At 69.6% G+C, this 53,636-nt stretch carries 57 protein-coding genes and 1 tRNA gene; 39 read left to right on the plus strand and 19 right to left on the minus strand.

Annotation, left to right across the window (positions count from 1 at the left end; translation table 11 throughout):
- Positions 1 to 357: 357 nt before the first annotated feature.
- Positions 358 to 1,176, minus strand: coding sequence for a lytic murein transglycosylase (locus tag ACFWV3_RS32820; RefSeq protein ID WP_382417019.1), 819 nt, complete (start codon positions 1,174 to 1,176; stop codon positions 358 to 360).
- Positions 1,177 to 1,307: 131 nt separating this feature from the next.
- On the opposite strand from ACFWV3_RS32820, the gene efeU reads away from it, so the two are divergent.
- The 3 genes from efeU to efeB are packed head-to-tail and all read left to right on the plus strand — an operon-like array spanning position 1,308 to position 4,512.
- Positions 1,308 to 2,132: an iron uptake transporter permease EfeU gene (gene efeU / locus ACFWV3_RS32825; RefSeq protein WP_382417021.1), complete on the plus strand. Its 825-nt coding sequence runs from the start codon at positions 1,308 to 1,310 to the stop codon at positions 2,130 to 2,132.
- Positions 2,133 to 2,140: 8 nt separating this feature from the next.
- Entirely contained in the window at positions 2,141 to 3,268 is a 1,128-nt protein-coding gene (efeO, locus tag ACFWV3_RS32830) for an iron uptake system protein EfeO (RefSeq protein WP_382417023.1), read from the plus strand.
- Positions 3,265 to 4,512, plus strand: coding sequence for an iron uptake transporter deferrochelatase/peroxidase subunit (efeB, locus tag ACFWV3_RS32835; RefSeq protein ID WP_382417024.1), 1,248 nt, complete (start codon positions 3,265 to 3,267; stop codon positions 4,510 to 4,512). Before efeO ends, efeB begins: the two co-directional genes overlap by 4 nt.
- Before the next feature lie 3 nt (positions 4,513 to 4,515).
- On the opposite strand, the gene ACFWV3_RS32840 is transcribed toward efeB, so the two are convergent.
- The 4 genes from ACFWV3_RS32840 to ACFWV3_RS32855 form a co-directional block, all read right to left on the minus strand.
- Positions 4,516 to 5,721, minus strand: coding sequence for a hypothetical protein (locus ACFWV3_RS32840; RefSeq protein ID WP_382417025.1), 1,206 nt, complete (start codon positions 5,719 to 5,721; stop codon positions 4,516 to 4,518).
- A gap of 83 nt (positions 5,722 to 5,804) precedes the next feature.
- Entirely contained in the window at positions 5,805 to 7,028 is a 1,224-nt protein-coding gene (locus tag ACFWV3_RS32845) for a hypothetical protein (protein WP_382417027.1), read from the minus strand.
- A 212-nt stretch (positions 7,029 to 7,240) separates the two neighbouring features.
- Positions 7,241 to 7,621, minus strand: coding sequence for a tetratricopeptide repeat protein (locus ACFWV3_RS32850; protein WP_382417028.1), 381 nt, complete (start codon positions 7,619 to 7,621; stop codon positions 7,241 to 7,243).
- A 78-nt stretch (positions 7,622 to 7,699) separates the two neighbouring features.
- A complete protein-coding gene (locus ACFWV3_RS32855) occupies positions 7,700 to 8,839 on the minus strand; it encodes a MalY/PatB family protein (protein WP_382417029.1) in 1,140 nt (379 codons plus the stop codon).
- Positions 8,840 to 8,889: 50 nt separating this feature from the next.
- Here ACFWV3_RS32855 and ACFWV3_RS32860 point away from each other — a divergent pair, with 50 nt between their 5' ends.
- Genes ACFWV3_RS32860 through ACFWV3_RS32870 form a run of 3 tightly spaced genes read left to right on the plus strand, consistent with a single transcriptional unit; the run spans position 8,890 to position 11,706 of the window.
- Positions 8,890 to 9,336 (plus strand): Lrp/AsnC family transcriptional regulator, encoded by a 447-nt coding sequence (locus ACFWV3_RS32860; RefSeq protein WP_382417031.1) that lies wholly within the window; start codon positions 8,890 to 8,892, stop codon positions 9,334 to 9,336.
- Between the two features lie 40 nt (positions 9,337 to 9,376).
- Positions 9,377 to 10,915, plus strand: a complete 1,539-nt coding sequence (locus ACFWV3_RS32865; protein ID WP_382417033.1) for a BTAD domain-containing putative transcriptional regulator — start codon at positions 9,377 to 9,379, stop codon at positions 10,913 to 10,915.
- 50 nt (positions 10,916 to 10,965) lie between these two features.
- Entirely contained in the window at positions 10,966 to 11,706 is a 741-nt protein-coding gene (locus ACFWV3_RS32870) for an SDR family NAD(P)-dependent oxidoreductase (protein ID WP_382417035.1), read from the plus strand.
- On the opposite strand, the gene ACFWV3_RS32875 is transcribed toward ACFWV3_RS32870, so the two are convergent.
- Positions 11,691 to 12,392, minus strand: coding sequence for an alpha/beta fold hydrolase (locus tag ACFWV3_RS32875; protein ID WP_382417037.1), 702 nt, complete (start codon positions 12,390 to 12,392; stop codon positions 11,691 to 11,693). The genes ACFWV3_RS32870 and ACFWV3_RS32875 overlap by 16 nt on opposite strands.
- A gap of 16 nt (positions 12,393 to 12,408) precedes the next feature.
- Here ACFWV3_RS32875 and ACFWV3_RS32880 point away from each other — a divergent pair, with 16 nt between their 5' ends.
- The 8 genes from ACFWV3_RS32880 to ACFWV3_RS32915 all read left to right on the plus strand — a co-directional run bounded on the left by ACFWV3_RS32880 (position 12,409) and on the right by ACFWV3_RS32915 (position 19,341).
- Positions 12,409 to 13,629, plus strand: coding sequence for a cytochrome P450 (locus ACFWV3_RS32880; protein ID WP_382417038.1), 1,221 nt, complete (start codon positions 12,409 to 12,411; stop codon positions 13,627 to 13,629).
- A gap of 36 nt (positions 13,630 to 13,665) precedes the next feature.
- Positions 13,666 to 14,334, plus strand: coding sequence for a hypothetical protein (locus tag ACFWV3_RS32885; RefSeq protein WP_382417040.1), 669 nt, complete (start codon positions 13,666 to 13,668; stop codon positions 14,332 to 14,334).
- Between the two features lie 176 nt (positions 14,335 to 14,510).
- Positions 14,511 to 15,797 (plus strand): phosphopyruvate hydratase, encoded by a 1,287-nt coding sequence (eno, locus tag ACFWV3_RS32890; RefSeq protein WP_382417042.1) that lies wholly within the window; start codon positions 14,511 to 14,513, stop codon positions 15,795 to 15,797.
- A 133-nt stretch (positions 15,798 to 15,930) separates the two neighbouring features.
- Positions 15,931 to 16,296, plus strand: coding sequence for a septum formation initiator family protein (locus ACFWV3_RS32895; RefSeq protein WP_382417044.1), 366 nt, complete (start codon positions 15,931 to 15,933; stop codon positions 16,294 to 16,296).
- A complete protein-coding gene (locus ACFWV3_RS32900) occupies positions 16,272 to 16,769 on the plus strand; it encodes a DUF501 domain-containing protein (protein WP_382417046.1) in 498 nt (165 codons plus the stop codon). The genes ACFWV3_RS32895 and ACFWV3_RS32900 overlap by 25 nt, the downstream gene beginning before the upstream one ends.
- Positions 16,770 to 16,931: 162 nt before the next feature.
- On the plus strand, positions 16,932 to 18,236 hold the full coding sequence (locus ACFWV3_RS32905) for a lytic transglycosylase domain-containing protein (RefSeq protein WP_382417298.1): 1,305 nt from the start codon (positions 16,932 to 16,934) through the stop codon (positions 18,234 to 18,236).
- Between the two features lie 103 nt (positions 18,237 to 18,339).
- Positions 18,340 to 19,170 carry a helix-turn-helix domain-containing protein gene (locus tag ACFWV3_RS32910; protein WP_382417048.1) on the plus strand — a complete coding sequence of 277 codons (831 nt, stop codon included), beginning with the start codon at positions 18,340 to 18,342 and terminating at the stop codon, positions 19,168 to 19,170.
- 12 nt (positions 19,171 to 19,182) lie between these two features.
- On the plus strand, positions 19,183 to 19,341 hold the full coding sequence (locus tag ACFWV3_RS32915; RefSeq protein ID WP_382417050.1) for a DUF397 domain-containing protein: 159 nt from the start codon (positions 19,183 to 19,185) through the stop codon (positions 19,339 to 19,341).
- 47 nt (positions 19,342 to 19,388) lie between these two features.
- On the opposite strand, the gene ACFWV3_RS32920 is transcribed toward ACFWV3_RS32915, so the two are convergent.
- Positions 19,389 to 20,975, minus strand: coding sequence for a hypothetical protein (locus ACFWV3_RS32920; protein ID WP_382417052.1), 1,587 nt, complete (start codon positions 20,973 to 20,975; stop codon positions 19,389 to 19,391).
- On the minus strand, positions 20,972 to 22,474 hold the full coding sequence (locus ACFWV3_RS32925) for a hypothetical protein (RefSeq protein ID WP_382417054.1): 1,503 nt from the start codon (positions 22,472 to 22,474) through the stop codon (positions 20,972 to 20,974). Before ACFWV3_RS32925 ends, ACFWV3_RS32920 begins: the two co-directional genes overlap by 4 nt.
- Positions 22,475 to 22,787: 313 nt before the next feature.
- On the opposite strand from ACFWV3_RS32925, the gene ACFWV3_RS32930 reads away from it, so the two are divergent.
- The 9 genes from ACFWV3_RS32930 (at position 22,788) to ACFWV3_RS32970 (ending at position 31,750) form a co-directional block, all read left to right on the plus strand.
- Complete coding sequence (locus ACFWV3_RS32930) at positions 22,788 to 23,207, plus strand: helix-turn-helix domain-containing protein (protein WP_382417056.1); 420 nt, start codon at positions 22,788 to 22,790, stop codon at positions 23,205 to 23,207.
- Complete coding sequence (locus ACFWV3_RS32935; protein ID WP_382417058.1) at positions 23,204 to 23,764, plus strand: ImmA/IrrE family metallo-endopeptidase; 561 nt, start codon at positions 23,204 to 23,206, stop codon at positions 23,762 to 23,764. Before ACFWV3_RS32930 ends, ACFWV3_RS32935 begins: the two co-directional genes overlap by 4 nt.
- Positions 23,761 to 24,936, plus strand: a complete 1,176-nt coding sequence (locus ACFWV3_RS32940) for an MAB_1171c family putative transporter (protein ID WP_382417060.1) — start codon at positions 23,761 to 23,763, stop codon at positions 24,934 to 24,936. Before ACFWV3_RS32935 ends, ACFWV3_RS32940 begins: the two co-directional genes overlap by 4 nt.
- Positions 24,937 to 25,004: 68 nt before the next feature.
- Positions 25,005 to 25,946, plus strand: coding sequence for an exopolyphosphatase (locus ACFWV3_RS32945; protein WP_382417062.1), 942 nt, complete (start codon positions 25,005 to 25,007; stop codon positions 25,944 to 25,946).
- A 176-nt stretch (positions 25,947 to 26,122) separates the two neighbouring features.
- Positions 26,123 to 27,748 carry an ABC transporter substrate-binding protein gene (locus ACFWV3_RS32950; RefSeq protein WP_382417064.1) on the plus strand — a complete coding sequence of 542 codons (1,626 nt, stop codon included), beginning with the start codon at positions 26,123 to 26,125 and terminating at the stop codon, positions 27,746 to 27,748.
- Positions 27,749 to 27,869: 121 nt separating this feature from the next.
- Entirely contained in the window at positions 27,870 to 28,799 is a 930-nt protein-coding gene (locus ACFWV3_RS32955; RefSeq protein WP_382417066.1) for an ABC transporter permease, read from the plus strand.
- On the plus strand, positions 28,792 to 29,766 hold the full coding sequence (locus ACFWV3_RS32960; RefSeq protein WP_382417068.1) for an ABC transporter permease: 975 nt from the start codon (positions 28,792 to 28,794) through the stop codon (positions 29,764 to 29,766). Before ACFWV3_RS32955 ends, ACFWV3_RS32960 begins: the two co-directional genes overlap by 8 nt.
- Before the next feature lie 45 nt (positions 29,767 to 29,811).
- Positions 29,812 to 30,762, plus strand: a complete 951-nt coding sequence (locus tag ACFWV3_RS32965) for an ABC transporter ATP-binding protein (protein ID WP_382417070.1) — start codon at positions 29,812 to 29,814, stop codon at positions 30,760 to 30,762.
- Positions 30,755 to 31,750, plus strand: a complete 996-nt coding sequence (locus tag ACFWV3_RS32970; protein ID WP_382417072.1) for an ABC transporter ATP-binding protein — start codon at positions 30,755 to 30,757, stop codon at positions 31,748 to 31,750. The genes ACFWV3_RS32965 and ACFWV3_RS32970 overlap by 8 nt, the downstream gene beginning before the upstream one ends.
- 436 nt (positions 31,751 to 32,186) lie before the next feature.
- Here the strand turns inward: ACFWV3_RS32970 and ACFWV3_RS32975 are convergent, their stop codons facing one another.
- Both ACFWV3_RS32975 and ACFWV3_RS32980 read right to left on the minus strand, forming a co-directional pair.
- On the minus strand, positions 32,187 to 32,615 hold the full coding sequence (locus ACFWV3_RS32975) for a GNAT family N-acetyltransferase (RefSeq protein ID WP_382417074.1): 429 nt from the start codon (positions 32,613 to 32,615) through the stop codon (positions 32,187 to 32,189).
- Positions 32,612 to 34,069 carry a S10 family peptidase gene (locus ACFWV3_RS32980; RefSeq protein WP_382417076.1) on the minus strand — a complete coding sequence of 486 codons (1,458 nt, stop codon included), beginning with the start codon at positions 34,067 to 34,069 and terminating at the stop codon, positions 32,612 to 32,614. Before ACFWV3_RS32980 ends, ACFWV3_RS32975 begins: the two co-directional genes overlap by 4 nt.
- Between ACFWV3_RS32980 and ACFWV3_RS32985 the strand changes: the two genes are divergently transcribed.
- From ACFWV3_RS32985 to ACFWV3_RS33045, 13 genes are all read left to right on the plus strand, one after another.
- Positions 34,025 to 34,735: a uracil-DNA glycosylase gene (locus tag ACFWV3_RS32985; RefSeq protein WP_382417300.1), complete on the plus strand. Its 711-nt coding sequence runs from the start codon at positions 34,025 to 34,027 to the stop codon at positions 34,733 to 34,735. The two genes, ACFWV3_RS32980 and ACFWV3_RS32985, sit on opposite strands and share 45 nt — an antisense overlap.
- A 77-nt stretch (positions 34,736 to 34,812) precedes the next feature.
- Positions 34,813 to 35,955, plus strand: coding sequence for a type IV toxin-antitoxin system AbiEi family antitoxin (locus ACFWV3_RS32990; RefSeq protein WP_382417078.1), 1,143 nt, complete (start codon positions 34,813 to 34,815; stop codon positions 35,953 to 35,955).
- Complete coding sequence (locus tag ACFWV3_RS32995) at positions 35,942 to 36,766, plus strand: GSU2403 family nucleotidyltransferase fold protein (protein WP_382417080.1); 825 nt, start codon at positions 35,942 to 35,944, stop codon at positions 36,764 to 36,766. The genes ACFWV3_RS32990 and ACFWV3_RS32995 overlap by 14 nt, the downstream gene beginning before the upstream one ends.
- Before the next feature lie 29 nt (positions 36,767 to 36,795).
- Positions 36,796 to 37,269: an SMI1/KNR4 family protein gene (locus tag ACFWV3_RS33000; protein WP_382417082.1), complete on the plus strand. Its 474-nt coding sequence runs from the start codon at positions 36,796 to 36,798 to the stop codon at positions 37,267 to 37,269.
- Between the two features lie 63 nt (positions 37,270 to 37,332).
- Entirely contained in the window at positions 37,333 to 37,932 is a 600-nt protein-coding gene (locus ACFWV3_RS33005; protein WP_382417084.1) for a DUF4129 domain-containing protein, read from the plus strand.
- Positions 37,929 to 38,279, plus strand: a complete 351-nt coding sequence (locus ACFWV3_RS33010) for a hypothetical protein (RefSeq protein WP_382417086.1) — start codon at positions 37,929 to 37,931, stop codon at positions 38,277 to 38,279. The genes ACFWV3_RS33005 and ACFWV3_RS33010 overlap by 4 nt, the downstream gene beginning before the upstream one ends.
- Positions 38,276 to 39,217 (plus strand): AAA family ATPase, encoded by a 942-nt coding sequence (locus ACFWV3_RS33015; protein WP_382417088.1) that lies wholly within the window; start codon positions 38,276 to 38,278, stop codon positions 39,215 to 39,217. Before ACFWV3_RS33010 ends, ACFWV3_RS33015 begins: the two co-directional genes overlap by 4 nt.
- Entirely contained in the window at positions 39,214 to 40,443 is a 1,230-nt protein-coding gene (locus ACFWV3_RS33020) for a DUF58 domain-containing protein (protein WP_382417090.1), read from the plus strand. Before ACFWV3_RS33015 ends, ACFWV3_RS33020 begins: the two co-directional genes overlap by 4 nt.
- Positions 40,443 to 40,898 (plus strand): hypothetical protein, encoded by a 456-nt coding sequence (locus ACFWV3_RS33025; protein ID WP_382417092.1) that lies wholly within the window; start codon positions 40,443 to 40,445, stop codon positions 40,896 to 40,898. The genes ACFWV3_RS33020 and ACFWV3_RS33025 overlap by 1 nt, the downstream gene beginning before the upstream one ends.
- A 142-nt stretch (positions 40,899 to 41,040) precedes the next feature.
- Positions 41,041 to 42,366 (plus strand): NAD(P)/FAD-dependent oxidoreductase, encoded by a 1,326-nt coding sequence (locus tag ACFWV3_RS33030; RefSeq protein WP_382417094.1) that lies wholly within the window; start codon positions 41,041 to 41,043, stop codon positions 42,364 to 42,366.
- Positions 42,367 to 42,586: 220 nt separating this feature from the next.
- On the plus strand, positions 42,587 to 42,709 hold the full coding sequence (locus ACFWV3_RS33035; RefSeq protein ID WP_382417096.1) for a hypothetical protein: 123 nt from the start codon (positions 42,587 to 42,589) through the stop codon (positions 42,707 to 42,709).
- Positions 42,706 to 43,809 (plus strand): RimK family alpha-L-glutamate ligase, encoded by a 1,104-nt coding sequence (locus tag ACFWV3_RS33040; protein ID WP_382417097.1) that lies wholly within the window; start codon positions 42,706 to 42,708, stop codon positions 43,807 to 43,809. Before ACFWV3_RS33035 ends, ACFWV3_RS33040 begins: the two co-directional genes overlap by 4 nt.
- A gap of 118 nt (positions 43,810 to 43,927) precedes the next feature.
- Positions 43,928 to 44,001: transfer RNA gene (locus ACFWV3_RS33045), tRNA-Leu, on the plus strand.
- A 198-nt stretch (positions 44,002 to 44,199) separates the two neighbouring features.
- On the opposite strand, the gene ACFWV3_RS33050 is transcribed toward ACFWV3_RS33045, so the two are convergent.
- Positions 44,200 to 44,505, minus strand: a complete 306-nt coding sequence (locus ACFWV3_RS33050; protein WP_382417098.1) for a putative quinol monooxygenase — start codon at positions 44,503 to 44,505, stop codon at positions 44,200 to 44,202.
- 100 nt (positions 44,506 to 44,605) lie between these two features.
- On the opposite strand from ACFWV3_RS33050, the gene ACFWV3_RS33055 reads away from it, so the two are divergent.
- Entirely contained in the window at positions 44,606 to 45,553 is a 948-nt protein-coding gene (locus ACFWV3_RS33055; RefSeq protein ID WP_382417099.1) for a GlxA family transcriptional regulator, read from the plus strand.
- A gap of 29 nt (positions 45,554 to 45,582) precedes the next feature.
- On the opposite strand, the gene ACFWV3_RS33060 is transcribed toward ACFWV3_RS33055, so the two are convergent.
- The gene (locus tag ACFWV3_RS33060; RefSeq protein WP_382417101.1) at positions 45,583 to 46,266 is read right to left on the minus strand and encodes an SDR family NAD(P)-dependent oxidoreductase; all 684 of its coding nucleotides are present in this window, start codon (positions 46,264 to 46,266) and stop codon (positions 45,583 to 45,585) included.
- The gene (locus ACFWV3_RS33065) at positions 46,263 to 47,003 is read right to left on the minus strand and encodes an inositol monophosphatase family protein (RefSeq protein WP_382417103.1); all 741 of its coding nucleotides are present in this window, start codon (positions 47,001 to 47,003) and stop codon (positions 46,263 to 46,265) included. Before ACFWV3_RS33065 ends, ACFWV3_RS33060 begins: the two co-directional genes overlap by 4 nt.
- A 116-nt stretch (positions 47,004 to 47,119) precedes the next feature.
- On the opposite strand from ACFWV3_RS33065, the gene ACFWV3_RS33070 reads away from it, so the two are divergent.
- Positions 47,120 to 47,956, plus strand: coding sequence for an SGNH/GDSL hydrolase family protein (locus ACFWV3_RS33070; RefSeq protein WP_382417105.1), 837 nt, complete (start codon positions 47,120 to 47,122; stop codon positions 47,954 to 47,956).
- On the opposite strand, the gene ACFWV3_RS33075 is transcribed toward ACFWV3_RS33070, so the two are convergent.
- From ACFWV3_RS33075 to pqqA, 6 genes are all read right to left on the minus strand, one after another.
- Entirely contained in the window at positions 47,910 to 49,058 is a 1,149-nt protein-coding gene (locus ACFWV3_RS33075; RefSeq protein ID WP_382417107.1) for a PucR family transcriptional regulator, read from the minus strand. The two genes, ACFWV3_RS33070 and ACFWV3_RS33075, sit on opposite strands and share 47 nt — an antisense overlap.
- Positions 49,059 to 49,076: 18 nt before the next feature.
- Positions 49,077 to 49,949 (minus strand): pyrroloquinoline quinone biosynthesis protein PqqB, encoded by an 873-nt coding sequence (gene pqqB, locus ACFWV3_RS33080; protein ID WP_382417109.1) that lies wholly within the window; start codon positions 49,947 to 49,949, stop codon positions 49,077 to 49,079.
- Positions 49,946 to 51,019 carry a pyrroloquinoline quinone biosynthesis protein PqqE gene (pqqE, locus tag ACFWV3_RS33085; protein WP_382417111.1) on the minus strand — a complete coding sequence of 358 codons (1,074 nt, stop codon included), beginning with the start codon at positions 51,017 to 51,019 and terminating at the stop codon, positions 49,946 to 49,948. The genes pqqB and pqqE overlap by 4 nt, the downstream gene beginning before the upstream one ends.
- On the minus strand, positions 51,012 to 51,278 hold the full coding sequence (pqqD, locus tag ACFWV3_RS33090) for a pyrroloquinoline quinone biosynthesis peptide chaperone PqqD (protein WP_382417113.1): 267 nt from the start codon (positions 51,276 to 51,278) through the stop codon (positions 51,012 to 51,014). Before pqqD ends, pqqE begins: the two co-directional genes overlap by 8 nt.
- Complete coding sequence (gene pqqC, locus ACFWV3_RS33095; protein ID WP_382417115.1) at positions 51,269 to 51,964, minus strand: pyrroloquinoline-quinone synthase PqqC; 696 nt, start codon at positions 51,962 to 51,964, stop codon at positions 51,269 to 51,271. Before pqqC ends, pqqD begins: the two co-directional genes overlap by 10 nt.
- A 66-nt stretch (positions 51,965 to 52,030) precedes the next feature.
- Entirely contained in the window at positions 52,031 to 52,153 is a 123-nt protein-coding gene (gene pqqA / locus ACFWV3_RS33100; RefSeq protein ID WP_382417117.1) for a pyrroloquinoline quinone precursor peptide PqqA, read from the minus strand.
- 302 nt (positions 52,154 to 52,455) lie between these two features.
- On the opposite strand from pqqA, the gene ACFWV3_RS33105 reads away from it, so the two are divergent.
- Positions 52,456 to 53,490, plus strand: coding sequence for a PQQ-dependent sugar dehydrogenase (locus ACFWV3_RS33105; RefSeq protein ID WP_382417119.1), 1,035 nt, complete (start codon positions 52,456 to 52,458; stop codon positions 53,488 to 53,490).
- Positions 53,491 to 53,636 lie beyond the last annotated feature (146 nt).

Here is a 53,636-nt window from a genome sequence, read left to right on the forward strand (position 1 = left end):
GGTTGACACCCCTCCTCGCGCGCGGCTAAACGCCGGCACTGCTCGTGACGGGACCACCCCACCAGCCAGGTATGGAAAAGGCGGCTCGGCTTCGCCGTCGCTTCGGCTCGCCTTCGGCCTCGGGGCTGAGGGGCGGCTCGCCTTCGGCCTTGCGGGCGGGTCGCATTCGGTCTTGCGGGTGGATGGCTTCGCCATCGTGTGCCTGCCGTGGCCATCTGTTCGGCTTCGCGGGAGTGTCAGACCCCGTCTGTAGGTTGGGTCGCGGGGGAGCCGAAACCACGGGGGACCCCTGCGTCAGCGCGCCCGCTACGCCCGGCATGCCCGCTACCTCGGCATCCCGCGCCACCGGCATCCGCGCTACTGCGGCGTGCTCGCCCTCGCGTACGCGTCCGCACCGCTGAACACGTTCTGGCCGTACTCCACCGAGTTGTTGTACGTCAGCACCGCTGCCCACCAGCCCTGGCCCGTGCCCAGGTCGCGGGCGCCGCCTCCGCACAGGTAGTTCGCCGCTGTCAGGGCCGCGTCGTCGATGTTCTGCGGGTCTGCCGGCTGGCCGTCGCCCGCTGCTCGTTTCGCCCAGCGGTTCCAGGTGCCCGGGATGAACTGCATCGGGCCCACGGCTCGGTCCCACGTCGTGTCGCCGTCCAGGCGGCCGCCGTCCGTGTCGTGGATGGCCTTCACGCCTGGGGCGCCGTCCAGGGGGATGCCGATGATCGGGCGGCTCGGGAGGCCGTTGTCCTGGAGTTTGGCGCCGTTGATGTTGCCGTGGTGCGACTCGATCCTGCCGATGCCGGCCAGGGTGGCCCAGGAGATGCGGCAGGCCGGGAACTCTCGTTGCATCGCCAGGTCTGCTGAGGCGTAGGCGTGCAGGGCTCGGCGGGGGATGTCGGTCTTCGACGCCACTCGGGTTGCCCAGTCGGTCAGGGGGTTGGCGTCCTGCGGGGTGCCGGGGGCCGCTGCGTTGCCCGGTGCCGCTTCGCCGGGGGAGACGTCCTGGATGGGGACCAGGAACGGGGGTGGGCCCAGCGGAGCTGCGTCTTTTCTGTTCAGGGCGCCCAGGCCCCAGGCGCCCGCGGCCACCACGACGATCAGGAGCAGCACCAGGACGATGCGGCCGAAGATGTTGCCGTTGCGGGGGCGGGGGGCGGCTTTCGGGGGCGAGGGCGACTGGACCACGAGACCCAGGCTACGTGCTCGGACCAAGTCGCGAGCGGCTCAAGAGTGATGCAAACGGCACCGTTGGCGGCTGGACAATCAGGTGAGCCTTACCTTAAATAAGGCCGACCTAATTTCACGGAGGCGTCGGGATGCTGTTTGCCAATGGCCTGATCGGGCTGCGCGAGGGGCTGGAGGCCGCCCTCGTCGTGAGCATCCTGATCGCATTCCTCGTGAAGACCGACCGGAGGTACGCCCTCAAATGGGTGTGGCTCGGTGTCGGGGCGGCGGTGGCGTTGTCGGTGGCGGCCGGGGCGGTCATCACCTTCAGTGCTGCCGGCATGACGTTTGAGCAGCAGGAAGCGTTCGGCGGGACGATGTCGATCATCGCGGTCGCGTTCGTCACGGGAATGATCTTCTGGATGCGGAAGGCGGCCAAGACGATCGCGGCCGAGCTGCGCGGGAAATTGGACGAAGCACTCCAAATCGGACCGCTCGCCATTGTCGTTGTGTCCCTTTTGTCGGTTGGTCGGGAAGGGTTGGAGACGGCTGTCTTCTTCTATTCCAGCGTGCAGGCCGCCGGGGGCGGGACGACCGAGCCGCTCCTCGGTTTTCTGGGGGGCATCGCGGTTGCTGTGGTGATCGCCGCACTTCTGTACCAGGGCGCGATTCGATTCGATCTTGGAAAGTTCTTCACCGTCACGGGTGTGCTGCTCGTGTTCGTGGCGGCGGGCGTGCTCAGCTACGGGATCCACGACCTGCAGGAGGCCGCGATCCTGCCGGGGCTGAACACGCTGGCGTTCGACATCAGCGACACCCTGCCGGAGGACTCCTGGTACGGGGCGCTGCTCAAGGGCTTCTTCAACTACTCGCAGCGCACGTCCGTGCTGCAGGCCGTCGCGTGGGTCGCCTACGTGGGGGTCGTCCTGTCCCTGTTCCTCATCCGGCCGCGCCGCCGCGCTGCCGTGTCCAACTGATCGATGGAGTGGCAACCGTGCGCAAAGCAGTGGTCATCCTGGGCTCGCTCGCGGTGCTGGCGGCGTGTGGCAACGGCGGCACGAGCAGCAGTGCGAGCGGCAACATCGCCGTCGAGGCGAGTGACGACGCCTGCAAGGTCGCCAAGACCGAGGCGGCGACCGGCAACGTCACGTTCGAGGTGACCAACAAGGGCTCCAAGGTCACCGAGTTCTACCTCTACGCCGAGGGCGACCGGATCCTCGGCGAGGTCGAGAACATCGGGCCGGGGCTCAGCCGCAAGCTGATCGTCGAGGTCACCGAGTCCGGCAAGTTCCAGACCGCCTGCAAGCCCGGCATGAAGGGCGACGGCATCCGCGGCGACTTCACCGTCACGGGCGACAGCAAGAAGTCCACCGACGGCAACGCGCTGCTGGCCGAGGCGACCAAGAGCTACCAGCGCTACGTCACCTCGCAGGCCGACCAGCTGCTCGTGAAGACCGAGGAGTTCGTCAACGCCGTCAAGGCCAAGAAGGTCGACGACGCCAAGGCGCTCTTCCCCGTGTCGCGCACGTACTGGGAGCGCATCGAGCCCGTCGCGGAGAGCTTCGGCGACCTCGACCCCAAGATCGACGGCCGCGAGGACGTCATCGAGGACGGCATGGCGTTCACCGGCTACCACCGGCTGGAGAAGGACCTGTGGGAGTCCGGGCTGCAGGCCGACTCCGAGAAGATCGCGGACGAGCTGCTCGTCGACGTCAGGGAGATCGTGTCCAAGGCCAAGACGGTCGAGCTGACGCCCGTGCAGCTCGCCAACGGCGCCAAGGAGCTGCTCGACGAGGTCGCCACCGGCAAGATCACCGGTGAGGAGGACCGCTACTCGCACACGGACCTCTGGGACTTCCGCGCGAACGTGGACGGCTCGCAGGCCGCGATCGCCGCGCTGCGCCCGGCCGTGGAGCAGAAGGACAAGGCGCTCGTGTCCACTTTGGACGCGAAGTTCAAGGCGCTCGACGAGGCGCTGGAGAAGTACCGCGAGGGCGACGGCTTCAAGTCCTACACCGCGCTGTCGCAGGACGACGTCAAGACGCTCGCCGAGGCCGTCGACGCGCTCGGCGAGCCGGTCAGCAAGGTCGCGGAAGTGGTGTCCGCCAAGTGACCGAGGTGTCGCGGCGCAGGCTGCTCGGGTTCGCGGGCGCCGGTGTGGCGCTCGCGGGCGCGGGCGCCGCTGCCGGGGTGCTGGCGTCCGGTGCGGCGCCGGCTGTTGAGAACGTGGCCGCGGCGAAGGTGCCGTTCCGCGGTGACGTGCAGGCGGGTATCACCACGCCGGCGCAGGACCACATGCACTTCGTGGCGCTGGACGTGAAGACCAAGGACCGCGTCGAGCTGGTGGAACTGCTCAAAGAGTGGACCCTGGCCGCGGAACGGATGACCGCCGGTCAGGAGGCCGCGGAGAACGGCGCGGTCGGCGGCAACGCCGAGGCGCCGCCGAAGGACACCGGGGAGGCGCTCGACCTGCCCGCGTCCGCGCTGACCATCACGATCGGGTTCGGGCCGTCGTTGTTCGACGACCGGTTCGGGCTCGCGTCGAAGCGGCCGGAGCGGTTGATCGACCTGCCGAGGTTCCCGAAGGACGACCTGGACCCGGCGCGCAGCAACGGTGACATCTGCATCCAGGCCTGCGCGAACGACCCGCAGGTCGCCGTGCACGCCGTGCGCAACCTGGTCCGCATCGGGTTCGGCAAGGTCGCGGTCCGCTGGTCGCAGCTGGGGTTCGGCCGCACCTCGTCGACCACGCGCGAGCAGGCCACGCCGCGCAACATGTTCGGGTTCAAGGACGGCACGCGCAACATCAAGGCCGAGGACACCGACCACCTGCGCAACCACGTGTGGGTGGCGAAGGAGGACGGCCCCGACTGGCTCGTCGGCGGCACGTACCTGGTGACGCGCCGGATCCGCATGCACATCGAGATCTGGGACCGCACGTCGCTGACCGAGCAGGAGCAGATCGTCGGCCGCACCAAGGGCGAGGGCGCGCCGCTGGGTCAGGCGAAGGAGTTCGACGAGCCGGACCTGCACGTGCGGGGCGCGGGCGGGGTGCCGTTGATCGGCGAGATCGCGCACATCCGGCTCGCGTCGCCGGAGTCGTTGAACGGGGCCAGGATCCTGCGCCGCGGCTACAACTTCACCGACGGCTCCGACGGGCTCGGGCACCTCGACGCAGGCCTGTTCTTCATCGCCTTCAACCGCGACACGCGCACGCAGTTCGTGCCGATGCAACAAGCTTTGTCCACAAAGGACGACATGATGGAGTACGTGGAGCACACGGGGTCCGGTCACTTCGCGGTGCCACCGGGCGTGCGGCCCGGTGGCTACTGGGGCGAGACCCTGTTCGGGAGCTGACGGTCAGGAGGCCGTCATGAGCCGGACGTCGTGGGCCGCGATCTGGACCGTGATGTCCGGGAACACGATCCGCTGCGAGCACTGGCGGGTGCTGCTCTCCGGCACCCCGCTGCACTGGCGGATGTCGGCCTGGTTGAGCGAGATCGCGGTCAGCGTGCCGCGGGCGACGAGCTTGTCGCCGGGCCGCACGGAGAAGACCGGGCCGCCGCTGTCGCCGTTGCCGCCCGCGCTGAAACCGCCGCGGTGGGTCGCGTCGACCAGGTTCTGCACGCAGCCGAAGTCGGCGAAGCAGAGGGTCATGCCGGTGGCGGTGGCCTGGATCTCGCAGATGGTGCCGGAGTACGCGCCGGAGTCGCACAGCCAGTCGCCGGGCAGCGTGGTCGAGGCGGCGACGACGTCGAGCCCGTACTGGTTGGCGGTGCCGGTGTCCAGCTCGGTCTGGATCGAGTCGCCGATCCAGACCCGCGGCTCCAGGCCGCTGACGCGGATGATCTCGCTGTCCGACGCCACCGAACGGGACTCGACGTTGCCGATCGGGCCGCCGAAGCCGTTGGTGTAACCGCTGCCGAGCTCGCCGCAGTGCGCGGCCGTCATGAGCTTGGCGCCGCCGCTCGAGCCGACCATCGCGAAGCCGGAGCTGCAGGCGCCCTGCGGCACCCCGGTCACGTAGTTCTCGATGTACGCGCCGCCCTTGAAGCCGGGGGCGTCCGCGAGGCGGGACGCCGCGAGCTCGAACCCGCCGGACGCCACGTCGACGGCGACCGAACTGCTCACCGCGGACCGGGCCGACAGCCCGGCGTTGCGCGTGACGGCGAGGCCGCTGCCGTCGTACTTGGCGGCGACGCTCTGGACCGAACCGGTCCTGGCCAGCCGCGCGGCCTCGGCCTTGAGCTCGGCCTCGGAGTACTGGGCGGAGTGGACCCGCACGGTCAGGCCCTGCGTCTTGGCGACGGCCGCGGCCGCGTCCACCTGGGCCGGTGCCGCGCCCTTCCAGTACACGTCGAGCGTCTTGCTGCCGGCGTCGACGTGCAGGCCGCTGAACCCGTCCGTCCTGGCGATGCGGCCGGCGATCTCGTGGAGCTGGTCCTGGGTCGCCATCAGTGCGACGACCTCGGGGGAGATCGGTCCGGTGTGCTGGGCGAGAGCCGGCGTGGCCGGCGTCAGCACCGCGGCTGCGATCGCGGCGACTGCGGTCAGTCGTTTCTTCATCGTTCCCCAGTTTTCGTGTGTGGAAAACAGACCGGCGACCCCAGGTCCACAATGGAGCGGGGGTCGCCGGTTCGGTTGGTGGGTCAGCCGATCGTCTTGATCCGGACGTTGTGGTCGGCCAGCTGCGCCACGATGTCCGGGAAGATGATCCGCTGCGAGCACCGGCGGCCGTTCTCCGCCGGGACGCCGCTGCACTGGCGCAGGTCGGATGCCGCGACCGAGATGGCGGTCAGGGTGCCGCGGGCGACGAGCCGGTCACCGGGCTGCTGCACGGAGAAGATCGGGCCACCGCTGTCGCCGTTGCCGCCGGCGCTGTAACCACCCTGGTGCACGGCCTCGACCGAGTTGTTCACGCAGCCGAAGTTGGTGAGGCAGATCGTCAGACCCGTCTGCGTGGCGCGGATCTCGCAGATGGTGCCGGAGTACGAACCGGAGTCGCACAGCCAGTCGCCGGCGATCGTGGCGGACGAGCCGATGACGTCCAGGCCGTACTGGTTGGCCCTGCCCGTCTCCAGCTCGGTCTGGATCGAGTCGCCGATCCACACGCGCGGCTGGCCCGTGGCGCCGATGATCTCGCTGTCCGACGCCACCGAGCGCGTCTCGACCGAGCCGATGAAGTCGAGGTTGCCGGTGGTGTAGTAGCTGCCGAGGTTGCCGCAGTGGGCGGCCGTCAGGATCTTGTCGGCGCCCGTGGCGTTGTTGACCACCGCGAAGCCGGAGGTGCAGGCACCCTGGACGGCGCCGCCCGAGTAGTTCTCGATGTACGCGCCACCCTTGTAGGGCGCGGAGTCGAAGAAGCGGGACGCGGCCAGCGCGACCTCGCCGGACTCGACCTCGACGGCCACGGAGCTCTGCACGGCGGACTTCGCGGAGAAGCCGGACGACGCCTGCTTCACGGTGAGGCCGCTGCCGTCGTACTTGGCGGCGACGCTCTGGACCGAGCCGGTCCTGGCCAGGCGCGCGGCCTCTGCCTTCAGCTCGGCCTGGGAGTACTTCGCGGAGTGGACCTGCACGGTGAGGCCCTGCACCTTGGCGGCAGCGGCGGTCGAGGTGACCTTGGCCGGTGCCTTGCCCTTCCAGTAGACGTTGAGCGTCTTGGTGCCGGCGTCGACGTACAAGCCGCCGAAGCCGTTGCCTCTCTCCACTCTCTCGGCGATCTTGTGGAGCTTGTCCTGCGTCGCCATCAGCGCCTTGACCTCAGGCGTGATCGCGGACGGACCGGTGGCGGCCTGCGCGAGCGACGGTGCCGCCGTCGCCAGCAGTGCCGCGGTGGCGGTGACCGCCGCCAGTGCCGAAAGCCTCTTCATCTTCACTGCACGAACCCCTTTGTCGCGGCCTTTGAAGGCACACCGAATCGAGGGCAGCGCACACCGCGCTCACGGTTGGATCCCCCCAGATCCGGCGGCCGTCAGAACGCTGTGCGCGTCCCCCCGGTGGCCTCACAGAGAACTTAGTCGCTCACGGACCGTTGAACATGCGTCCATTCGGGGCAACCCGCTGAAGAGTCCTCAGTGGACAGTCAGTTCCGGTCCCGTTCGACGGCCATGCGGGCGCGGACCTCGCCCAGTGCTTCCTGATACTCAGGAGAGGGGTTCATCGCGACGGCCATCCGCAGCTGGGCCAGCGCCTCCGGCAGCCTGGCCAGCCGCTGCAGCGTCTTGCCCAGCGCGAACCGCGCGTAGTGGTCGCTCGGGTCGAGGTCGAGCACCTTGCGGAAGGCCTCCTCTGCCCGGTGGAGCTGAGCGGACCCGAGGTACGCCCGGCCGGCCAGCAGCTGCACCGACGGCGCGTCCCCCGCCTCGTCCAGCACCTGCTTCAGCTCGCGCAGGGCGTCGAGAGGCCGGCGCTGTGCGAGCAACGCCTCCGCCTTCCTGAACGCCTCGAAGGTGCCGTCCGTCATTCGATCAACGTTACCCACCGATCCCCGGTTCTTCGACTGCCGTCCGGGCGACAGAACTCGAAGGAGTGGACGAACCGGTCAGCCGAGTCCAGTTGGGACGTTCCGCGCCCGTGCCATCCTGCGCACCGCTTCCACCAGCACCTCGGGCGTCGTGGCGAGGTTCATCCGCACATGGCCCGCGCCACCGGTCCCGAACGGCATCCCCGGGTTGAGCGCGACCTTCCCGTGCTTGAGGAACGTCCTGGCGGGGTCGTCGCCGAGCCCCAGCCCGCGGCAGTCCAGCCAGGCCAGGTAGGTGCCCTGCCCCGGCGCGTACCGGACCTCTGGCAGGTGCTCGGCCAGCAGGCCGGTGAGCAGCCGGCGGTTCTCGTCCAGCCCCTCCAGCAGTGCGTCCAGCCAGTCGACACCGTCCGTGAACGCCGCGGTGTGCGCGAGAACGCCGAGGTGGCTGGCGCCGTGGCCCACCTCCTCCGGCAGGCGCGCGAGGTCGCCGGCCGACTGCGGTCCCGCCACGGCCAGCGCGGCCTTGAGCCCCGCGAGGTTCCACGCCTTGGAGGCCGACATGAGCGACAACCCGTCACCCGCGACGCTGAGGTACGGCACGAACCCGCTGGCGATCGGTGCGTGGATCTCGTCCACGACGACCCGCACGCCGTGCTCACGGGCGAGCAACGCGACCTGCTCCAGCTCGGCACGGGTGTGCACGGTGCCGGTCGGGTTCTGCGGGTTGCACAGGAGGTACGCCGAGCCCCGGCCCGCCCGCGCGAACGCCCGCTCCAGCGCGCCGAGGTCGATCCGCGCCGCCGAGTCGAGCGGAGCCTCCACGACCTTCCGCCCCATCGACTCGACGAACTGGTAGAAGGGCGGGTAGACCGGGCAGTTGACGACGACGGGCGCGTCCCGGTGCGAGACCAGCCGGAGCATCTCGACGACGCCCAGCATCACGTCCGGCACGATCGCCGTGCGCTCCACGGCGGGTTCCCAGCCCCACCTGCGCCGCGCGAACCCCGCCAACGCCTCGGCGTACCCGGTCCCGCTGGGATATCCGGTGTCGCCGATCGCCACGGCGTCGGTGATCGCCCGCGCCACCGGCTCGGCGAGCGGCACGTCCATCTCCGCCACCCACACCGGCAGCACGTCCTCGGGGTAGCGGCGCCACTTCATGCTCGTGCGGTGGCGCAGGTCGGCCAAGGTCAGCTCGCGCAACGGGTTCCCCATGCGCAAAAAGCTAGGGGAACCTCCGCGCAAGGTGTTTGCGTTCTTCGCGCATGGACGCCGTGGACTGCAAAATCCTTGCCGAGCTCCAGCGCGACGGCCGCATCACCGTCACCGACCTGGCCGGCCGCGTGCGGCTGAGCATCTCCCGCTGCCAGCGCCGCCTGCGCGAGCTGGAACGCGACGGCGTCATCCGCGGCTACCGCGCCGTGGTGGACGCGGCGGCGCTCGGCTTCGGCTTCGAGGCGCTGGTCTTCGCCAAGCTGCGGCTCGACACCATGCACGACTTCGACCGCGCCCTGGCGGACGTGCCGAACGTGGTGGAGGCGCAGCGCCTGTTCGGCAGCCCCGACTACCTGCTGCGCGTGGTCACCGCGGATCTCACGTCGTACCAACGGTTGTACGAGGAGACGCTGGCGAAGCTGCCGGGGGTGCGGGGGCTGACGTCGACGATCGTGATGAAGCACGTGATCGAGCCGCGGCCGTTGCCCGGTCCGTGAGACGGGAAGCCGGGAATCCCCACGCGCGTTGCTTTGTCGCATGAGCCTGCGCTTCTCACTGATGGGTCCGGTACGAGCCTGGCGAGACGACGACGAGATCGACCTGGGTCCGCGCCAGCAACGGGCGGTGCTCGCCGCGTTGCTGCTGAACAACGGCATCCGGTTGAGCAACGACCAGCTGGTCGGCATGGTCTGGGACGCACCCACGCCGAGCGCGGTGATGGCGTTGCGGACGTACATGTACAAGATCCGCAAGGCCCTGCCCGAGCTGGACCTGAGGTCCAGGGACGGCGGCTACACCGTGCGGGCTGAGCTGGTGGACGACTGCCGCGGCGAGCCGTTGGAGGGGCTCCAAGGGATCTACTTCGAGGCGCAACGGGTGCGGCTCGCCGAGCGCCGGCTCCAGTCGCGCGAGGAGTGGCTCGAACGGGAGCTGGACATCCTCGAACTGCAGAAGCACGTCGCGTCCTACCCGCTGCGCGAACGGCCGCGGGCGCTGTTGATGCACGCCCTGTTCCGCGAGGGCAGGCAGGCCGAGGCCCTGGACCACTTCCACCAGGCGCGCGCTCTGCTCACGGAGGAGCTCGGCCTGGAACCCGGACCCGACCTGCGCGAGGCGCACGCCCGGATCCTCCGGGGTGAGCTCCACCTGCCGCGCAGGCCCGAGCAGCTGCCGCCGGACGTCGCCGACTTCACCGGTCGCGCGCACGAGATCGCGCGGGCCCTTGAGGTCCTGCCGGGCACGGTCGGCATCACCGGCATGCACGGCAGCGGCAAGACCGCGCTGGCCGTCCGGATCGGGCACCTCGTCCGGCACCGGTTCCCGGACGGGCAGATCTTCGTGCAGGGCCACGACGTCGCGCACGAGCTGCTGCGCGCGGTCGGCGTCGAGAACCCCGCCGGCGACAAAGCCGCGCTGTGGCGGGAGAAGGCGCGCGGCAAGCGGTTCCTCGTCGTCGTGGACGACCTCCAGGACGTCAGCTCCCTCAAGAACCTGCACGTGCCCGGCTCGGCCCTGGTCGTCACGAGCGTGCGCCGCTGGAACGAGCTGCCCGGCGTGACCTGGCTGAAGATCGCGGGCCTCGCTCCCGCCGAGGCCGGCGAGTTCTTCGGCGAGGTCGCCGGCGCGGCCAAGATCGCCGGCGAGCAGGAGGTCGTGGCACGGGTCCTCGCCCGCGTCTCGCACCTGCCGAACCCGATCCGCGTGCTCGGCGGCAAGCTCAGCGCCCGCCCCAGCTGGACGGCCACGATGCTGCTGACCCAGATGGAACGCGAGACCGTGCTGGGCGACGCGGTCCCGTCCGACTGCCGGGCCGTGCTGGCGCCGATGATCAAGGCCGACGCCCAGCTCACCGAGGCGGAACGGCACCTGCTCGACTGCTTCGCCCGGCGCGGCGACGAGGTGATCAACGTGTGCGAGGCCGCCGAGATGACCGGCGCGGAGATCGGGACGCTCGAACTCCTGCTGGAGTCGCTCGCCGACGTGCACCTGCTCGAACCGCTGGAGCTCGGCCACTACCGCATCCCGGCCTTCGTGCAACTGTTCTACGGCCTGCGCACACTGGCTCCGACCAGCTGATTCACCCGGAATTTATGGCCGGACCATCCGGCGCGGGCACGGTGGCGGACATGTCGACCAAGACCCTCGCGAACCAGAAGGCACTCGTCACCGGAGCCACCTCGGGCATCGGCCGCGCGATCGCGGTCAAGCTCGCCGAGGCGGGTGCCACCGTCTACCTGACCGGCCGCCGCGCCGAGCTCGGCAAGGAGACCGTCGAGCTCATCGAGAAGGCCGGCGGCACCGGTCACTTCATCGTCTCGGACGTCGCGAGCATCGAGGACGTCCGCGCGCTCGCCGAGGAGGTCGGCGACGTCGACGTCCTCGTCAACAACGCCGGCATCTTCCCGTTCTCCTCGACCCCCGAGCAGTCCCTCGAGACCTACCAGCAGGTCTTCGACGTGAACGTGCGCGGCGTCTACTTCCTCACCGCGGCCCTCGCCCCGGCGATGATCGCCAGGAAGAAGGGCTCGATCGTCAACGTCTCGTCGATCGGCGCCGACGTCGGCAACCCGATCACCAGCGTCTACAGCGCGTCGAAGGCGGCGCTGGACGCCCTGACCCGCTCGTGGGCCGTGGAGTTCGGCCCGCACGGCGTCCGGGCCAACTCGGTCGCGCCCGGCCCGATCCGCACCGAGGCCGCCGTCACGCAGGCGGGGGAGGTGTTCGAGAAGGTCAGCGACACCGTCCCGATGAACCGCGTCGGCGAGCCCGAGGAGATCGCGGACGTCGTGCTGTTCCTGGCCTCCGACCAGTCGAGCTACGTCAACGGCGCGGTCGTCCCCGCGGACGGCGGCTACCTCGCGAGCTGAGCCAGCACGGTGTGCAGCGACGAGGGCGACTCGACGTGCACGTTGTGGCCCGCGCCGGGGAACACCACCGGCTCGGGCACCAGCTCCGCCAGGTCCTCCCGCGGGCACATCGGGTCGTTCTCGCCCGCCGCCAGCACGATCTTCGCCTTCGACGCCATGATGAGCCCCGGCAGGTCCGGCCGCCCGACCCCGAAGGCCTTCACGTCCAGCGAAGGCGCCCATCCGCCGTCCACTTCGGACACACCGTGGCGCAGCGGCACACCGGCCATCCTGGACGCCCGCTCGACGGCCTCCGCCTCGCTGCCGAAGACCTTGGCGGGCCGCGCCGCGATCGACGCCGCCTTCTCCAGCTCCTCGTCGGTCCACCGCACCTTGATGCCGACGCCGACGCACGTGGTCACGTCGACCCCGAACCAGCCGCTGGCCAGCGCCAGCGCGACCACCCCGCCCAGCGAGTGCCCGACGACCGCGACGGGTTCGCGCGGGACCACCTCCGCGACCGCGGCCGCGACCGAGCCGAACGAGTAGCGCTCGATCCTCCCGCTCCGCCCGTGACCGGGCAGGTCCGGCACGAGCCAGCTCCCCGGCCACTCCGCGACGACGTCCTCCCACACCTCGCCGGTGGCACCCAGGCCGTGCAGGAGCACCAGCAACGGCCCGTTCCCACCACGTTCGACATGAAGCACGTCAGAATCCCGTTCTATGCGGACCGATGCCGAGCTGATCGCCGACCCGGACACGTATACCTCGGGTGTCCCGCACGACGCACTCACCCGGCTGCGCGAAAAGAACGTCGTGCGCGTGGACGACTTCTGGGCGATCTTCCGGTACGACGACGTCCGGACGGTGTTGCGTTCGCCCGGCGTGTTCTCGTCGCACCGCGGCGCCACCCAGATCCGCGACCCCGCGCCCGCCGACCTCGCCTACGTCCGGCGCATGATGCTCAACCAGGACCCGCCCGCGCACACCCGCCTGCGCCGCATGCTGACCCAGGCCTTCACCCCGCGCGCCGTCGCCCGGCTGGAGTCCGGCATCCGTGCGCACGCACGGGAGATCGTCGCGAACCCGTCCGGCGACTTCGCGGCCGACGTCGCCGACCTGCCGCTGCTGACCCTGGCCGACGTCTTCGGCGTCCCGCGCCAGGACCGCGCGCTGCTCTACGACTGGAGCAACCGCGTGATCGGCTTCCAGGACGCGGAGTACGCCCGGTCGTCCAGCTCCACGGACGGCATGACCGACATGGCCCTGCGAGCCCTGGAGCTCCGCCCCGACGACGGCCGCGATCCGCGTTCGCGAGGCGGCATGCCCGACCTGTACGCGTATGCGCACGCTCTCGGGGCCCACAAGCGCGAGCACCCGTCGGACGACGTCATGAGCAACCTCATGCGCGAGGACATCTCGCTGGAGGAGTTCGAGAACCTGTTCTGGCTGTTCTCGGTGGCGGGCAACGAAACCCTGCGCAACGGGATCCCCGGCGGTCTGATCGCTCTGCTGCAGCACCCGGACCAGTACGCACGGCTGCGCGCGGACCGGTCGTTGCTGCCGGCCGCCGTCGAGGAGATGTTGCGGTGGTGGACGCCCGTCATGCACTTCCGGCGCACGGCGGTGCAGGACGTGGAGCTGTCCGGGGTGCGGATCGCGGCGGGGGACAAGGTCGTCGTCTGGTTCTCGTCGGCCAACCGGGACGAGCGGGTGTTCTCCGACCCCGACCGGTTCGACGTCGGGCGGCGGGAGGCCGACCACCTGAGCTTCGGGCACGGGCCGCACTTCTGCCTCGGGGCGCAGCTGGCGCGGACGCAGATGCGCGCGGTGTTCGACGCCGTGCTGGACCTGCCGGGGGTGCTGGAGCTCGACGGGGAGGTCGTCCGGTTGCGGTCGAACTTCCAGAACGGCGTGAAACACTTGCCCGTGCGGCTAATCTGAGCATTGTTCAGCTTTGCGCTCCGTGGGGGAGAGTTCATGCGTCTCGTCATCGCCGCGTGCGTCATCGCAGTCGCGGCCTGCACACCGAAACCGCCCGCGCCGACGACCGCGCCACCACCGACGACGACGTCCACCGTGTCGACCCCGGACCTGGTCAAGGCGATGGACGCGAAGGTGAAATCGGCCCTGATGCCGGTGGAGGCCTTCACCTTCCCGGCCGAGAAGGTGGTCGATCAGCCGCAGTTGGACGCCGCGCTCGCCACCACCGACGGCAGGCTCAGCGAGGTGTGCCTGGGTGCGCGTGTCGACGTCGGTGTCTCCACTTCGCGCAGGCGGCTGTGGGACGTGGACATCCCCTTCGAACAGCACGTGTTCGGACTGGTCGGGGTTACCACGAAGCACGTCCTCGACACCGTGCGCGCCAAGGCCCGCTCGTGCCAGACCTACGTCGGCGAGAACGGCGCTCCGCTCCGCGAGGTCAAGGCGGACGTCGCGATCCCGGAGTGGGAGGGCATCGACGACTCGTACGCGTTCTGCCAAAGCCTTCCCGAGTACGACGAGGAGGCGTGGGAGTGCGAGGGTTTCATCACGCGCGGCGACCTGATCGTCAAGGTGGCCGTCTCGGCGATAGGTGAGGAGCAGGCGACGCAGTTCCTGCCCGGCCTCATCCGGCTGGCCGTGCCGTACCTGGTGAAGGTGGGCTGACTCGGGGGACTGGGCACCGCCCCGGCCGTCTGGCACGATTCAGACGACCGGCCCCGGCGCTCCACCGCGTTCCACAGTTGATCCACAGCTGCTCCGCAGGTGTCGAGCCCCGCCCGGTCACCTGGCCCAAGTAGGCTCGTCACGACGACGAGACGCAGGAGAAACAGGGAGCGCAAGTGGCGGTCATCGAGCAGGTCGGAGCACGCGAGATCCTTGACTCTCGCGGCAACCCCACCGTCGAGGTCGAGGTGGCGCTGGACGACGGCACGCTGGAGCGCGCGGCTGTTCCGTCGGGCGCGTCCACCGGTGAGCACGAGGCGGTGGAGCTGCGGGACGGCGACGCCAAGCGGTACCTGGGCAAGGGTGTCGAGCGCGCGGTCACCGCGGTGCTCGACGAGATCGGCCCCGAGCTGGTCGGCATCGAGGCCGTCGAGCAGCGCGTCGTCGACCAGAAGCTCGTCGACCTGGACGGCACGCCGGACAAGGGCCGCCTGGGCGCGAACGCCATCCTCGGCGTCAGCCTCGCGGTCGCGAAGGCGGCGGCGACCAGCAGTGGCCTGGAGCTGTTCCGGTACGTCGGCGGCCCGAACGCGCACGTGCTGCCCGTGCCGATGCTGAACATCCTCAACGGTGGCTCGCACGCCGACACCGACGTGGACATCCAGGAGTTCATGATCGCGCCGATCGGCGCGGAGACGTTCCGCGAGGGCCTGCGCTGGGGCACCGAGGTCTACCACGCGCTGAAGTCCGTGCTGAAGAGCAAGGGCCTCGCGACGGGCCTGGGCGACGAGGGCGGTTTCGCGCCGAACCTCGGCAGCAACCGCGACGCGCTCGACCTCATCCTCGAGGCCATCGAGAAGGCCGGCTACCGGCCGGGCCGCGACGTCGCGCTCGCGCTCGACGTGGCCGCCACCGAGTTCTTCTCGGACGGCGCCTACTCGTTCGAGAACAGCAAGCGGTCGGCCGAGCAGATGATCGGCTACTACTCCGAGCTCGTCCGCGACTACCCGATGGTCTCCATCGAGGACCCGCTGTCCGAGGACGACTGGGACGGCTGGGTGCAGATGACCGCCGAGCTGGGCGAGAAGGTCCAGATCGTCGGCGACGACCTGTTCGTCACCAACCCGGAGCGCCTGGAGGAGGGCATCTCCCGCCGCGCCGCCAACGCGCTGCTGGTGAAGGTCAACCAGATCGGCACGCTGTCCGAGACGCTCGACGCGGTCTCGCTGGCCACGTCCTACGGCTACAAGTCGATGATGTCGCACCGCTCGGGCGAGACCGAGGACACGACCATCGCCGACCTCGCCGTCGCGACCGGTGCCGGCCAGATCAAGACCGGTGCGCCCGCCCGCGGTGAGCGCACCGCGAAGTACAACCAGCTCCTGCGCATCGAGGAGAGCCTCGGCGACGCGGCGCGCTACGCGGGCGAGCTCGCGTTCCCGCGCTACACGCCGGAGGCCTGAGGTCATGGCCGAGCGCGCGCGCCGTCCCCGCCGTCCCCGTGAAGAGCGGGAGGCGCGGCCCGCGCGCGCTCGGAAGCCTCCGCGTCCCAAGGCGCCGTCGCGTCGCAGCGACGGCACGGGTGGCGCGTTCGGCATGACGGGAACGCGGCGGGCCGCGATGTTCGCGATGGTGCTGTGCGCACTGGCGTTGAGCATCGCGGTCCCGCTGCGGACCTACCTCTCGCAGCGCGACGAGCTCCGCGACGTCGGGGCCGAGCAGGAGAAGCTGCGCGAGACCGTCGCCGCGCTCGAACAGCGCAAGGCGCAGCTGCAGGACCCCGGTTACGTGGAGATCGAGGCGCGCAAGCGGCTGCACTGGGTGCGGCCGGGCGAGACGCCCTACATCGTGCAACTGCCGGGTGACGAGAGTCGCAACACTGAATCGGAGAGGCCGTCGGGCAAGCCCGCGGCACAAGGGTCTTGGTACGAGGAACTGTGGGAATCGGTGACGCACAAGTAAGTGCTGCTGACCTGGAAACGGTCGCTCAGCAGCTCGGCCGCACGCCGCGCGGGGCACGTGCGATCGCCTCGCGGTGCCCCAGCGGGCACCCGAACGTCGTGCAGACGGCGCCGCGGCTGCCCGACGGGACGCCGTTCCCGACGCTGTACTACCTGACCTGCCCGAAGCTGAACTCGCTGGTCAGCACGCTGGAAGGCGGCGGGCTGATGAAGGAGCAGCAGGAGAGGCTGGCGACCGACCCCGAGCTCGCCGCCGCCTACCTGCGCGCGCACGAGGCGTACCTCGCCGAGCGCGACGCCATCGAGTCGCTGGGCACCCAGGTCACCGCGGGCGGCATGCCGGGCAGAGTCAAGTGCCTCCACGTGCACGTCGCGCACGCCCTCGCGAAGGGCCCCGGGGTCAATCCCATGGGGGACGAGGCCCTGGCACTCTTGAAGGCGCAGGCGCTCTGGCCGACGGGCGACTGTTCGTAACTCCGAGTTAACAGTCAACGGAACCGAACACACGCTTCACTCCGTCTTGGGTACACCTGGTCTCACAAGTGGGGCAGGGTGGAACGGGTCAGCACGGGGGCGTCCGCCGTAACTGCGAGACGGCGCGCCGCGATGACGCACGAGAGGTGAGCATTCGTGGCAATGGCCAAACTGCGCGGGCCCGCGGCGCTGTCCCCGAGGCAAAAGGGGTTCGCCGTTGCCGCGCTCGCCGCGATGCTCGCGCCGTCGCTGGTCGTCGGCACCAAGCTCGTCGACTGGGTCAACCTCTCCAAGCACAACGACATCCCCATCACCCTCGGCACCGCCGACGTCCTGAAGGCGTTGCAGCGCGACCCGTCCGAGCTGGGCGCGTCCGGCCGCCTGCCGCTGTCCGAGGAGCTGAGCGCGGCGCTGCTCGCCGACCTCGAGGACGGCGAGCTCGACGAGACCCTCGACAACGATCCCGGCGCGATCGACGAGTTCCCCGGCGACTACGGCATCCCCGGCGTCGTGCTGGAGGCCTACCTGCGGGCCGAGGACAAGATGGCCCAGCTCGTCCCGGGCTGCAACCTCGACTGGGCGCTGCTCGCCGGCATCGGCAAGATCGAGTCGAACCACGCGAACAACGGCCGGGTGAACGCCGTCGGCGACGCCACCCCCAAGATCCTCGGCCCGGTCCTGAACGGCGCTCCCGGCGTGGCCGCCATCCGCGACACCGACGGCGGCCGCCTCGACGGCGACACCACCTGGGACCGCGCGGTCGGCCCGATGCAGTTCATCCCCGGCACCTGGGCGAGCTTCGGCGGCGACGGCAACGAGGACGGCACCGTCAACCCGAACAACGTCTACGACGCCGCGCTGGGCGCCGGCCGCTACCTGTGCGCGGGCGGCGGCGACCTGAGCAAGCCGAGCGCGCGGGCAGCGGCCGTCTTCCGCTACAACCAGTCGACGTCGTACGTGCAGACGGTCCTCAAGTGGGCCAGGGAGTACAGCGATAACGTCGACGCCCTGCCGCCGCTCACGGACACCGGCAACAACCAGCAGAACCCGAACACGAACAACCCCGGCACGCCTCCGGGAGGCACCGACCCCGGCAACCCCGGCACGTCGAACCCGCCGTCCTCGACGCCGCCGTCGTCCACGCCGCCCTCGTGCCCGACGCCGACCTCGACGACCACGACGACCACCACCACGACGACGTCCCCCTCCACCCCGCCGTCGACGTCCATGTCGTGCCCGCCGTCCTCGACGCCGCCTTCGTCGTCCACCACCACGACGACGACCACGACCACCACGACGACGTCGTCGAACCCGCCGCAGACCGAGCCGTCGACGCCGCCCGCGTCCGAGCCGTCGTCCGGCACCTCCCAGTCGTCGTCCGCGAACAGCAGCAGCGCCACCCCGAACAGCACCGGCAGCGCGGTCGAGCCGACCACCACCAGCCTGGTAACGACCACGCCCAGCTGACCCGGCGTGTCGCGTTGGAGCTCCTCCAAGCCGTACCTCGTTCGGGGCGATTCGGGCAGAAACGTTGGAGCGGAGGGGTTTCCGTCTCCTAGCCTGCGTTCCCATGCCGAAGCGCAACTCGAGCGTGGTGGGCCGTGAGTTCGGCAATGGCGTGCGCGGCGCCATCGAACAGAGCGGCATGACCCAGCGCGGACTCGCCCGCCTGCTGGACTGGCAGGAGGCCAAGGTCTCGGACCTGGTGCAGGGCAAGGGAGGCGTCACCGAGCTGGACGTCGTCCGGCTCCTGTCCTACTGCCGCGCCCCGCACACCGAGGTCGAGCAGATGCTCACCCTGTACCGGGAGTCGCGGGAGAAGGGCTGGCTCCTGTTCCCGGAAGACGGTGTGCCGGACCAGGTCCACTCGCTGATCAGCCAGGAACGCCTCGCCAGCAGGATCACCGTGTGGTCGATGAACCTGGTCCCCGGCCACCTCCAGATAGCGGGCTACATCCGTGCCGCGACGGAGAAAGCGGTGGGTGTCAAAGCGGTCGACGTCGACGCGTTGGTCAGGGCGCGGCTCGAACGTCAGGCGAACTTCCAGCCAGGCCGCGAGTTCGTGTTCTACGTGCACGAACAGGCGCTTCGGCTGCCGATCGGCGGGCCTGACGTCATGCGGGCGCAGCTGACCCACCTCCAACTGGTGGTGATGCGCAACTACATCACCTTCCGCGTCGTGCCGACCGCAATCGGTGCACACGCTGGAATGGCGGGTTCGTTCGTGCGGCTCAGCTATGACAAGTACGAGCCGGTCGTCTTCATCGAGAGCCAGAACTCCGGCCTCTTCCTGGAGGACGAGGGATCGCTGGCCACTTACGCCGAAGTGCTGAAGCGGTTGGATCGGGAGGCTTTGGATGCGGAACAATCGAGGAGGTTGATCACGAGCTTGCTGGACTGAGGAGCGTGCTTCATGTCCGTGTGGCGCAAGAGCAGCTACAGCCCGACCGCCAGCGACTGCGTCGAGGTCGGTCACGGCATCGGCATCCGCGACAGCAAGGCCCCCACCACCCACCTGCCGGTGTCGGAGCAGGCCTGGTCGGCGTTCCTCGACCTCGTGAAGACGCCCTGAACCGGGGCTTCCCGCACCCCCAGCGCGGGAAGCCCCGGTTCAGCCGGTCAGCCCTCTCCGGCGAGGACCCAGTCGCCGATCGGCGACCACGTGGACCAGCCGGAACCGGTGTCGTAGGTGTGGATCAACTTGCCGTCACCGCCGCGGGCGAACACCTCGGTGACGCCGGTGTTCGGGCGGTGGACCCCCAGCGGCTCGCCGCCGAGCGCCCAGTCGCCGATGTTCGACCAGGTGTGCCACTGGTCGCCGACCTTGTAGGTGTGGATCAGCTTGCTGTCGTCACCCCGCGCGAACACCTCGGTGACCCGGGTGTCCGGCCGGTAGAGCGCCGCCGGGTCGCCCCGGAACGTCCAGTTGCCGATGTCCGACCAGGGGAACCACTGACCACCGATCTCGTAGGTGTGGATGAGCTTGCCGTCGGTGCCGCGGGCGAACACCTCCGTGACGCCGTTGTGGGACTGGTAGACCGCCGACGGGTCGCCGGTGAAGGTCCAGTCGCCGATGGTGGACCAGCCGGACCAGCCGGAACCGTTGTTGTAGTTGTGGACGAGCCTGCCGTCGGTGCCGCGGGCGAACACCTCGGTCACCGTGGTGCCGGTGCGCTGGATCGCGACCGGGCTGCTCGCGATCTCCCAGTCGCCGAGGGACGACCAGGTCGACCACGACCCGCCGGTGGTGTAGACGTGGTTGAGCTTTCCGTCCGTGCCGCGGACGAAGACCTCGGTCACCCCGTTGTCCGGTCGGTAGGTCACCGCCGGGTCGCCGGTGAAGGTCCAGTCGCCGATCGGGAACCAGCCGGACCAGCCGGAACCGGTGTTGTAGGTGTGGATGAGCTTGCCGTCGGTGCCGCGGGCGAACACCTCGGTGGTGCCGCTGTCGGGCCGGTGGACCGCGACGGGGTTGCCGCCGAGGCGCCAGTCCCCGATCGTGGACCAGGTCGACCAGCCGCTGCCGCTCTCGTAGGTGTGGATCAGCCGGCCGTCCGCACCCCTGGCGAAGACCTCGGTCACGCCGTTGGCCGGCTGGTAGACCGCCGACAACGCCGACGGCTGGGAGCCGAAGATCCCGAGCGCGGCCACGATCTCGACCGCGTCGTCGGCTTGGACGGCGTACCGGAACCGGTACTCCTCCTTCGGCCGTTGGACGTCGGCGGCGACATCGCCGATCGGTGCCGTCGCCCATGAACCGTGCGGGTAGAACGACTCCATCACGTTGAGGAACGCGTTCGTGGACCAGGCCGGGTTCATGCGCTGCTCACGGGTGCCCCAGGAGCCTCGCTGCTGGAACAGGCCGAGACTGTCCAGGTCGAGCTCGACGTTGACGTTCTCCAGCGTCGACTCGACGATCGCGGTGGCCAGGGCGATCGCCGCCGCCCTGGCGGACAGGCCCCGGTCCTTGACCGCCTGCGTGATCACGCGGGCGCAGGAGACGTTGTACCCGTCCAGAGCGCCCGCCATCTTGCCGGTGAGGCCGGGGTTGACCGACGCGGCGATCGACGCGTCCCGCTGGGTCGGGCCCGCGGGGTCGCAGGCGTCGTGCGGGTACAGATTCGTGGCATTGGCCGGCAGTGCGACGCCGGCTGCCATGGTGAGTGCCGCGATCGTCACCGCCGCGGCGGAGCGGAACCGGCTCATGCCGCACCCCCGGTGAGGATCCAGTCGCCGATCGACGACCAGGGAGACCACGCGCCGTTGTTGTAGGTGTGGATCAGCTTGCCGTCCGCGCCGCGCACGAAGACCTCGAGCACGTTGAGGTTCGGGCGGTACACCGGTGCGGGCTCACCGCCGAGCGTCCAGTCGCCGATGGAGGACCAGCCGAACCACTGACCGCCGCTCTCGTAGTTGTGGACGAGCTTGCCGTCGCCGCCACGGGCGAACACCTCGGTGACACCGGACTGCGGCAGGTGCACCACGGACGGGTTGCCGCGGATGGTCCAGTCGCCGAGCGGCGACCACGTGGACCAGCTGTCGCCGACGTTGTAGGTGTGGATCAGCTTGCCGTCGCCGCCGCGTGCGAAGACCTCGACGGACCCGTTGCCCGGCCGGTAGACGGCGGCCGGCTCACCGGTGAAGGTCCAGTCGCCGATGGAGGACCAGCCGAACCACTGACCCTGGCGCGCGTAGTTGTGGATGAGCTTGCCGTCGCCGCCGCGCGCGAACACCTCCGTGGTGGCCGTGTTCGGGCGGTAGATCGCGACCGGGCTGCTCGCCATCGTCCAGTCGCCGATGATCGACCAGGTCGACCAGGTCCCGCCCGAGCTGTAGGTGTGGATCAGGCTGCCGTCGCCGCCACGGGCGAAGACCTCGGTCACGTTGTTGTGCTCCTGGTGGACGACGCTCGGGTCGCCGGTGATGGTCCAGTCGCCGATGGACGTCCAGGTCGCCCAGCCGTTGCCGCTGTTGTAGGTGTGGATGAGCTTTCCGTCGGTGCCGCGGGCGAACACCTCGGTGGTGTGAATGTTGGGGCGGTAGACGGCAACGGGATCACCGGCGAGCGTCCAGTCCCCGATCGTGGACCACGTCGACCAGCCGGTGCCGTTGTCGTAGGTGTGGATGAGCTTGCCGTCGCCGCCGCGGGCGAAGACCTCGGTCACCCCGCTGTCCGGCTGGTACACCACGGACGGGTGCCGCCGTGCGCTCTGGTCCTCCTCGACGATGTTGTCGTAGCGGTACGGAGGGAACTCGGCCGCGGTGTTCGCCCAGGTGTACTCGCTGTACGTCGTCTCAGGTGGCGTCTGCTCGTAGACCCAGTACCGGGAGTGCACGTCGTCGAGCCAGCCGCCGAAGATCCGGACGTGCCCGTTGTCCCCCTCCGTGCCGGGGCCGCCGTGGAGCAGGATGTCCCCCGGCAGCAGTTCCTCCTTGGAGATGGGGTGGCTCACGTCGGGCAGCGTGACCGTCGACAACCCCGGCTTGGACAGGTTCCACGCCATGGAGACGAAGCCTGAGCAGTCGCGCCGCCAGCCGGACGAGTGCCACGGTTGCAGCTGGCTGTACGGGACCTGCTCGTCGACCCACGTCTTGGCGCGGGCCATGACCTCCCCGCGGGTGATCGGTTCTCCCGCGGCGATCGAGACCGCCTCGAACTGCTCGGTGGAAGGCTGCGGCGCTGCGGTGGCCGTCGGGGCCGTCACGACCACCGAGGCTGACAACGTTGCCAGCGAGAGTAAGATTGCATTGGCAAATCTTCGGATGTTCACGTGCTTCCCCCAGGAAGTTGAGTCTGTGCATGACTCGGCCGGAGGAGGAGTGAGGAGTGCAGAAAACGTGCGCGACCATGTCGTCGACCGGCCCGTGAGCACGGGCAAGCCGGCGACAACCCCCAAGTCCCCCCAGACCTGCCGCCCGGCGGGGACCTCGGCGGGTCCCGGCAGGGCGACGTCAGCGACAATATGGGCGGCCGGAGAACGCTGTCAAGTAAAGTTGAATTAACACATCGGGGGCCTGGTGGTCGCAGGGGATGGCGGGCGGACGCTGGCGGACGCCCTGACCGGCCTGATCGCGAGGAAGGCCGAGCTGGACGGCCAGGACTCGGTCGCGGACCAGGTCATCGGCGAGCACATCGGCAAGTCGCGCACCACCGTGTGGAAGCTGCGAACCGGCCAGGAGACCAACCCGAAGATCGAGACGCTGGAGGCGCTCGCGCGGTTCTTCGGGGTCAGGGTCAGCTACTTCCTGGACGAGGAACGCGCCGCGGCCGCCGACCAGGAGCTCGACTCGCTCGCCGCCGCGCGCCGGTTGCAGGAGGCCGCCGAGCGCAACGGCGTGAAGGGGATCAACGCGCGCCTGGGCAGCCTTTCCCCCGAGAGCCTGTTGACGGTCGCCCGTCTCATCGAGGAGCTCGGCGAGGCGGAGCGGGACGAGTGACCGACCCCCTGCGGTCCGCCGACACCGATCTGGCGACGCTCCGGAGGTTGATCGACGAGGTGCTCGACGGACTGGACTGGCCGGTGCCGTTCGACCTCGACGCCCTGCTCGGTCAGATCTCCGCGCGGCGCGGCAAGCGGATCACCCTCCACCCGGCGCCACTTCCCCGCGACGGTGCGGGCGGTCTCGTCATCGAACGCGAGCGGGACCTCGTGATCGTGTTCGACGACCGGCTGCCGCCGTTGCAGCAGGAGCACGTGATCATGCACGAGGCCGCGCACGTGCTGTTCGAGCACCGCGGCACGTCGCTCGACGACCTCACCGACGAGGAGATGACCGAGCTCGAGCCCGAACTGGCCGACACGGCACGGCGGTTCGCCAAGCGCGACGGGTACTCGGGGGTCGAGGAGAAGGTCGCCGAGATCGCCGCGGCCCTGATGTGGCTGCGGGCCGGTGCCGCCAGGAGCCTCGTGCCCGTGCCGAACCGGTCGGCGGCCGTCGCCGCCGCGAACGCCCGGTTCGAGGCGGCGCTGCTGAACCGGAGAACCGACTCGTGACGGTGCTGCTCGACCCGACGGTGATCTCGTCGGCCGTGGCCACGCTGTGCGCGCTCCACCTGCTGGTGAAGGTGGTGCGGAAGCCGGACAACCGGGCGTTGCGGTCGGTGTGGCTCGCCACCCACTGCTTCGCGGCCGGCCTCTGCCTGGGCCTGCTCAACTACGGAGCCGAGTCGACCCGGCCGGTCCCCGACATCACGCGGTGGACGGCGATCACCCAGCACGTGCTGTCGATGACCGGCGTCTACCTGGGCTACAGCGCGTACGTGTGGATGGCCCGAGAGCACGACGACGCCGCCCGGCACGTCCGCCGGCACGGGATCGGACTGGTGGTCGCACTGGTCACGGCCGTCGTCCCGGTGGTCGTGGCGTCGCCGGAGGACTACACCGCCGCGCACGTCGCGGATTACGGCCACGCGCCGTTGAGCTCCATCTACCTCGCCGTCTTCACCGGGTACATCGCGGTGCTGGTCGGCTGCACCGGCCGGCTGTCGTGGACGTGGTCCCGGCTGGCCGACGAGCCGTGGATCCGGCGCGGCCTGGTCGTGGGAACGGCCGGCTACGCCCTAGCGGCGGTGTACTGCGCGGTGCGCACGACGTTCATCGTCAGGGCCGTCCTCGGCGCCCCGGTCGGTGTCAAGGAAGGCGCGGTCACCGGCTGGCTGATCGCCGCCGCCGTGCCGTTCATGCTGGTGGGGATCACCGTGCCCGGCTGGGGGCCGCGGCTCTCGGCGGCCCTGCGGTGGGGGAGCATGCACCGCACCCACCGGCGGCTCCACCCGCTGTGGCTCGCGTTGACCAGTGCGAACCCGCACGTCCGGATGTCGATCGGGCCGTCGCGGCTCGGCGAGAAGTGGGCCGTCGACAACCTTCCACTGCGGCTGCACCTGCGGGTCGTGCAGATCTGGGACGCCCGCCGCGCGCTGCTCGACCACTGCGACACCGCCGACTACGACCGGGCGCTCGACGACCCGCGCGTGCGCGCGAAAGCCCCGGACGTCCGGGCGGCGTTCGCCGAGGCGGCCATGCTGACGGCCGGCCTGCGCCGCCACCGGGCGGGCGAACCCGCGCCCCGGCGAGGCCCGGACGCGCTGCCCGCCCTGGCCGGCACCGCGGACCTCGCCGCGAACGTGACCTGGCTGCGGCACGTCGCCGCGGGCTTCTCCGGCTGAGCGGGCGGCTGCGTCATGCTTGCCGGAACCATCCGACCCTGAAGTAGCACGGTGAAGCGGGAGTGATCATGTCGCGGGTTGCGGCCATCGACTGCGGGACCAACTCGATCCGGTTGCTGGTGGCCGACGTCACCAGGCGTGACGACGGCACGGTGTGGCTGCGGGACGTGCATCGCGAGATGAAGATCGTCCGGCTGGGACAGGGCGTGGACGCGACCGGGCGGCTGCACCCCGACGCGATCGAACGCACGCGCCAGGCGCTCCTGGACTACGCGCGCACGATGCAGCGCAAGGGTGTCGAGACGGCGCGGATGGTCGCCACCAGTGCCACGCGGGACGCGAGCAACCGCGACGAGTTCTTCGGCATGACCGAGGCGGTGCTCGGCGCGCCGGCCGAGGTGATCACCGGGGACGAGGAGGCGCGGCTGTCCTACCTCGGCGCGGTGTCCGATCTCGACCCGGACGAGGGACCCTTCCTCGTCACCGATCTGGGTGGTGGCAGCACCGAGTTCGTCCTCGGCAGCGGCACGGAGGTCGAGGCCGCGCGGTCGATGGACATCGGCTGTGTGCGGCTGACCGAGCGGTTCCTCGAGTCCGACCCGCCCGCGAAGGGTGAAATCGAGCACGCGGAAGCGTTTGCGCGCCGAGCGGTCAAAGAGGCGTTCGACGTGGTGCCCGTCGAGAAGGCGAAGACGTGGATTGGCGTCGCCGGCACCGTTACGACATTGTCAGCCCTGGTCCAAGGGCTTGAGGTGTACAACAGCGACGATATTCACCTCAGCCGCATCACACTTGACAATGTTCGTGAAATCACCGACCGTATCCTCTCCATGACGCATGATGAGCGTGCCTCGCTGGGACCGATGCACCCCGGTCGAGTGGACGTGATCTGCGGTGGAGCTGTGGTACTGCGCGCGATTGCCGATGAGCTGGAGAATCGCGCGGGTATTCGCACGCTCGTGTGCAGCGAGCACGACATCCTCGACGGCATCGCGTTTTCGCTGGTCTGAGGCCGAATTAAGGTCTTCTTGAGGTGATCGTGACGAGTTTGTGACCGCTTTCGGTGCGCGTAGTACTGGACGCCCCGGTTAACGTCCTCTCACGTTTTGGGAGGTGGACGAGACCTCCCGGGGAGGCGCGCGCACGCAATATCTGCGGCGGCGCCGGGGAAAGGCGGGAGAGACTGATGTCGCGATCACGGGTTGCGTGGGTGGCACTGCCAGCCGCGCTGGCCATGACGCTCAGCGCATGTGGCGGCGGCGGTGGCGGTTCCAACAACGCCGCCGATGGCAAGGACAACCCGGACGGCACGGTGTCGATCTACGGCACCGAGCCCAAGAGCACGCTGTTCCCGGCCAACACGACCGAGGCGGGCGGTGGCAAGGTCACCGACTCCCTGTTCTCGCGGCTGGTCGGTTACAAGGCCGAAGACGGCGCCCCCTACAACTTGATGGCCGAGTCGATCACGTCGAGTGACGCCAAGGTGTACGACATCAAGCTCAAGCAGGGCTGGAAGTTCCACGACGGCACCGAGGTCAAGGCGAAGAACTTCGTCGACGCCTGGAACTGGGCCGCGTACGCGCCGAACGCCCAGCAGGCCGCGTCGTTCTTCTCCGTGATCCAGGGCTTCTCCGACGTCCACCCGGACGACGAGAACGCCAAGCCGGCCAAGGACAAGATGTCCGGCCTCGAGCTCGTCGGCGACTACGAGTTCAAGGTCACGCTGAACGGCCCGACCTCGGTCTTCACCACGATGATCGGCTACACGCCGTTCTCCCCGATGGCCGACTCGTTCTTCGCCGACCCGAAGGCCGCCGAGGCCAAGCCGATCGGCAACGGCCCGGTCAAGTTCGTCTCCCGCACGCCGAACGCGCTGATCAAGATGGAGCGCTTCGACGACTACAAGGGCGAGGACAAGGTCCACTTCAAGACCTTGGACTACAAGATCTACTCCTCCCAGGAGACCGCGTACCAGGACCTGGTCGCGGGCAAGCTGGACTTCATGGAGGCCCTGCCCCCGTCGGCCAAGGTCGGCGAGAAGTACAAGAGCGACCTCAAGGAACAGGTCGTGACCGCGAACCTGCTGGGCCAGAGCGCGATCGCGTTCCCCCAGTACATCGAGGCGTTCAAGAACGTCAAGCTGCGCCAGGCCGTCTCGATGGCCATCAACCGGGAGCAGATCACGAAGACCGTGCTGGCCGGCTCGTACGTGCCGTCTACCAGCTTCGTCTCGCCCGGCATCAAGGGCTACCGCGCCGACACCTGTGGTGAGTACTGCAAGTACAACCCGGAGAAGGCCAAGGAGCTGCTGAAGGAGTCCGGCTTCACCGGCAAGCTCACCATCCAGTCCAACCAGGACGGTGGCCGCAAGGAGCCGCTCGAGGCCGCGTGCAACAGCATCAAGCAGGCCCTGGGCATCGAGTGCGAGTTCGTCGGCGCCACCAACTTCGGTGCGTTCCGGCAGATCGTCGACGGCAAGCAGCTGACCGGCATGAGCCGTTCGGACTGGTCGGCCGACTACCCGTCGATCGAGAACTTCCTCAACCCGCTCTACCGCACCGGTGGGTCGTCGAACGACTCGGACTACTCGAACCCCGAGGTCGACAAGCTCCTGCAGAAGGCCGACCAGACGGCCAACGAGGACGAGGCGATCAAGCTGTACCAGCAGGCGGAGGACATCATCGCCAAGGACCTGCCCTCCATGCCGACCTGGAACGAGAAGGGCATCGGCGGCCGTTCGAAGAACCTGCTCGACGCCAAGATGTCGTTCAAGCGTCAGGGCGTTCTGGAGTCGTTCCGCGTCAAGGCCTGATTCCGAACACCTGAGTCCTGAGTGATCCGCCCGGCCCCGCGTCCGTCGAACATCACGGGCGCGGGGCCGGAGCGGTTCCCGCGGGCTCGGGGCGCCCCCCACCACGCAAGGAGCCGACCTCATGGGTCGCTATGTGCTGCGCCGTCTGCTGCAGCTGATACCGGTCTTCCTGGGGACCACCTTCCTGATCTACGCCCTCGTCTGGGCGATCCCGCAGGACCCCTTCGCGGGCAAGTGCGGCCAGCGGCCGTGCGATCCGGCCTACATCGCCGAGATGAGCCAGAAGCTCAACCTGAACGACCCGTTGCTGATCCAGTACTTCAAGTACCTGGGCAACCTGGTCGTCGGCGACTTCGGCACCACCTTCAACGGCGTCTCCGTCGGTGAGCAGATCAGCACCTCGTGGCCGATCACGCTCAAGATGGGCATCATCGCGCTGATCATCGAGGCCGTCATCGGCATCATCGCCGGCGTCCTCACCGGCCTGCGCAAGTCGGGCTTCCTGGACAACCTGGTCCTGGTCTCGACCCTGTTCCTGATCTCGCTGCCGGTCTTCGTCACCGGTTTCGTGCTGCGGCTCTACCTCGGCCCGCAGGGCTTCGACCTGATGGACACCTCGGTCAGCTCCGATCCGACGTTCGGCGAGCTGATCCTGCCCGGCTTCGTGCTCGGCAGCCTCTCGATGGCGTACGTGGCCAGGCTGACCCGCACGAGCATCGTCGAGAACCGGCGCGCCGACTACGTGCGCACGGCCATCGCGAAGGGCCAGCCGCAGACCCGCGTCGTCGGCATCCACCTGCTGCGCAACTCGCTGATCCCGGTGATCACGTTCCTCGGCACCGACCTCGGCAGCCTCCTCGGCGGCGCGATCGTCACCGAGGGCGTCTTCAACATCAACGGCATCGGCGGCCTGATCTTCCGCGGCATCCAGGAGAAGGAAGGCGTCATGGTCACGGGCATCGTGACCCTGCTGGTGCTGGTGTACCTGCTGATGAGCCTGCTCGTCGACCTCCTGTACGCCGTTCTCGACCCGAGGATTCGCTATGAGTGACCCAGGATCCGTGTCCGGTGGAGCCGGACTCGAGGCGTCCGCGGCGGCCGGCGTCGACCAGGCCAGCCACGTCGACGACTCGTCGCAGAAGCAGCGCAAGCCCCGCTCGCTCTGGAGCGACGCGTGGGGCGAGCTGCGGCGCAAGCCCACGTTCATCATCTCGCTGGTGATCATCGCGGTCATCGTGCTGATGGCGATCTGGCCGACGCTGTTCACGTCGGTCGACCCGCGTGCCGCGGACCTCGACAAGTCGTTGCAGCCGCCGTCCGGCGACGCCTGGTTCGGCTACGACCTGCAGGGCTACGACGTCTACGCCCGCGCGATGCACGGCGCCCGCGCGTCGCTGCTCGTCGGGTTGTTCTCGACGGTGCTGACGGTGCTGATCGGCTCGATCATCGGCATCGTCGCCGGCTACGCGAAGACGTGGCTCGACTCGCTGCTCTCGCGGTTCGGCGACATCTTCGCCGGCATCCCGTTCGTGCTCGGCGCGATCGTCATCCTGACGACGCTCAACGCGCCGTCGGAGAACCCCGGCGTGGTCCGGATCATCACGCAGGTGGTGCTCTCGATCGCCGTGCTGTCGTGGCCGGTGGCCATGCGCATCATGCGGTCGGCGACGCTCGTGGCGAAGCAGCAGGACTACGTGCGTGCCGCGCGTGGCCTCGGTGCCTCGCCGCTGCGGATCGTGTTCCGGCACCTGCTGCCGAACACCGTGGCGCCCGTGCTGGTGTACGCGACGATCGCCCTGGGAGCCTTCATCGGCGCCGAGGCGACGCTCGCGTTCCTCGGCATCGGCCTGCGCCCGCCGGTCGTGTCGTGGGGCGTGATGATCTCCGAGTCGCGCGACTACTTCCAGTCGGCACCGCACATGCTGCTGTTCCCCGCGGGCTTCGTCACGATCACCGTGCTGGCCTTCGTCATGCTCGGCGACGCCGTGCGCGACGCCCTCGACCCCAAGTCCCGATAGGGGAATCCTGTGACTCAGCCATTGCTGGAGGTCGAGGATCTCCACGTGGAATTCCGCACCCGCGACGGTGTCGCGAAGGTGCTCAACGGCGTGAACTACCACGTCTCCGCCGGTGAAACCCTTGCCGTGCTGGGTGAATCCGGCTCCGGCAAGTCCGTGACGGCGCAGACGATCATGGGCATCCTGGACACCCCGCCAGGGTTCATCACCAACGGCGAGATCAAGTTCCGCGGTGAGGACCTGCTGAAGAAGTCGGCGGACGAACGTCGCGCGATCCGCGGCGAGGGCATCGCCATGATCTTCCAGGACGCGCTGTCCGCCCTGAACCCGGTGTTCACCGTCGGGTTCCAGATCGAGGAGCAGCTGAAGGTCCGCCGCGGGATGTCCAAGGCGGACGCCCGCAAGCGCGCGATCGAGCTGCTCGACCAGGTCAAGATCCCGAACGCCAAGGGACGGATCTCGGACTACCCGCACCAGTTCTCCGGCGGCATGCGGCAGCGCGCGATGATCGCGATGTCGCTGGCGCTCGACCCGGAGCTGCTGATCGCGGACGAGCCCACGACCGCTCTGGACGTCACGGTGCAGGCCCAGATCATGGACCTGCTCGCGGAGATCCAGAAGGAACGCGACATGGGCATGATCCTGATCACCCACGACCTCGGCGTCGTCGCCGACGTCGCGGACCGGATCTCGGTCATGTACGCGGGCCGCATCGTCGAGCACGCCGACGTCTACGAGCTGTTCCGCGCGCCGGGACACCCGTACACGGAGTCGCTGCTCGAGTCCCTGCCGCGCGTGGACCTGCGCGGCCAGGAGCTCAAGACGATCAAGGGCCTGCCGCCGTCGCTGACCAACATCCCGCCGGGCTGCCCGTTCAACCCGCGCTGCCCGCGCGTGTTCGACCGTTGCACCACGGAGGTCCCCGCCGTGCACAACCTCGGCATGGGCCGCACCAGCCGGTGCCACATCGCGGAAGAGGTGGTCGCTCGTGGCTGAGCCGATCCTCGAGGTCGAGAACCTCGTCAAGCACTTCCCGGTCCGCGTCGGCGTGCTCTTCAAGCGCACCGTGGGCCACGTCAAGGCCGTCGACGGCGTCTCGTTCTCGCTGAACAAGGGCGAGACCCTGGGCGTCGTCGGCGAGTCGGGCTGCGGCAAGTCCACGCTGGCCCAGGTGCTGATGCGCCTGGAACCGCCGACGTCGGGCGTGGCGCGCTTCGAGGGCCGCGACATCTTCGGCATGAAGGGCTCGGAGCTGCGCAAGCTGCGCCGGGACATCCAGATCGTGCTGCAGGACCCGTACACGTCGCTGAACCCGCGCATGACGGTCGGCGACATCGTCGGCGAGCCCTTCGAGATCCACACGGAGGTCGCGCCGAAGGGGGACCGGCAGCGCAAGGTCCAGGAGCTGCTGGAGACCGTGGGTCTCAACCCGGAGCACATCAACCGGTACCCGCACCAGTTCTCCGGCGGTCAGCGCCAGCGCATCGGCATCGCCCGCGCCTTGGCCCTGAAGCCCAAGGTGATCGTGTGCGACGAGCCGGTGTCCGCTCTGGACGTGTCGATCCAGGCGCAGGTCATGAACCTGCTGGGCGAGCTGCAGAACGAGATGGGCCTCTCGTACGTCTTCATCGCGCACGACCTGTCGGTGGTCCGCCACCTGTCGGACCGCGTGGCGGTGATGTACCTCGGCAAGATCGTGGAGATCGGCACCGAGGAGGAGATCTACGAGCGTCCGATGCACCCGTACACGCAGGCGCTGCTGTCCGCCGTGCCGGTGCCGGACCCGACCCAGCGCGGGCGTCGTGACGTCATCCGCCTGACGGGTGACGTGCCGTCGCCGATCGACCCGCCGTCGGGCTGCCGGTTCCGCACGCGGTGCTGGAAGGCGCAGGACATCTGCGCGACCGAGGTGCCGGAGCTGGTGTCGCGCAACGGCGGTCACCCGGCCGCGTGCCACTTCGCGGAGGAGCGCGCGGTCGTCTGACCGGGTTCTACGTGGTCGAGGGGTCGTGCCTGCGGGTGCGGCCCCTCTGCTCGTCGAAGGCCCGGTGCGCAGGCGGGCGTCCGACGAACTGCTTGATCGTCCGCGCGCACTCCCGCGGACTGCTCGCGCGACAGGGATGTGGGCGTGCGGGCGTGAGAGTCAGACGGCGCGCCCCAGCGGTTGATCGGGCGCTTGCGGACGCGTGTGGGGCCTCGTCCGCACGTGCCGGCCGTCTGGCAGACGGTCCGCTCACCCGTCAAGTGGTTGCCCATGCGTCGGTGCCGGCTGCTTCACAACCGCAACGCGGAACGTGCCCGTGCGCGGCCGGCATCGAACCTCGGACAGGTCGGGGAGCGAAGCTCAGGCGCTGCCCGAGTCGCACGTCCCACTCGACCGAGTTGATCAGCGCCGCCCACGGGCCGCGGCTCGTCCCAGATCACGGCCTGGCGAGGTCCGTGATCGACACGCCCGGCGCCACCTCGCGTTCGCCGACCACCACGAACCCGCGCCCCCGGTACAACGCGAGCGCCGGCGCGTTCCTGCTCCCGGTCGACACGGTCTGCGGCCCGGACGGCAGCGCGTCGAGCAGCTTCGAGGCGACCCCGCGACGGAACGCACGCGGGTGCACGACCAGCCGGCAGATGTCCACAGTGGACCCGTCCATCTGGTACGACACCGCTCCCACGAGACCTTCGTCGTCGTGGAGCCCGAGGAAGGTCTCGCCGCACGAGCCGAGGTCGTCCAGCGACTCGTGCAGCGGCGGTATGCCGTCGAAGCCGATGATCTCGGCCTCGACGGCGTACGCGAGACGTTGCACCGTCCACAGCTCGTGCAGGACGGTGCCGTCGGACAGGTCCAGGATCACGTGTTGGACGAGTTCCGCACGAAGTTCGCGAGGTCCTCGGACTGCTTCACGCGCGACGGCTCGTGCACGTACATCATGTGCCCGGCCGGGTAGTAGGCCGACTCGATGTTCGCCGTCAGCTCCTTCGGGATCTGCAGGTGCGCGAGCAGGTGCTCGGCCGCGAAGTACGGCGTGGCGCCGTCGTACCAGCCGAACGCCACGTGCACCTTGAGGTGCGGGTTCGACCTCATCGCCGCCGACAGCCTGCCCGCCGTCGTCACGTGCCTGCCCTCGAACTCCTTGTACGACCACTGCTCGATGACCCGCGACAGGACCTCGTACGGCAGGTCGCTCGAGTAGCCCAGCTCCGCGTGCACGTAGTGGTTGAGCGTCGCCGCGTACGGGCCGACGATCGCGTCGATCGACGGGTCCGCGGAGATGCCCTCGCGGCCGTAGTCGGTGTCCCAGCCGGTGAAGCGGGAGTCGATGCGGCCGACGGTCTTGCGGTCGCGGCGCAGCAGCTCCGTGAAGAACCGGATGTGCTCGATGCGCAGGTCGACCGCGTCCACGTACTCCTCGGTCAGCCCGGTGAGCCGCGCGAGCTTCTCGACCGTGGCGGCGCGCTCGGCGTCGCTGAGCCGGTTGCCGCGCGCGAGGGCGTACGGGTAGTCGCGGACCGCGAACTCCTCGGCCTCGGCGAGCACCTCCTCGAGCGGACGGTCGCCGTGCAGGCCGTGGTAGTTCGCGATGGCCGCGTACGTGGGCAGGAAGAGCGTGTAGGCCAGGTCGTGGCCCTCGTTGAACTCGAGCGTCGCGAAGTCGAGCACCGAGGAGATCAGCATGAGCCCGTTGAGGTACATGCCGTACTTCTTCTGCAGCTGCTCGGCCAGGCCGGCGGCGCGCAGCGTGCCGTACGACTCGCCGCAGAGGAACTTCGGCGACATCCACCGGCCGTTGCGCGACGTCCAGAGGCGGATGAGCTCGGCGATCGAGTCGATGTCGGGCTGGTAGCCGTGGAAGCTGCCCGGCTTCTCGCCCTTGGCCGCCCGCGAGTACCCGGTCGACACGGGGTCGATGAACACGAGGTCGCTCTCGGCGAGCAGCGTCTCCTCGTTGTCCGCGATCCCGTACGGCGGCGCGGTCAGGTCGCCGACGTCGCCGCTGAGCACCCTGCGGGGCCCGAGGAGCCCCATGTGCAGCCACACGCTGGCGGAACCCGGCCCGCCGTTGAACGCGAACGTGACGGGCCGCTTGAGCGGGTCGGCGCCGTCGAGCGTGTACGCGGTCAGGAACACCTCGGCCTTGGGCTTGTGGCCCTCGAACACGCCGTCCTTGAGGACCTCCTCCTTGAGCACGACACGCCCGGTGGTCGCGGTGTAGCTCAGCTCGCGGCCCTTGACGGTGATGCTGTGCTGGGTGGTGACAAGGTCATCGGACGGAGACTCGGGCTTCTCTTCGGTCTTCTCCTCGGACATGGGGGCAACATTACGGAACTCGACGAGCGGATAACGGCCTGCCGAGCGTGCCCGCGCCTGGTGGCGTGGCGCGAGTCCGTCGCGGCGGTGAAACGGGCCGCGTTCCGCGACCAGGAGTACTGGGGCAAGCCGGTGCCGGGTTTCGGTCCTCTCGACGCCTCGTTGCTGATCGTGGGCCTGGCCCCCGCCGCCCACGGCGCGAACCGGACGGGCCGGATGTTCACCGGCGACCGGTCCGGCGACTTCCTCTACCGCGCCCTGTACGAGCTCGGCCTGGCCTCTCAGCCCGAGGCCTGGGCGCTGGACGACGGCCTGGAGCTGTACGGGGTGCGGATCGCGTCGCCGGTGCGGTGCGCGCCGCCCGCGAACAAGCCGACGCCCGAGGAACGGGACCGCTGCACGCCGTTCCTGCGCGAGGAGATCGGGTTGCTTTCGTCGTTGCGATCCGTCGTGGTGCTCGGGGCGTTCGGGTGGCAGGCGTTCCTGCCGCTGCTCGGGTCAGCGCGGCCGAAGTTCGGGCACGGGGTGGAGGTGGCACTCGGTGGTCTGCGGGTGTTCGGGTGCTACCACGTGTCGCAGCAGAACACGTTCACCGGGAAGCTGACCCAGGAGATGCTGCAGGACGTGCTGCGGCGGGCGATCAGCCAGGACGATCAGAGCCTCTGAGTTCGTGGTGAGAACTCATCCGAACGTGTCCAGCAAATCGCTGCGCGGGGACTGTTCCGCAAACTAACATGTTCCATGTGTCCCGGAACGGCGCAGAACATGGAACAACTGAGCCTGAGCTCATCAGGGCGGCGGTGCGGGCGATCAGATCGGCCTTGCCGCCGACCTGGTCGATCGAGCCTGGCGAGACAGGTGCGGAGCCCGGCTCTCGGCGTGCGTACAGGCCGGACGGGCAGTTCGTGATCATGGCACCTGATGGTGCTTCGGCGACGGTGCTGCTGGAGTGCAAAGGAGTCGTGGCGCCCAGAGACGTCGCGAGAGTGGCGGAACAGCTGGGCGGGTACGCGCGAGCAGCCGGCGAACGTGGCATCAAGATCGGCGCACTGCTGCTGGTAGCGCCATTCGTGTCGCCGACGACTCGCGAGCAGATGAGCCGGCATGACCGCATGGGCTGGTTTGATCTCACCGGAAACTTGCGTCTGAGAGTCGACAGCCCGGCCCTGTTCCTCGATCGGGCCGGCGCGGATCGAAGTGGTTTCCGGGACCCGGAGGATCGACTTCTCAAGTCTCTTCGTGGTCCCGCTGCGGCGAAAGTAGTGCTCGAACTCTGCGACACGACTGTGCCTGTCGGGGTGAGAGATCTGGCAACGCGCGCGCAAGTCGGTGTTGCCTCGAGCGCACGGGTCTTGGAGCTGCTCGACCGCGAAGCGGTCATCACGCGAAACGACGACGGAGCCGTGACCTCTGTGCGAAAGCGCGCATTGGTCGACCGCTGGGCCCGGGACTACAAGGTGATGACCTCCAACGAGGTCATCACGGCGTTGGATCCGAGGGGGTTGAGTCACGCGTTGGCATCGCTGCGCGACGTGGGTTCACGCGTCGTCCTGACGGGCTCCGCCGCTGCACGTGCGTATCTGCCGCAGGGTTTGACGGCGGTGTCGCCCTTGGTTTCGTTGAGCTTGTACGCCGAGGATCCGATCGGGCTCATGGATCACCTCAACTTGAAGCCCGTTGAGCGTGGGACGAATGTGCTCGTGATGCGGCCTTACGACGATGTCGTGTTCGCACGCTCGCGACGCGTCGAGGGGCTTGACTACGTGGCTCCCGCGCAGGTCGTCGTCGATTTGCTGACCGGTCCAGGGCGCTCAACCGAGGAAGCGGAACAACTGTTGGCAGTGCTCGAGTCGGATGAAGCAGGTTGGAAGAATGATCACGCTTGAGTACGTGCTGGCCCGGGGCGTTCTGCTGGATGCGCTGGATGGACTCGGAGCGCATCGCGACGCGGTCGTCCTCGTCGGTGCTCAAGCTGTTTACCTGCACACAGGTGCAGCTGACTTCGGGACCGCGCCGACCACCACGGACGCGGATCTCGCGCTCATTCCGGAGAATCTCGCGGACGAGCCCGCGGTGGTGGAGGCCATGCGCGCGGTGGGCTTCGTGCCGGGCAACCAACCGGGACGTTGGCTCGGGCAGGGAGGAATCGCGGTCGACCTGATGGCACCGGAAGGTCTGTGCGGCGGTTCAGGCCGGCGTTCTGCTCGTCTGCGACGACCTCACGATGACCGGAACACGGCTCGCAAGACCCTGGGACTGGAAGCCGCCGTCGTGGACAACGGCGTTCGAGCGATCAGCGCACTGGACCCGGCTGATGCACGATCGTTCGAGATCAAGGTCGCAGGTCCTGGCGCGCTGATCGTTTCGAAGATCATCAAGATTGCCGAGCGCCGGGAGCAGATCCACCGGCTGAAGCCGAAGGACGGCCTTGACGTGCTACGGCTGCTCCGCACCTTCAGCACTGCGGAGCTGGCGCAGAGCCTGCGGAACCTGGTGTCCAGCCAGCTGTCGATCGCGGTGGCGGAGCGAGCGGTGGCTGAGCTCCGCGTCTTGGCAGCAGGGCCGGAAGATCTGCTTCCGAGGTTGGCGGCAGAGGCTGAGGCCGGCTTCAGCGATCCGGACGAGATCAGGATGTCGATGGTCGCGCTGGTCGACGACCTGATGCAGGAGTTCGACGGAGTGGACATCCGGACGTGATCGTGCGGCACCTGCCTAGGATGCGCGCCGTGGAGTTCTGGGACACCGGCACGCACGGCGTGCAGCCGCCGCTCACCCCGGACGCCGTCCGCGACGCCGAGAAGGTGCTCGGCGTGCGGCTTCCCGAGGCCCTGCTGGAGCTGCTGCGCGTGCAGAACGGCGGCACGGTGGTGGACTCGCGCACGGCGTTCCCCGTCACCTCGGCGACCTCGTGGGCGTCCGACCACGTGCCGTTCGACTCGCTGATGGGGATCGGGCCGGAGGGCGGCGCCCTGACGTTGCTCGACACGCCGTACCTGGTCGGGGAGTGGGACCTGCCGTCGCCGGTCGTGCTGCTCTGCGGGGACGGGCACACGTGGGTCGCGCTGGACTACCGGGAGTGCGGGCCGGACGGCGAGCCCTCGGTGGTGTGGCTGGACGCGGACGCCGAGTCGGAGCTGCCGTTGGCGCCTGACCTGCGGACGTTCCTCGACGGGCTGGTGCCGGCCGACCGGTTCGACTAGCGACACCCGCGAGTTCGCCAAAGGATCATTCCGTCCGCCCCGAACCGTGTAAGGCTGCACGGCATGAAGTGGTGGCGCGCGGGAGCGGCGGTGGCGGCGTTGCTGATCGTCGTCGTCGCGGCCAGCGGCGCGTCCCCGATCACCCTCGTCAACCGCCTCGACGACCAGCCGCCACCGCAGAACCGCGAACCGGGCCTCGACCTCACGCTGCCGCAGGACCTGCCGGACGTGGTCGCCGTGCCGTTCACGGTGTTCCTGCTGATCCTCGTCGGGCTCGTCCTGTTCGGACTGGTCGGCATCGTTCTGGCGATCGAGCTGCCCCGCTGGCGGCGGCGCCGCGGCTCTCGCGGCATCGAGATCACCGACCACGAGGTCGAACGGGCGCCGGTCGTCCAGCGCGTCGAGAAGGCCTTGCAGGAGTTCACCGCGCATCCGCAACGGCCGCCGCGCGACTCCGTCATCGCCGCCTGGCTCGCGCTCGAAGAGACCGAGCCGCGCAAGCCGCACCAGACGCCCACCGAGTTCACGAACGGGCTCGGCGTCGACGCCACCACCCTCAAGGACCTGTACCAACGCGCGCGGTTCGGGCACGAGGACGTCACGCCCGCGCAAGCGGAAGAGGCACAACAGGAACTCGGCCGCATCATCCGGGAGCTCGCATGAAGACGGTGCTGGCGCTGGTGGTCGGAACCGTCATCGGCGTGGCGGTCTGGTGGCTCGGCGCCCCACCGGCGTGGGCCGCGGCGCTGGCGGTGCCGCCCACCGCGTTCGCCCTGCTGGTCGGGCGGTTGCCGCGGGCCACGGACATCATCTGGAGCTCGGCACCGCCGCCGCCCGGCTCCATCAGCACCGCGCACGCCAGCACGCTCGCGAGCCGGCTGCAGGAGGCGGCGGAGAGCCCGCGGCGCTACCAGGAGCGGTTCCGCGGCCGGCTCGCACGACTGGGGATCGACGCATCCGAGATGCCTGGTCCGGAGGAACTCGCGGAACGGCTCAGGAGGGTCGAGTGAGCATCGAACTGGAGGCCAAGGCCGTTCTCGACGAGATCGGCGAGGTCGTCGTCGGGCGCACGCGGACGGTGCGGCTCGCGCTCGCGGCCGTGCTGGCCGGCGGGCACGTGCTGCTGGAGGACGTGCCGGGGCTCGGCAAGACGTTGATCGCGCGGTCGCTCGCGCAGGCGTTGAGCCTCGAGTTCCGGCGCCTGCAGTGCACGCCGGACCTGCTGCCCGCGGACGTCACCGGCTCGTTCCTCTACGACCCCGGCAGCCGCGAGTTCGAGTTCCACCAGGGGCCCGTGTTCACCGGACTGCTGCTGGCCGACGAGATCAACCGCACGCCGCCCAAGACGCAGTCGGCGCTGCTGGAGGCGATGCAGGAACGCCAGGTCACGGTCGAGGGGCGCACGTTCCCGCTGCCGCGGCCGTTCCACGTGCTGGCGACCTCGAACCCCGTCGAGTACGAGGGCACCTACCCGTTGCCGGAGGCGCAGCTCGACCGGTTCCTGGTGCGGCTCGACATCGGCTACCCGCCCGCCGAGGAGGAGGTCGAGGTGCTCCGCCGCCGGATCGCCCGGCGGCGCGAGGAGGCCGAGGTGCCGCCGGTGCTCGCGCAGGGGCGCCTCGCCGAGCTGCAGGCCGAGCTCGAACAGACCACTGTGGACGACGATCTCCTGCGGTACTGCGTGGATCTGGCCGTCGCGACGCGCAGGCACCAGTCCGTCGAGGTCGGTGCGTCACCACGCGGCGCGCAGGCACTGGTCCTCGTCGCTCGCGCACTGGCCACTTTGGACGGACGCGCGTACGTGACGCCCGACGACGTCAAGGAGTGCGCGGTCGCCGCACTGGCACACCGGCTCGTGATGAAGCCGGAGACGTGGACGTCCGGCGTCACCGGCGTGCAGGTCGTCACCGAGCTGCTCGGCAAGGTTCCGGGCCCGCCCAGCGCATGAGCCGCGCGGACAAGATCAGAGAGGCCTTCACCCGGTCGCACGGCGCGCACTGGCACCCGACCGACGCCTACTCGCGCGCGGTCTGGCTCGGCGTCGGCCTCGTTCTCGCCGGGTTGTTCCTGCACCAGGTGGAGATGGTGCTGTTCGGCGTGCCACTGGTGCTGTCCGTGCTGCTCAGCCACAAGCCCAAGGGCACGCCGACGGTCAGCGTCCGCCCGGTGCCGCGCGGCGCGGGAGCCGGCGTCGTGCACACCGTCGCGCACGTCGACGGCGCGGACGCCGAGATCGCGGTGATCAAACTGCCCGGCGGGGTCAAAGCCGTCCCCGCGCACTCGCCCGACCTGCCCGTGGAGATCCGGCGCGACGCGTGGGGGCCCGGCGTCGACCTGCGCCTCGACCACCTCTTCGCCGGACCGGACGGCATGCACGTCTACGGGCCGATCGTCGGCACCGAGCACGTCCGCACGATCCTGCCGCCGGTCGAGCACCACCCGGCGGGCCCGTTGCCGCCGCGGCCAGCCGGTCTGGTCGGCATCCACCGGTCGCCGCGGGCGGGCGACTCGACGGAGCTGCGCGACATCAGGGCGTTCCAGCCGGGCGACCGGCTCAAGCGCATCGACTGGCGCGTCACCACCCGCACCGGCACCGTCCACGTCCGCGAACGGCACGCCGAGGCCGACGCGGAGGTCGTGCTCGCCCTCGACACGCGCGTGGACGTCGGCCCGGCCGTGGGGGACTGGTCGTCACCGCACCACGGCTCCTCGACGCGTCCGGACGGCAGCCTGGACCGCGCGGTGCGCCGGGCGGCATCGATGGCCGCCGGCTACCTGCGGCAGGGCGACCGGGTGGCGTTGATGGACCTCGGCCGGCCGCAGCTCAACGTCCGCTCCGGCGTGGGGCGACGGCACCTGATGCGGATCCGCACGCAGCTGGTCGTGTGCGTGCAGGCCGCCGGGTGGGCGTCACGGGTGGCGTTGCGCAAGCTGCCGCACGGGAGCGTCGTCGTGCTGCTGTCGCCGTTCCTGGACGACGAGATCGCCGAGCTGGCCGTGCAGACGCGCAGGCACGGGCACGTGGTCCTGGCGGTCAACACGCTTCCGCTGCCGCTGGTGCCCGATCCGGAGGCGGCCTGGGGCGAGGTGGCGGCGGAGATGATCGCCGCGGAGCACCGGCTGAGGCTGCGGCGGATGACCGAGAACGGGGTGCGGGTGACGAACGAATGCTGATGCGACTCGCGATCGTGCTCGCCGCCCTGCCCGTGGCGCTGATCCTGCACTCCGAGGCCGACTCGATCGCGCCGTTGGTCATCGTCGCGGCGCTCACGGTCGTCACCGCGCTGATGCCCGGAAGCGCCGGAGCGGCGTTGCTGATCGGGTACGCGGCGCTCGCGATGGCGTTCGGTGAAGGGCACCCGTTGAGGCTCGGTGTTCTGTTGATGATCCCCGCGTTACATCTCATTCACACGACGTCCGCACTCGCCGCGGTCGTTCCGGTGAAAACGAAGATCGAGCTCGCCGCGCTGAAAGCACCGGCCCGCCGGTTCGCCATTGTCCAGATGATCACTTTTGGCGTTGCGGGCTTCGCCGCGTTCATCCCGTCGGGTGCGGAGATCGGGCTCGTGGAGCTCCTCGGACTGGGGGCTCTGACGGCCCTCATCGGGGTCGTCGCGCTGAGGATCTGAATCGGTCCTCTCAGGGAGAACGCCTCAACTTCCGCTCAAGTCGCAGGTCAGCCCCGATCGTGTCCCGCATCACCTGGCGACGGTAGTCACAACAGCCCCTTCGGACGCGCGAAAAATGGGGTCGTGGTGCGACCATGTGTGTATGGCTGCTGTGAAGTCGCAACCCACACGAATCGTCATTGTCGGCGGTGGGTACGTCGGGATGTACACGGCTCTCGGACTGCAGAAGAAACTGCGTTCCGGTGAAGCCTCCGTCACGGTAATCGACCCGCAGCCGCACATGACCTACCAGCCCTTCCTGCCCGAGGCGGCGGCCGGCTCCATCGAGCCGCGCCACGTCGTCGCCCCCCTGCGCAAGGTGCTCAAGCGCTGCCACGTCGTCACCGGCCGCGTCACCAAGATCGAGCACGCGCGCAAGATCGTGACCGCCGAGCTGTCGGACGGCCACGTCGAGGAGATCGAGTACGACGTGCTCGTCTCCGCGCTGGGTGCGATCTCCCGCACGCTCCCGATCCCCGGCCTGGCCGAGGTCGGCATCGGCATGAAGACGATCGGCGAGGCGATCTACGTCCGCAACCACGTGCTCTCGCGCCTGGACCAGGCCGCCAGCACCAACAACGCGGACCTGCGCAAGAAGCTGCTCAGCTTCGTCGTGATCGGTGGTGGCTTCGCGGGCATCGAGACGCTCGCCGAGCTCGAGGACATGACGCGGTATGCGCTCAAGTACTACGAGGGCATCAAGCCCGAGGAGATGAACTGGGTCCTGGTCGAGGCGATGGGCCGGATCATGCCCGAGGTCTCCGCCAAGCTCGGCGCGTGGACCGTCGAGGCGTTGGAGAAGCGCGGCATCAAGATCTACCTCGACACCCGCGTGAAGTCGCTTGAGGGTGGCCACGTCATCCTCGACGACGGCACCGAGTTCGACTCCGACACGATCATCTGGACCGCCGGCATGAAGGCGAACCCGGTGCTGCGCAACACGGACCTCCCGCTCGACGAGCGCGGCCGCGTCCGGTGCACCGCCGCCATGCAGGTCCAGGGCCTCGACGGCGTGTGGGCCGCCGGTGACTGCTCCGCGGTGCCGGACCTCTCGCGCACCGACGAGGACCCGACGGCGACGTGCGTGCCGAACGCGCAGCACGCCATCCGCCAGTCGAAGCTGCTGTCCAAGAACATCGTCGCGTCGCTGCGCGGCCAGAAGCCGAAGGACTACTTCCACAAGTACCTCGGCTCGGTCGCGGGCCTCGGCCTCTACAAGGGCGTCGCGGACGTGTTCGGCCTGCGCTTCAAGGGCGTGCCGGCGTGGTTCATGCACCGCAGCTACCACGTGGCGTTCATGCCGACCGTGAACCGCAAGCTGCGCGTGCTGATGGACTGGACGCAGGCGCTGTTCTACGGCCGCGAGGTCGTGGCGCTCGGCCAGATCAACGACCCGAAGTCGGACTTCGACCGCGCGGTGCAGTCCTGACGGCTCCTGCTCGTGACGCCCGACCTCACTCTCTGTGAGTAACGGAGTGCCCCGAATGAGACATCATTCGGGGCACTTCTTTGCTCTGAGGGCGGAACTTGAGCCCCCAATCGGCGTAAGCTGCGGGGGCTGCCTTGACATTGCGTTACGTGTTATCGAGACTACGGCTGGTGCATCACCTGAATGCGTGATTTGCCATGTGGGGAGAGAGGTGATCCCGATGTCTCTCGAGGAGCTGGCCGCACAGCTTCGTCGCGGTGAGATCGAGGACCCCGCGTTGGCGCAGTACGCCACGGAGTACGCGCAGGCGGGGCAGAGTTTCCGCAGCAAGAAGGACGATTGAGCAGGTCAGCTGACGGGCGGGTGCCGGGTGCCCCGTCCGAGGCTGCAAGACCTCTGCTGCTGCAGGGGCAGGACTACCTCTTCCGCTCTCCTCCCAAGTGCCTGGACTTCCAGGAGCAGGTCCACCGGCTCGGCATGGTCGACGAGGGCGACGGCAACCCGCAACCCTGCGTGCTCGTCCTGGCCCGCGCGGCCGACATGGAGATGAACGAGCTCTCCATCGCACTGGCCGAACGCGGCATCCGGATGGCCCGCATCGACGCCGACCGCTGCATCGACATCCCGCTGTCCGTCTACACGGACCAGCCGCTGATCGAGCTCGACCGCTGGCTCCTGCGCCCCCTCCTGGTCTGGCGCCGCCACTTCGAGCTCTCGGCCGTCCCCGTCGAACCGGGAACCCTGGCCGGCGCCTACGCCGTCGACCAGTGGGCCTCAGTCGCCAACTGGCTGTCCTCGCGCTCCGACTGGGCGCACGTGAACCCGTCGCGCTTCTCGACGCACCTGGACCGCCTCACCCAGCTCTCCGACGCCGCCGCGTTCGGGTTGAGGATCCCGCGCACCGCCGTGACGACCCGCCCAGGCCGCACCCGGCCGGGCGGCGGCCGCTGCATCGTGAAAACCGCCGGCCGTCACCTGCTGGAACCACGTCCCGGCGTCCAGCACGGCCTCTTCCCGCGACCCCTGGAGACCTCCCGCGCCTCCGACGCCCCCGAACCCGCGCCGGTGATCGTGCAGGAGTACGTCCCGTCCGACACGGAGCTGCGCGTGTTCGTGGTGGGCGAGCAGTGCATCGCCTATCAGGTGGACAAGCTCGATCCCGCACAACTCTGGGTGGACCCCGACGCCGTGCGCGTCACGCCCACCTCGGTCCCGGCCTCCCTCTCGGACAGACTGCTGGCCCTGACCCGGCACTGGCGCGTGCAGGTGGCGGCGTTCGACCTGCTCGTGACCGGCTCCGAGCACGTGTTCCTGGAGATCAACGTGAACTGCGACTGGCGCTGGTTCGAGCACCGCGCGGGCGACACCGCGGTCTCCACGGCCGTGCACGACTGGGTGGCGCTGCGCTTCAAGGAGCTGCTCGGAGCGGGGAGGACGCGCTGATGTTCGGGTCCGTTCGATGCTTAGCGGGATGCTCGCTCTAGTCCAATTCACTGGGCCGCTCGGGCGAGAAACGACCATCCGCTCACACAAGCCGACGATCAAGGCCTAGGCTCACCGCGCCCCCGTAGCCCAATCGGTAGAGGCAGGTCCCTTAAAAGGATCACAGTACGGGTTCGAATCCCGTCGGGGGTACTCCGTTTCATCACATGGATTCACCCCCTGACCAGGCGCGACCCGGTCAGGGGATGATCTTGTAACTACCGGTGACGCTCGCCGCGGGCGTGGTCCTCCACGGCCGTTCGTGCCGCAGTGGTGCCGACCTCCGCGGCTCGAAACCGGGCCGAACGACCGCCTCTCGGGCCCCTTGTGGGCAAGGTCACCGGGCCTCGTTCAGGCCGGGTGCTTGAACGCCAGCACCTCTACCTCGCGGATGTCCGGAGCGGTCGCCAGGAGCTCGGGACCGACCTCGGCGAGGGCGGCCGGGATCTTGCCGGTGAGGTGCGCCTGGCGGGCCTCCTCGTCCTCGAAGGCGTCGAAGATGCCGAAGGTCGAGTCGTCGAGCCGGAAGGCGTACCAGACCTTGGTGCCGGGCTCGTCCTCCACGACGGCGTGGCCGATGTCCAGGAACGCGGCCAGGTCCGCCTCCTTGCCCTTCTCGGCGGTCAGCAGGGCCAGCACTCCGAGTCCGAGCGTCATGACGTGATCTCCCTTGTGAGATGGGGCTTGGAGATCAAGTTATGAGGCCGGCGAGCCCAGGAGGAGTGGCGTAAACGACGATTCCAGTACCGTTTGCGACATGCGTGTGGCGTTGGCCGTCGTGGACGGCACGTTCGACTCGGGGCTTGCGGCGATCATGGACGTGCTCGGCGCCGCGAACGCCCTGAGCGCCGACGGGCCGCCCGTCACGGCGACGGTGGTCGGTGCCGGGACGCAGGTGCGGACCGGCAACGGGCTGGCGCTGGCGACCGTTCCGGTGGCGGAGCTGGAACCCGGTGAGGACCTCGTCGTCATGCCCGCGGTGGGGCTGCGGGCGCCGGAGCAGGTGGTCGCGGCGGTGCGCGATCCCGCCAACGCCTGGGTGCTGGACCTGGCCGGGAGGGGGACGGCGCTGGCCGCCGCGTGCAGCGGGGCGTTCTTCCTGGCCGAGGCCGGTGCGCTCGACGGGCGGCGGGCGACCACGAGCTGGTGGCTCGGGCCCGCGTTCCGGCAGCGGTATCCGGCCGTTGAGCTGGAGGACTCGCGGACGCTGGTCAACGACGGGCAGCGGACCACGGCGGGGGCGGCGTTCGCGCACATCGACCTGGCCTTGTGGATCGTGCAGCAGCGCAGCCCCGACCTCGCCGACCTGGTCGCCCGGTACCTGCTGATCGGGGACCGGCCCTCGCAGGCCGCGTTCGCCCTGCCGACCCAGCTGGCGCAGGCCGACCCGCTGATGACGGCCTTCGAACGGTGGGCGCGCACGCACCTGGCCGACCCGCCTCCGCTGGCCCACGCGGCGCGCGAGCTGGGCGTCAGCACGCGCACCCTGCAACGGACCGCGCAGACGGTGCTGGGCCGGTCGCCGCTCGACTTCATCCAGGACATCCGCCTCGACGAGGCGACGCACCTGTTGCGCACCACCACGCTCAGCGCCGAGGCGATCGCCGGCCGGGTCGGCTACCGCAACGTCGGCACCCTGCGCGAGCTCGTGCGACGGCGGCGCGGCTCGACGCTGGAGGCGCTGCGGCACGGCGGGCGCAGCTGAGTCACCAGGTCAGGGCTACCAGGTCAGGGCTACCAGGTCGGGCGGGCCGTCACGCCGCCGTCCACCACCAGGTCGTGGCCGGTGATCCACCGCGCCAGGTCCGAGGCGAGGAACACGCACGCGTCGCCGACGTCTTCAGGCGTACCCAGCCGGCCCAACGGCGCCGCGGCCTCCCAGCGCGCGACGCCGGACGGCCAGTCCACCTCGATGCCCGGCCGTGCGATCAGGCCGGGCGACACCGTGTTCACGCGGATGCCAAGCGGTCCGTACTCCAGGGCGGCGGCGCGGGCGTGCATGATCAGCGCCGCCTTCGACGCGGCGTAGTGGGCGTGGCCCGGTGCCGGGTGGGTGCCCTCGATCGACGCGACGTGCGTGATCGAGCCGCCGGCGGGCAAGTGCTCCACGGCGGCCTGCGTGACGGCGAAGGGCGCCGTCAGGTTCGTGTCCACAACGGACTGCCACTGCTCGACCGTCATGCCGGGCAACGGTTCCACGGGCTGCACGCCCGCGTTGTTCACGACCGCGTCCAAGCGGCCGTGCGCGCTGAATGCCTCAGCGACCACGCGTGGAGCGTCCGACACCAGGTCGCCGTCCACCCGGCCGCGATGGCGGACGACGAGAGCGCCCGCGGCTTCGAAACGGACCGCGATGCCCGCGCCCAGACCACCGCCCGCGCCGGTGACCAGCACGACCCTGCCGTTGAGATCGATCACGAGACGATGCCCTCCAGTCGCTCACGAAGCCAGCCGACGATCTCACCCCGGCCCGCCACGAACCCGTCCACGCCGATCTCGGTGAAGGACCCGCCCGCGGAACGGACCAGCACCGCGCCCGCCGCCACGTCCCACGGGTGGACGCCCAGGTTCGCGGCCGCGTCGGCCCGGCCCGCCGCCACCCAGGCGAGCGAGAGCGCCGTGGAGTACACGCGACGGACGTCGGCCACCGACAGCAGCGAGGCCAGCAACTCCAACTCGCCGCGATAAGGGCTGCCGGGCAACGGGATGTCGGTGAGCACCAGCGGGCGCGGGCTCGTCCCCGGCGTGATCGTCAGACCGGTCGACCTGACCTCGAACGGCACGTCCACGGCGCCCGTGAAGAGCTCGTCGCGGAACGGGTCGAGCACGCAGCCCGCGACCAGCTCACCCTCCACCGCCGCGGCCACCGAGAGGCACGACAGCGGCAGGCCGCGCACGAAGTTCCGCGTGCCGTCGATCGGGTCGACGTACCAGGTCACGCGGGCCGTCGACGCTCCCAGCTCCTCGCCGACGACCGCCGACCCCGGAGCACCCGCGGTCAGCGCGGCGCGCAGGAACTCCTCGACCGCCAGATCGACGTTGCTGACCTGGTCGAACGTGCCCTTCGGCGCGACGTCCAGCGGTGTCGAGCGCAGCAACCCGGCGGCGTCCACGCAGGACTTGGCCGCCAGCGACAGGAGTTCTCCGGGAGTCACGAGGACATTGTGATCGGTCACAAACACGACCGGATGACTCTGGGCAACGTCCTACCCGCGCCGGTGACGAGAGCCACCACGATGAGCTGACCTGACAACGACGTTGGAGGATCGGAATGCGAATCGCGGCCGGGCTGGCGCTCGTGGCGACGTTGGTCGCCGGAACAACCACCGCACACGCGGACACGCTCGACTACGTGGCGCTGGGCGACTCGGCCGCGGCCGGACCGCTGATCCTGAACCAGGACCCGGCGCTGTGGTGCCTGCGCAGCAGCGACAACAACTACCCGCGGGCCGCGGCGAAGATCCTCCACGCGCGGCTCACCGACGTCACGTGCTCCGGCGCGACGACGGACGACTTCGCCGGCCGCCAGTTCGGCTTCGTCGCACCGCAGTACGACGCGCTGAAGCCGACCACGGACCTCGTGTCGATCACGATCGGCGGCAACGACGTCGAGCTCGTGCAGACCGCGCTGAGCTGCATCAACCTCCTGCCGGAACCCGTCGGGTTGTCCTGCTCCGACCGGTTGGGCGGCCAGGTCGCGGCGCGGATCGCCCAGTGGGCACCGGAGTTCGGCAACGCGCTCGACGAGGTCAAGCGGCGCGCACCCCGGGCCAAGATCCTCGTCACCGGCTACGGCACCTACCTCCGGCCTGGCGGCTGCCACCCGGTCCAGCCGATCTGGTCGCGCGACGCCGACCACCTGCAGGGTTCGATCGCCCTGCTCAACGCCACGGCCCAGGCGGAGGCGACCAAGCGCGGCGCGACGTACGTCGACCTCGCGGCGGTCAGCGTCGGGCACGACACGTGCGCGGCGCCGGGGGACCGGTACCTGGAGGGGCTGATCCCGACGACGATCGCGGCGCCGTTGCACCCCAACGCCGCGGGCATGGCGGCTTTCGGCGCTACGGTCGCGCGCGCCGCGCGGCCAGGGCAGCAGTCAGCAGCGTGACGTGCTCGATCCGCGTCGGGTCCAGCCCGGTCAGCTCCGCGACGCGCCGCAGCCGGTAGTCGACGGTGTTCGGGTGTACGTGCAGCTCTGACGCCGCGGGCCGGCGTGACCCGCGGCGCAGGTAGACCTCGAGCGTCTGCACCAGCTCGTCGGTCAACGGCGCGACGATCGCGGCCAGCGGCTCCACCGCCGCGCTCGGCCGGGACAGCTGGTACTCCAGCAGCACGTCGGTGAGCCGGTAGAGCCCAGGACCCGACGGCAGCGCCACGGCGAGGACCTCGCGAGCCAGGACAGCGGCGGCCGCGACCCCGGAGGGAGGGGCCGCGACCGCCGCCACCGTCAGCGGGACACCGGCCGCTCGCGCCACGTCGGCCACGATCCGGTCGAGCGGCAGGTCCTCGCCCGGCAGCAACGCGAGACCGCCGTCCGCGGTCAGCGACGACAGCACCGGTTCGCGGCTGTGCCGTTCCAGCTCCGCCCGCAGCCGCCGCAGCTTCCGGCGTGACGCCACGGACGCGTCCACGCCCGTGAGCAGCTCGTCCGGATGCGGTGGCACGTCCAGCGCCAGCACGACCAGAGGTCCTTGCGCCTCAACGGTTCCCGCGAGCAGCCCGGTCAGCAGCGTGGCCCGCGCGGAGCGTTCGTCGTCGAACATCGTCTGGCGTTCGTCCAGGTAACCCGCGCTCACCACCGGCGTCACGAGCTGCAGGTAGCGCAGTGCCAGGGCGTTGAGCGCAAGCACGTCCGCGATCTCCTCGGGACGAGCCTCGGGCACCAGCGCCTCCCACACGACCTGGATGCCCACGTGGTACGCCGTCAGCACCACGTCGATCGGCATGCCCTCCTCGGCTCGGCGTGCCGCCGACTCGCGCAGGAACCGCAGCTCCTCGGAGGAGGGCAGCTCACCCGACGCCAGCACGGAGGCGAAGGCCCGCAACGTGTGCTCGACGACGCCGTGGATGTCGCCGTCGAGCTCCTCCGCCGGCAGCTGCGCGTAGCTCGGCACTCGTTCCACCAGCGCCGCGACCACCCGGCGCACGAACGACGGCATCTCGGCGACCAGCCGGTCGGCGAGCGGGCGGCCACCGATCACGTAGGACATCCGGCGATTGTGGCCGATCTACAGCTCGATCACCGTGCCGTCCAACGGCACCTCGACACCCGCCGCGCGCACCGAGGCCGACTCCGGCGACGACGGGTCGAGCAACGGGTTGGTGTTGTTGAGGTGCGTGTAGATGCGCCGGACAGCAGGAAAACGCTCCAGCAACGGCAGGCTCTCCACCACCGGCAGGTGACCCATCGACGCCTGACCGGACGCGCTGCCGGTCGCCGCCCCCATCTCCGCCGCCGAGTAGAAGGTGCCGTCGAGCAGCAGACAGCCGGCGTCGGCCACGACCTCGTCGAAGCCGTCCGGCCACGACGCCAGGCAGGGCGCGTGGACCAGCACGCCGCCGGTGACCGGGTCGGTGAAGCGGTAGGCCACCACCCACGGGCCGTCCGCGGTGGACGACCGGGCGTACTTCGGCCGCTTGTCGCTGATCGGGACCACCTCGACGCGTAGGCCGGCGATCTCGAACGACTCCGCCGGCCGCCATTCGACGGGTGCGTAGCCGTCGATCACCGTGCGCAGGTCGAACTGGTCCCGCAACGCGTGCAGCACGGCGCCGGGCGCCCACACCGTCAGTCCCGCACCGCCGCGCAACGTCAGCAACCCCAGCGTGTGGTCGAGCTCGGCATCGGTGAACAACGCGCCGCGTATCGGGGTGTCGCGCGGTCCGGGGCCGGGGTTCAGCAGCGCGCAGCCCGCGATCTGGGTGCGGAGGTCGGGCGAGGCGTTGACCAGCCACCAGTCCGTGCCGTCGCCGGTGATCGCGAGGCAGTCCTGCGACCGCGACGGCACCGAGCCGGACCGGGCACGGGCGCACAACGCACACGCGCAGTTCCACTGCGGGAAGCCACCACCTGCCGTGGTGCCGAGGAGGACCGCCCTCACCGCATCTTCCTCATCACCAGCGGAGCGGCCGACGTCGTCTCGGCCGCCAGGATCACGTCCACAGTGGACCGTTCAGGGGACAGCGAGCAGACCGGGTCGGTGGCCGCGGCGTCACCGGTCAGCTGGAACGCCTGGCAGCGGCACCCACCGAAGTCGATCTCCTTGCGCGCACACGAACGGCAGGGCTCCTTCATCCACCCGAACCCGCGGAAGGCGTTGAACGACGGCGACGCGTGCCAGATGTCGTGCAGCGACGAGCCGCGCACGTTCTCGATCTCCAGCGAGTCGATCACCGTGGCGGCGGGGCAGGGCAGGACGTCGCCGTTCGGCGCCACCGTCAGCTGCCGCGCGCCCCACCCGTACATGCACGGCTTCGGGTGGGCCTCGTGGTAGTCGGCGATGACGTAGACGATCTCCATCCGCCCGCGCAGGCGTTCCTGCGCGGCGTGGACGACCGGGCCGGCCAGCGCGAGCTGCTCGCGGGTCGGCAGCAGGGCGGACCGGTTGCGCAACGCCCAGCCGTAGTACTGGGTGTTGGCGAGCTCCAGGCGGTCAGCGCCCATCTCCTCGGCCATCGCGATGACCCCGGCGACGTCGTCGAGGTTCTGGCGGTGCAGCACCGTATTGACGGTCAGCGGCAGGCCGAGGTCGCGCACGAACGCCGCGGCCGCCACCTTGCGGTCGAACGCCTTGATGCCCGCGATCCGGTCGTTGCCGGCGCGGGTGGCGTCCTGCAGGGAGAGCTGCACGTGGTCGACACCGCGCGAAGCCAGGTCCGCCAACCGGTCGCGCGACAGGCCGACGCCCGACGTGACCAGGTTGACGTAGCAGCCCAGGCCGTTCGCGTGCGTGACCAGCTCCGGCAGGTCGTTGCGCAGCAACGGTTCGCCGCCGGACAGGTGGATCTGCAACACGCCCAGCGACCGGGCCTGGTCGAACACGCGCAGCCAGTCGCCGGTCGTCAGTTCGGCGTCCCTGCGCACCAGCTCGACGGGGTTCGAGCAGTACCCGCACTGCAACGGGCACCGGTGCGTCAGCTCCGCCAGCAGCCCGAACGGCGCCTCAGCCATCCACGTCCACCACCCTCCGCTCGACCAGCCGGGACACCAGCGACGCGACGTCCGAAGGCTCGACGCCGTCGTACTCGTCGGCCAGCGCGACGGCGATGTCGCCCACGGACCGGGCCCCGTCGCACAGCGCCACGACCGAGGCCGCGGTCTCGTTCAGCACCAGCACGCCCTCCGGGAACAGCACGACGTGCGCGGCCCGGGTCTGGTCGTAGGTGCACTTCACGCCACGCCGGATGCGCGGCACGGCGGCTAGTTCCACGGCTTGCCCGAGTAGTAGTCGACGGCGTCCAGCACGGCCCGCAGCACGTCGCACTTGAACGACAACGCAGCGATGGCAGCCAACTGTTGTTCGCGCGTAACGGAATGCTCGACCACGATGTCCAAAGTGGCCTGTCCTTCGCCGGCGACCGCCTGGATGCGGTTCGTGAAGTACGCGAAGCCCTCCTCGGCGATCCACGGGTACTGCTCCCGCAACGCCGCCAACCGCTTGCGCATCAACGCACCCGAGAACATCTCCGTGAGACCGGACGCGATCGCGACGACCCACGGCTGCGTGCGGGCGAAGTTCACGTAGGCGTCGACGGCGAATCTCACGCCGGGCAGCACGTGCCGTTCGTCGAGCACCTCGTCGCGGGTCAGACCGACGGCCTCGGCGAGGCGGATCCAGTTCTCGGCGCCACCCTCGCCCGGCCGCGTGCCGTCGTGCCAGACGATCCGCTCACGCCACTGGCGGCGGATGTCGGGCAGCGGGCAGTTGGAGAGGATCGCGGCGTCCTTCTGCGCGATGCAGCGCTGGTAGTACCAGCGGTTCGCGGCCCACGCCTGCAGCTCGTGCTTGCTCAGCCGGCCCGCGTGCATGCGCAGGTGGAACGGATGGCCGTCCCAGTACCGGGGTGCGAGCGCGCGCAGTTCGTCCACGAACTCGGCGGGGGCGACGACAGACATGGAGCTCCTCGGTCGACCGGGAAGGGCCGGGGCTCCCGGACGGGAACCCCGGCGCGAAGCCTGACGTCAGCTGCGGGCCGCGTACGCGGTGACCTCCATCGGAGTGTCGAAGTCGCGGAAGTCGGGCCTGACCCACTCGCGCTTGACCTCGGGGAGCTTCGGTTCGGTGGTGGTGACGGCAGCGTTCATGCGCGACTCCTCGGGTGTCCGGCCTGCGAGCCCGCACGGGCCCGAGGCGCTTCCGTGGTGCGCGGCGGCGGATCCCCACGGTAGGACCACCGAACGCCGGAGGTCCAGACCGTACACAAGGTTTACCGAAGTCATCGGTGCAGAAGTCCTGGTCAGCTCCGAATACGGGGACAAATCTCTCGTCTTTCGACCACACACATCGGATGTCCTTTGCCGGTTACTCCGATCTGTGATTGGGTAACCACGCCCTGCAACTCCGCCGCCGAACCTCCGGAACTCACGAGCGGACAGAAGGAGAGCACATGCGTGCTCGTCGTATCGCAGCCGTGGCAGCCTGCACTGCCGTGGCCGCAGGCCTGGTCGTCGGACCGGCCTCTGCGCAGGACGACCCGTCGCCGTTGGCCGAGCGGACACTCGCCACGAGGCTCGACATCCCGTGGGACATCGAGTTCCTGCCGGACGGCAGCGGCATCTTCACCGAACGCGACACCCGCAAGATCAAGAAGATCGTCGGCACGACCGTGACCGAGCTGGACACGGTCGAAGCGGCCCAGACCACCGGCGGTGAGGGAGGCCTGCTCGGTCTCGCCGTGTCGAAGACGTTCGCCTCCGACAACTCCGTCTTCATCTACTACTCGACGGCGAGCGACAACCGCGTCGCCAAGTTGCAGCTCGGCGGAACGCCACAGCCGATCGTGACCGGAATCCCCAAGAACCGCTACCACAACGGCGGCGGCCTGGAGTGGGGTCCGGACGGCTACCTGTGGGCCACCACGGGCGACGGCCAGAACACCGCCAACGCGCAGAACTGGAGTTCGTTGGGCGGCAAGGTGTTGCGCTTCGACACCGCCGGTCAGCCCGCCGCCGGCAACCCGCGCTCCGGCAGCGTCGTCTACTCGATCGGCCACCGCAACGTCCAGGGCATCACCTGGATCGGGAACACCGCGTACGCCACGGAGTTCGGCAACAACCGGACCGACGAGGTCAACCTCATCGAGGCCGGCAAGAACTACGGCTGGCCGACCTGTGAGGGCACCTGCTCCGTCGCGGGCATGACGAACCCGGTCGTGACGTGGCAGAACAGCCAGGCGGGGCCGACCGGCATCGCGTTGTACAAGAACGCGCTCTACGTCGGCGCGGTCACCGGCAGGCGCGTGTGGAAGATCCCGGTCAACGGCACTGCTCTGGGCACGCCGCAGGCGGTGTTCACCAGCTACGGCCGCGTCCGTGCGGTCGCCCCGGCGCCGGACGGCACGTTGTGGTTCGGCACGTCGAACCAGGACGACAACGGTTCGCCCGGGTCGACCGACGACCGGATCATCTCGACCGACGGCTGAGCCGCGGGGGGGGGGGGGGGTTGGGGGAGAGGGAGGGAAAAAAAAACCCCCCCCCCCCCCCCCCCCCCCCCCCCCCCCCCCCCCTTCCCCCCCCCCCCCCCCCCCCCCCCCCCCCCCCCCCCCCCCCCCCCCTCCCCCCCCCCCCT

The organism is Lentzea sp. NPDC059081 (assembly GCF_042738015.1).
In the GTDB taxonomy this organism is placed as follows: Bacteria; Actinomycetota; Actinomycetes; order Mycobacteriales; family Pseudonocardiaceae; genus Lentzea.

What these genes read in the sequence shown, in the direction of transcription:
- ACFWV3_RS33030 (WP_382417094.1), top strand. Translation starts at nt 41,041, where the DNA reads ATGGCTGCTGTGAAGTCGCAACCCACACGAATCGTCATTGTCGGCGGT.
- ACFWV3_RS32910 (WP_382417048.1), top strand. Translation starts at nt 18,340, where the DNA reads ATGCCGAAGCGCAACTCGAGCGTGGTGGGCCGTGAGTTCGGCAATGGC.
- pqqA (WP_382417117.1), bottom strand. Translation starts at nt 52,153, where the DNA reads ATGAACGCTGCCGTCACCACCACCGAACCGAAGCTCCCCGAGGTCAAG.
- efeU (WP_382417021.1), top strand. Translation starts at nt 1,308, where the DNA reads ATGCTGTTTGCCAATGGCCTGATCGGGCTGCGCGAGGGGCTGGAGGCC.
- ACFWV3_RS32880 (WP_382417038.1), top strand. Translation starts at nt 12,409, where the DNA reads ATGCGGACCGATGCCGAGCTGATCGCCGACCCGGACACGTATACCTCG.
- ACFWV3_RS32850 (WP_382417028.1), bottom strand. Translation starts at nt 7,621, where the DNA reads ATGACGGACGGCACCTTCGAGGCGTTCAGGAAGGCGGAGGCGTTGCTC.
- ACFWV3_RS33005 (WP_382417084.1), top strand. Translation starts at nt 37,333, where the DNA reads ATGAAGTGGTGGCGCGCGGGAGCGGCGGTGGCGGCGTTGCTGATCGTC.
- ACFWV3_RS33020 (WP_382417090.1), top strand. Translation starts at nt 39,214, where the DNA reads ATGAGCCGCGCGGACAAGATCAGAGAGGCCTTCACCCGGTCGCACGGC.
- ACFWV3_RS33055 (WP_382417099.1), top strand. Translation starts at nt 44,606, where the DNA reads ATGCGTGTGGCGTTGGCCGTCGTGGACGGCACGTTCGACTCGGGGCTT.
- ACFWV3_RS32980 (WP_382417076.1), bottom strand. Translation starts at nt 34,069, where the DNA reads ATGTCCGAGGAGAAGACCGAAGAGAAGCCCGAGTCTCCGTCCGATGAC.
- ACFWV3_RS33105 (WP_382417119.1), top strand. Translation starts at nt 52,456, where the DNA reads ATGCGTGCTCGTCGTATCGCAGCCGTGGCAGCCTGCACTGCCGTGGCC.
- ACFWV3_RS33050 (WP_382417098.1), bottom strand. Translation starts at nt 44,505, where the DNA reads ATGACGCTCGGACTCGGAGTGCTGGCCCTGCTGACCGCCGAGAAGGGC.
- pqqE (WP_382417111.1), bottom strand. Translation starts at nt 51,019, where the DNA reads ATGGCTGAGGCGCCGTTCGGGCTGCTGGCGGAGCTGACGCACCGGTGC.
- ACFWV3_RS32955 (WP_382417066.1), top strand. Translation starts at nt 27,870, where the DNA reads ATGGGTCGCTATGTGCTGCGCCGTCTGCTGCAGCTGATACCGGTCTTC.
- ACFWV3_RS32885 (WP_382417040.1), top strand. Translation starts at nt 13,666, where the DNA reads ATGCGTCTCGTCATCGCCGCGTGCGTCATCGCAGTCGCGGCCTGCACA.
- ACFWV3_RS32860 (WP_382417031.1), top strand. Translation starts at nt 8,890, where the DNA reads ATGGACGCCGTGGACTGCAAAATCCTTGCCGAGCTCCAGCGCGACGGC.
- ACFWV3_RS33075 (WP_382417107.1), bottom strand. Translation starts at nt 49,058, where the DNA reads ATGTCCTACGTGATCGGTGGCCGCCCGCTCGCCGACCGGCTGGTCGCC.
- ACFWV3_RS32905 (WP_382417298.1), top strand. Translation starts at nt 16,932, where the DNA reads ATGGCCAAACTGCGCGGGCCCGCGGCGCTGTCCCCGAGGCAAAAGGGG.
- pqqC (WP_382417115.1), bottom strand. Translation starts at nt 51,964, where the DNA reads ATGTCTGTCGTCGCCCCCGCCGAGTTCGTGGACGAACTGCGCGCGCTC.
- ACFWV3_RS33010 (WP_382417086.1), top strand. Translation starts at nt 37,929, where the DNA reads ATGAAGACGGTGCTGGCGCTGGTGGTCGGAACCGTCATCGGCGTGGCG.
- ACFWV3_RS32855 (WP_382417029.1), bottom strand. Translation starts at nt 8,839, where the DNA reads ATGGGGAACCCGTTGCGCGAGCTGACCTTGGCCGACCTGCGCCACCGC.
- ACFWV3_RS32915 (WP_382417050.1), top strand. Translation starts at nt 19,183, where the DNA reads ATGTCCGTGTGGCGCAAGAGCAGCTACAGCCCGACCGCCAGCGACTGC.
- ACFWV3_RS32870 (WP_382417035.1), top strand. Translation starts at nt 10,966, where the DNA reads ATGTCGACCAAGACCCTCGCGAACCAGAAGGCACTCGTCACCGGAGCC.
- ACFWV3_RS33070 (WP_382417105.1), top strand. Translation starts at nt 47,120, where the DNA reads ATGCGAATCGCGGCCGGGCTGGCGCTCGTGGCGACGTTGGTCGCCGGA.
- ACFWV3_RS32950 (WP_382417064.1), top strand. Translation starts at nt 26,123, where the DNA reads ATGTCGCGATCACGGGTTGCGTGGGTGGCACTGCCAGCCGCGCTGGCC.
- ACFWV3_RS32945 (WP_382417062.1), top strand. Translation starts at nt 25,005, where the DNA reads ATGTCGCGGGTTGCGGCCATCGACTGCGGGACCAACTCGATCCGGTTG.
- ACFWV3_RS32960 (WP_382417068.1), top strand. Translation starts at nt 28,792, where the DNA reads ATGAGTGACCCAGGATCCGTGTCCGGTGGAGCCGGACTCGAGGCGTCC.
- ACFWV3_RS33025 (WP_382417092.1), top strand. Translation starts at nt 40,443, where the DNA reads ATGCGACTCGCGATCGTGCTCGCCGCCCTGCCCGTGGCGCTGATCCTG.
- ACFWV3_RS33035 (WP_382417096.1), top strand. Translation starts at nt 42,587, where the DNA reads ATGTCTCTCGAGGAGCTGGCCGCACAGCTTCGTCGCGGTGAGATCGAG.
- ACFWV3_RS32895 (WP_382417044.1), top strand. Translation starts at nt 15,931, where the DNA reads ATGACGGGAACGCGGCGGGCCGCGATGTTCGCGATGGTGCTGTGCGCA.
- ACFWV3_RS32995 (WP_382417080.1), top strand. Translation starts at nt 35,942, where the DNA reads ATGATCACGCTTGAGTACGTGCTGGCCCGGGGCGTTCTGCTGGATGCG.
- ACFWV3_RS32920 (WP_382417052.1), bottom strand. Translation starts at nt 20,975, where the DNA reads ATGAGCCGGTTCCGCTCCGCCGCGGCGGTGACGATCGCGGCACTCACC.
- ACFWV3_RS32865 (WP_382417033.1), top strand. Translation starts at nt 9,377, where the DNA reads ATGAGCCTGCGCTTCTCACTGATGGGTCCGGTACGAGCCTGGCGAGAC.
- ACFWV3_RS32840 (WP_382417025.1), bottom strand. Translation starts at nt 5,721, where the DNA reads ATGAAGAAACGACTGACCGCAGTCGCCGCGATCGCAGCCGCGGTGCTG.
- ACFWV3_RS32845 (WP_382417027.1), bottom strand. Translation starts at nt 7,028, where the DNA reads ATGAAGAGGCTTTCGGCACTGGCGGCGGTCACCGCCACCGCGGCACTG.